Here is a 57,671-nt window from a genome sequence, read left to right as displayed (position 1 = left end):
TGAACCGTTTCCTGACGGATCACCTGGGGTAGCCAGCCTGACGGCCCTCAGTTTCGCCTCGCCAGCACGTCCTCCCACCAGGCCTCCGGGAATCCATCCGAATGGCCGTCCAGGTAGTCGTACGGGGACGAGAGGGAGCGTTCCCGGTTTTGCCTCCTGCCGGACTCGCGGATGGCTTTGGCTCCGATCAGCGCCGGCTCCCGGCGCGGCTCGAGCAGCAGGTCGAACATGCCGGGATCCACCGGGATCTGCGGCTCCTCCGGTCGCATGATCCTGTAAAAACTCACCACCACCCAGACGGCCATGGTGAACACGATCGGGACTATGACGAGGAGGAATACGAGCACAGTAGATAGAGGGCGCCGGCCGCGAAGTTGTAACCTCGGCATCCGCCGCCAGATCCGGAGCCAGCGTGCCAGTGGGACTGGCGGCTACCTGCCTCGATGTACGGCCGTCTATATTGTTGGATGCGTCTCGCCTCGATTGCAATCGTGCTGACATCCGCCGGCCTCCTGAGTCAATGCGACTCGGGCGCACTCCCGGAAAGCCTGGGCGTGGAATTCGCACTGGTTGACGGCAGATTCTACACGATGGACTCCTCGGCGCCATGGGCGGAGGCCGTGCTTGTCTCCGATGGGCGCATCACGTTTGTTGGTACCACAGAGGAGGTGATGGATCGCCGTGCCCCGGAAGCTTCGGTGGTGGAGCTTGACGGGCGACTGGTTCTGCCGGGACTGCACGACGTGCACACGCATCCGCTTGAAGCCAGATCACCCATAGCCGGCACCTGCCTGCTCGACGGCCAGGAGACGGACCCTGAGCGGTTTGTTCGCGAGCTGCGGGCCTGCGCGCCCGACCAACGCGCATCGTCGTGGGTCCTGGGGTTCGGCCACTCCATTTTTACACTGCTGGACGCGCAGCGTCCTCCAGTCGAGATCCTGGATGAAGCCATCCCGGACCGTCCGGCGGCCATTATGGAGGAGACCAGCCATTCGGTCTGGGTCAACTCGGCTGGATTGACCGCAGCCGGCATCACCGCTTCGACGCCAAATCCCCCCGGCGGCGTGATTGTCAAAGATCCGGCAACCGGCGCGCCAACCGGAATCCTGTTTGACTCCGCCGGGGACAAGGTTTTCGACCTGGCGTGGCTGCCGAGTCCCGAAACTGCCGAACTCAATGTCAGTGGCCTGCTGGAGGCCGTCTCGGAGCTGAACGCCAACGGGATTACGTCGGTGGCTGAAGGGCGTACCTACTGGCGGCGTGACTTTCACAAGGCCTGGCTGGAGGCCGAACGGCAGGGCGGTTTGACGGTGCGGGCCGTGCTGAACCTCTGGGCCTACCCGGGGGATACCGACACGGAACAGCTCGCCGCTCTCGCCGCGCTCCACAGTAGCCGTGGCGACCGCGTTCGCATGGACCAGATCAAGGTGTATTCGGACGGCATTCTGATCAACACCACGGCCGCCCTGCACGCGCCGTACCAGTCCCTCCTGCCTGGAATTGATGCCCTGACCGGACTGAACTATTTCACGGAGGACCGGCTGACTGCCTATTTGCAGGCGCTTCCGCAGTTCGATTTCCACATCCACGCCATTGGCGACCGCGGTGTGCATGAGGCTTTGAACGCCGTCGAGCGCGCCGGACGACTGGACCACCGCCACCGCATCACCCATCTGGAAATTGTGGATCCCGCCGACTATGCGCGGTTCGCTGAACTGAATGTGACCGCTGACATGCAGGTCGCCGGCGCCTTTACCCAACCGTCAGCGTGGCAGGACAATGAGCCGCTGGTCGGTGAACGGGCCCACCCGTTCGTACCACTCCGGTCGCTGCATGAGGCCGGAGCCCGCATCACGTTGAGCAGCGACTGGGATGTAAGCACCCTCAACCCGTTCGTCGGAATGCAGAACGCACTCACCCGGGATCCGCAGGCCCTACCGTCGGTGCATGACGCCGTCATGGCGTACACGCTCAATGCGGCCTATGCGCTGGGGCAGGAAGATCTGACGGGTTCAGTGGAGGTCGGCAAGGCCGCTGACTTCGTCGTGGTGGATCGCAACATCTTTGAGATCCCCATCGACCAGATCAGCCGGACGCGCGTGGACCTGACGGTGTTCGATGGAACCGTAGTCTACCGCCGGTAGGCCCGCTCGCGAAGCTGCCGCGCCCGTCTAATTTGCGGGCTGCGCGTCCGCCGCCGGCACGTCGGCGGCTCGCGCCTCCAGAGCCTCCAGGTCCCGCTGCTCCTCCATGATGGTGCCTTCTACGGTGTTCGGCAGGTCACCGCGTGTGGTCGTATCGAGCAGCGTGAATACCAGAAAGACGACTACAAACAGGGAGCCGACCGCAAAGACCAGCGCATTCACCCGGTTGTCGTACTTGAGCATCATGAAGTAGCCGACCACCAGCGCCGCCTTCAGGGACGCGATGGCAAGCGCCACGGGCACGTCGAGCGCACCGAGGTCCATGCGGGAGGTGATCACCGTGATGATGGTCAGAAAGACCAGCGCTCCGAAGACCGTGACGAGCAGTCGGGTGCTGGAGATGTGATGTCCGTGTGCCATCTCGTCAGATCAGGTAGAGCAGTGGGAAGAGGAAAATCCAGATGATGTCCACAAGGTGCCAGTAGAGGCCGGACAGCTCGATCGGTGTGTAGTACTCCGGACTGAAATGCCCCTTGTACGCCCGGATAATCAGCCAGGTGAAGATGCCCATGCCCACCAGCACGTGGAAGCCGTGGATGCCGGTCATCACGAAGTAGATCGAGAAGAACTGCGGCAGGAACAGCACATCTGCGTATTCGGCCATGGCGTGGCCGTGGTAATCGCCCACCGGGGCGTAGGCAGCCCCCGGGAAAATGCCCGCCTCAAACTTGCCGACGTACTCCACATACTTGATGCACATGAAGATGACGGCGCAGAGCAGGGTGATTGCCAGGTTGATGATCAACCCCTTCTGGTTGCCTTTCTGGATGTTCTGGATGCCGAAGGCAACCGTGAACGAGGAAGCGAGCAGCACCAGCGTGTTGACGCCCCCGAGTTTCCAGTCAAGCAGATCCGAGGCAGCCACAAAGACCTCCGGATGCCACACCCGGTAGACAGTGTAGGCCACGAACATCCCGCTGAAGAGCAGGATCTCGGTAATGAGGAAGAGCCACATCCCCATCTTCGCGGCGTCGAACTGCTGGTCCGACGACACGAAGTAGTGCTTCAGGTGAGCGGGAGCCCCCGCTGCAGGTTGTGCCATGAGTCTGGAGTACTGGGGTTAGTGGGCCTCTGAGGGTGCCTTCGGCGCGAGCTCCGGCGGCGTTGCCGCGGCGCCATCGCCCGAATCTCCTTCAAAGAGCTCCTTGGCCAGATGGTAGTCGTAGGGGCCACGCGTTACCACCGGGGTGTGGTGGAAGTTGTGGTGGTCCGGCGGTGTGGTCGTATGCGTCCACTCGAGCGTGAGCGCGCCCCACGGATTGGGACCGGCCTGCTTGCCCTTGATCAGGCTCCACACCATGTAGAACAGGATCATGAACAGGCCCACGGCCAGGATGTAGGAGCCGAGGGTGGAGAGCTGGTGGTAGATCTCGAATTCCGGCAGGTAGTCATAGTAGCGTCGCGGCATGCCGCGGCTACCCATGATGAACTGCGGGAAGAAGGTGAGATTGAACCCGATGAAGACGAGAATGGAGGCGATGACTCCGGCGGTCTCGTTGTACATCTTGCCGAACATCTTCGGCCACCAGTAATGCAGGCCACCCAGGGCCGCGATCACGTTGCCACCCATCATGACGTAATGGAAGTGCGCCACCACGAAGTAGGTGTCGTGCAGGTGCACGTCAATGGCCAGCACGCCCAGCATGATGCCGGTGAAGCCACCGATGGAAAACGTGATCAGGAACATGAGCGCGTAGAGCATCGGCGTCTTGAACGACACCGAGCCCCGATTCATGGTCAGCACCCAGTTGATCACCTTCACGCCCGTCGGGATACCGATCAGGTAGGTAATCAGGGAGAACACGATCGATGACGTGGCCGACTGGCCGGACACGAACATGTGGTGTCCCCAGACCAGGAAGCCCAGGAAAGCGATGGCCACCGAAGACAGCGCCACGAATTTGTAGCCTGCCACGCGGTTGCGGCTGAACGTGCCCATCAGATCCGAAATCACCCCGAAGGCGGGCAGGATCATGATGTAGACGGCCGGGTGGCTGTAGAACCAGAAGAAGTGCTGGAACAGGACCGGGTCTCCCCCGAGTGCCGGATCAAAGATGCCGATGCCGATCAGCTTCTCCATGAAGAGCAGCAGCATCGTGATGCCGATCACCGGCGTGGCCAGGACCTGCACAATGGAGGTCGCATAGATGGACCAGACAAAGAGCGGCAGCCGCGACCAGGTGAGTCCCGGTGCGCGCATCTTGTGGGTGGTCACGATGAAGTTCAGTCCCGTCAGGATGGAACTGAAGCCCATCACAAAGACCCCCATTGTGACGAACAGCACCCCGTTGCCCACGCTCGTCGAGTACGGCGCGTAGAAGGTCCAGCCGCCGTCGATCCGGCCCACGATCAGCGCGCAGAGCGTGATCGCCGCACCAATCAGGTAGATATAGAAGCTCGCGAGGTTGAGTCTTGGGAACGCCACATCCTTCGCGCCCAGCTGGATGGGCAGTGCGAAGTTGCCCATGATGGCTGGAATTGCCGGGATGATGAAGGCGAACACCATCAGCACGGCGTGCAGGGTGAACGACTGGTTGTAGGCGTCCGGACCCATGATGGTCTCGCCGGGCGCCGACAACTCCGTGCGCACCAGGATGGCGAGGATGCCACCGGCCAGGAAGGCCAGCGAGACCGCCACCAGGTACATAATCCCGATCTTCTTGTGGTCTACGGTCAGTAGCCACCCCTTGATCGAGTTGTCGTGGTTGAGGTAGTGCTCCTTGGGAGCAAGTACGGACGATGCGGTCATAGGTATTGGCTACTGCAGCGCCTTTATGTAAGCGATCAGTCCATCGAGCTGCTTCGCCGAGAAAGAGGTGTAGGTGGCCGGCATAACCGGACCATAACCCTGCACCAACTGCGAGGCGGGATCGAGGATGGACTGACGCAGGTAGTTGTCGTCAGCGGTGACGGTCGAGCCGTCCGCCAGGGGGCGGGCCGCCTCGTAAAGACCCTGGAAGGTGGGACCCACTCCTGCGACGCCGTCGGTGGAGTGGCAAGCGTTGCATGCGTACTGGGTATACAGCAATTCGCCCAGTTCTGCAGGCGGCAGGTCCTGATTCTGGTTGGCCAGCCACGAATCAAACTCAGCCTGGGGCACGGCCACCAGCGTGCTCAGCATGGCTGAATGCTGCGTGCCGCAATACTCCGTGCAATACACCTGGTACTCCCCCGCTTCGTCCACCTGAAACCACAGACTGGTGTAGCGATTGGGCAGCACGTCGTGCTTGACGCGGAAGTCCGGGATGAAGTACGAGTGCAGCACATCGGTGGCGCTCATGTTCAGCTTGACCGGGCGGCCGATGGGCACATAGAACTCATTGGCCACCACGACGCCGTTGTCGTACTCGTACTCCCAGAACCACTGCTTGCCGCGCACGGTGATCTCGTAGGAATCCGGGGGGGCTGCGTACATCTTGATGAACACCTTGAAGCCCCAGGTGAAGACAATGAGCACCAGGATCGTGGGGATCACGATGCTGGCCGTTTCAATCAAGCGGCTCTCGTGGTGTGCCGGCGGCACGTAGGAGGGGTCGCGCCGGCGAAACTTCATGCCGTAGTAGGCCATCGCGACCACTACACCGATGAACATGACTACGCTCGTCCAGAGGACGAAGTAGAACAGCGCGTCCACCTCGGGCGCGATGGTCGACGCCGCCTCAGGAAGCCATGTGGTTCCGTTTTCTCCCATGGTTGTTCAGTCTCTTTCCCGCCGTGGCGGATTAGGTGCTGACCGCCGGCGAACCGGGGTCCAGCGTTCGGCGCTCGCGGCGCCAGAGTACCAGGAGGGTGCCTCCCAGCAGAATCATCGTCAAAAGCCCTCCTGCACGCATGATGGCCCAGGCGTCGGCCACGTAGGAATTGGCCTGGGAGTCATAGCGGTAGCAGAAGAGAAAAATCTTGTCCATGGCGGTGCCAACCCGCCCTTCCGATGCCTCGATCACTGCGAGCTTCACATCCCGCGCTTCGAAGGTGAGGCCGTGAATGTACCGGGTCAGCACACCTTCCGGGCTGGCCAGCATGAGGGCCGCCGGATGGGCGTACTCCTGGGAGGCCTCGACCCACTTGAATCCGTAACCCATGGCCTCGGAAATCGCATCGATCGACTCCTGGGATCCGGTCAGGAAGTGCCAGCCGCGGGCTGCCTGCTCCAGACCGAGTTGGTCCAGATAGCGCGCCTTGGCGCGCGCCGCCATTTCCGGGACCTCTACCGCCGAGAAGCTGATCGTAACCACATCGAATTGCTGGCCCGGCACCCAGCCTTCAGACTCGTTGAGGTCGATGAGGGTCTTGGTGAACTCCGTCAGCATCAGGCTGCAGAGCATCGGGCACTCGTGATACACGAGATTCAACATCACGGGCCTCGAGCCTGTGAAGTAGCGGCCCAGGGTTACCGGGTTTCCCTCGGCATCCGCGAATTGCAAGTCGAGCGGCAGTGTGCTTCCCAACTGTTCCTCGATGCCGACACCGTCGAAGACGGCCGGCAACTCACCGGTGCGCTGCGCGGAAACCGTCAGCGGCAGCAGCGAAACGAGCGCTATGAGCAGCCCGCGTTTCACCTCAGCGTCGCAGCGTGATCTGGTCCGTTGCGGTCGGACCGCTCTCGGCAACCGTCAGCTGCATGGCGCGCTCGATCGGTATGCGAAACACACCCTGGCCGGCGTCCACTACTTCGTTGCGCGTCAGCAGGGCCTGCGCCGAGGACTGCGTCTCTCGGAGAAGCGGATAGCCCGTGGTCTCGGTCGCCATCACCTCGGCAGCCTTGAACTCGTCTCCCAGGATGGAAACGGTAACGACGACCACAACGGCCAGCGCCGCCACAATGGCACCGAACATGAGAAGCACTCCGTTTACCGGGATGCCTTCTCCCTCAACGCCTGCGTTGTCTATTGCGTGATCCATACCCGTGCTTGGTGTTCGACCGTGCGAACGAGTTCACAGGCCGATTGATTGATATGCCCGGTGAAGGCATGGTCAAAATAGGCAGCCGGGCCCCACTCCGGGGGGAACACGCGGGCAGTTGCCTCAGGTGTTCTTGAAATGAAGCGAGTGCTTCAGGCGGGGATCGCCCTGGGGCACCATGCTGTGGCGGCTCAGCCGGAATACAACCAGGCCCACGAGAACGCCGGTAATGCCTGCAAATGCGGTGAAGTCCTGCGGGCTGAACTGCGCCTGGTCCGCGTGCAGGACCGGCATGACAATCCAGTGGAAGTCGAACCAGTGCATCACCAGAATCCAGACGGCCATGAACGCCAGCAACGGACGCAGGCGCTTGGCCCATCGGCCTACAAGCACCAGGAACGGCAGAATGAAATGGGCGATGAGCAGCGCGGCACTGTGGGCCTCCCAGCCGTGACTGAGACGATACTTGTACCAGACGGTCTCCTCCGGAAGGTTTCCATACCAGATCAGCATGTACTGGCTGAATGCGATGTACGCCCAGAACACGACGAACCCGAACATGAACTTGCCCAGATCCTGGTAATGCTCCACGGTCATTCCAGGCATCATGTCGCTGCGCTGGAACGCCATGGCGAGCACGATCATGAAGGCCATGATCGCAAGGAAGGAGCCCGCGAAAAAGTAGACACCGAAGATGGTCGAGAACCAGTGCGGGTACGTGGACATGAGAATGTCGAAGGACGCGAAGGCCGTCGTGACGGCCGTAATGGCCAGACCCCACGCGCTGGTAAAGCGCATGCTGCGGGTGTCCTCGATGTCACGCGACTCGTCCTGCTTCACCGAGACGGTGTACAGCCGGTACGAGATGTACGTCCACATGACGAAATAGAACGCCATGCGGCCGAGGAAGAACGGCGTATTCAGATAGGAGCGCTTGCCGTCCAGAACGGCGTCGTACTGATCGCTGGTCGGATCGTAGAGGTACTCGTGCGTCCATTCGTACAGGTCGTGCATGCCGAGCAGCACGGGGATGCCCAGCACAGCCAGCAGCGGGAACGACCAGAGCAGCGCCTCGGGGATGCGTCGGAAAACCACGCTCCACCGGGCCTTGGTCACGTGCTGGATGAGGACGAAGAACAGCGCGCCCACGGCCAGCGAAAGGCCGTACGACCACGCGGTCAGATACGAGAAGTAGAACTGGCTGCGATCTTCCGAGGCAAAGCCCATGGCGAACGTCGCCACGAGTGCGATAACACCGATCGCGGTCGGCACCACCCAGGCCATCGATGAGCCCGAGAATCGGTAGGACTCGTTGGCCCCTTCTCGCGTCGGCTGGATCGGGTCGAAGAGCCAGACCAGCGGGTTGCTTGAACGAATAGTCGCCATGGATACGAACTATGGGGCCGAGCTGGTGCCGGCTGATTGCACATTCTGGGGACCGCCTGCTACGTCCGCACCGCCCGCGAACTGGCTGCGCTGCAGGGCACGGATGTAGGCGGTGATGGCCCAACGGTCTGCGATCGGGATCTGCTGAGCGTAGCCCGGCATGCTGCGCACGCCATTGCCGATAACGTCGAACATGTAGCCGTCCGGCGCGGAACGCAGCAGGTCTGAGTGGTACGTCGGCGCAGGCACGTAGCCGTAGTTGCCCGTCATGATGATGCCCTGCCCGTCACCGGCGCTACCGTGGCAAACGGCGCAGAAAATCTCGTACCGCTCCTGACCGCGCTCCATGAGCTCGGCAGTCACTTCGACCGGCATGCCTTCCACGAAGTTGCCGGAAGCATCGCGACCGAAGTGGAACGCCGTGTCTTCACGCAGGAATCCGCGCGCCACGGTACCGGGGACCGGGGGTCGCATGGCCCGCCCATCGGCAAAGAAATCGTTCCGCTCCTGCGGATCGAAGCGCTCCTGCCAGTCCATGTTCGGATTGATATGGATCGGCGGCTGGTCACTTACCGTGCCCCGGCAGCCTACGAGGGCCACCAGCGCCAGAAGCGACATCGCGCGGGAAATCATGGTCATGGATACCAGGCGCATGTCAGTCCTCCAGATCCGAGTCGCCGCGATCACGGATGACCTCGATGGTCGTGGCTCCGAGATCTTCAAGCAGTCGGCGTGTGCCGTCCTTCTCGAACCGGCGGTCCGTCGCTGCGATGTGCAGGAAGAACGCGTCGTCGGTAGCGCGGGCAAAGTTGGAGGAATAGAAGAGCGGGTTGTAGGGGCGGGGCAGTCCGTTCAGGGCGAACATGCCGGCCACGGTAGAGAGCGCGCTGAGCAGGATGGTCAGCTCGAACATCACCGGGATCGAAGGCTCGACGGCAAAGAAGGGCTTGCCGCTGATGTTGAGCGGGTAGTCCACTGCGCCGGTCCACCACTGCAGCCAGGTACCCAGGGCGAGGCCCGCAATACCGCCGCCGAAGGTGATCCACCCGACCAGCGAATTGCCGAGCCCCATGGCATCATCCATGCCGTGGATGGGGAACGGGCTGTGCGCATCGAAATGCTTGTACCCCGCATCGCGCACGCCTTCTGCCGCATGGTAGAGGGCGCCCGGGTTGGGGAATTCGGCCAGCAGGCCGTGAAGCTCGGGGTTCGGGCTCTCGAAGATGCCCATCGACGCCTTGACGTCGCGAATCAGTTCTTTAACTGGGTTCATGACTTTGTCAGGCTGTAGCGGGCGGTCCGGGGGCGGCGGTCGGGAGCTCATGTCCCGCGTGTCCGTCGCCGTGACCGTCGTAGTAGTGCGGATCCGCCTCCGGCTTGACGGCCTTCACCTCGGCGATGGCGACCATCGGCACAAAGCGCAGGAACAGCAGGAAGAGGGTGAAGAAGAGGCCGAAGGAGCCGACGAACGTCAGCACATCCACCGCAGTCGGGGAGTAGTAATCCCAGGAGCTGGGCAGGTAGTCCCGGTGCAGTGAGGTGACCGTGATCACGAAACGCTCGAACCACATGCCCACGTTCACGAAGATGGACACCACGAACATGAACGGGATACTCGTGCGCAGCTTCTTGAACCAGAAGAACTGCGGGAAGAAGAGGTTGCAGCTCATCATGATCCAGTAGGCCCACGCGTACGGCCCGAAGGCTCGATTGAGGAACGCGTACTGCTCGTACTGAACGCCCGAGTACCAGGCGATGAAGAACTCCGTGATGTAGGCGAAGCCCACCATGGTGCCGGTCAGGAGAATGATGATGTTCATCTTCTCCAGGTGACCGATCGTAATGATGTCCTCCAGATTGTAAATCTTCCGGGCTATCACCAGCAGGGTCACCACCATCGCAAAGCCTGAGAAGATGGCGCCCGCCACGAAGTAGGGCGGGAAGATGGTGGTATGCCACCCGGGCACAATGGACACCGCAAAGTCGAAGGACACCACCGAGTGCACCGAAAGCACCAGAGGCGTGGCCAGCGCGGCCAGCAGCAGGTAGGCCTTCTCGTAGTTGCGCCAGTGGCGGTTGGCACCGGTCCAGCCCATCGACAGCACGCCGAGAACCCGCTGGCGAATCTTGTTCGTGGCGCGGTCCCGCAGCGTGGCCAGGTCCGGAATCAGACCCACGTACCAGAAGACCAGCGAGACCGTGAAGTAGGTCGAAACCGCGAACACGTCCCAGAGCAAGGGGCTCTTGAACTGCGGCCACATCTCCATCTGGTTCGGGATCGGCAGCATCCAGTAGGCAGCCCAGACGCGACCCACGTGAATGCCCGGGAAGATCAGGGCGCAGATCACCGCGAAGATGGTCATCGCTTCCGCACTCCGGTTGATGGCTGTTCGCCACTGCTGCCGGAACAGGAAGAGAATCGCCGAGATCAGCGTGCCGGCGTGACCGATGCCCACCCAGAACACGAAGTTCACGATGGCATAGCCCCATCCGACCGGGTTGTTCAGGCCCCAGACCCCCACGCCGTTCCAGAACAGGTAGGCGATCATGACCAGAAGGATCATGAGGCCGATGTTCGCAAGCGAGAAGGCGGCGAACCACGCAATGGGTGTCTTCTTCTCGGTATGCGACGCCACCATTTCGGTGATGTCGTGGAACGAGAGGTCAGCACCGAACAGCGGGGAGTCGTCCATGACGTGTCCCGCAGAGTTGGCTTGGTGTTCCGTACTCACAGTTCGACTGCTGTCTTTATTCGGACTCGGCGGGTGCGGATGCAGCCGACGCGAGCGTGGTGTTGGGGTTGCGGAGGCGACCGAGGTAGCTGGTGCGTGGCTTGACGCTCAGCTCTGCCAGCAGCTCGTAGCGACGGGGGTTGGCCCGGTCCTGCACCACCTTGCTGGTGGGGTCGTTCAGATCGCCGAACGAGATCGCGTGACTCGGGCACGCCTGCTGGCAGGCCGTGACCACGTCTCCGTCGCGAATCTCGCGGCCTTCGACGTTCACCTGGCGATTGACCTCGCGAATGCGCTGGATGCAGTAGGAGCACTTCTCCATCACGCCGCGGCTGCGAACCGTCACATTCGGGTTCTGCGCCATGTGCAGCGATTCGGGAAGCGTCTTGCTCCAGTTGTAGTAGTTGAAGCGGCGCACCTTGTAGGGGCAGTTGTTCGCGCAGTAGCGCGTGCCGATGCACCGGTTGTAGATCATCTGGTTGGTGCCGTCCGGGCTGTGCACCGTGGCGGCAACCGGGCAGACCGACTCACACGGCGCATTCTCGCAGTGCATGCACGGTACCGGCTGCTGCACCATCTGCAGCTCCCCGGCGCCGTCACCGCCCACGAAATAGCGATCCATGCGGATCCAGCTCATCTCGCGGCCGCGGGCCACCTCATCCTTGCCGACCACCTGAATGTTGTTCTCGGACTGGCAGGCCACCACACAGGCGTTGCAACCCGTGCAGGTGTTGAGGTCGATGACCATGCCCCACTGGTTGGCGTAGTAGGGATTGTCCTTGTACGCGTCCTGTTTGCTGGGGTGGCTGTATTCCCAGAGCGCCGGGTAATCTTCCCAGGCGTACCCGCCGATGGGCTTCGGATCGCCGTCCGCCACGAAGTAGGGATCTGCCTGGTACTCCTCGACCGTCGCCATGCGGAAGAGCCCGCGGCCCATCATCTCGGCGCCTTCGTCGGGCATGGCACCGTGGTCCTGCGTGGTTGCGATCATGTAGTCACTGCCCGCGGCCGCCACGGAGGCGCCAGAGGCAAAGCCCGGGCTCGCCACACTGCGCAGCGGTGCCACGTTGGAGCCGACTCCGTTGGCCACGGCGCCCTGACCATAAATGTCAGTCTCGGCATCCAGATCGAAGAAGATGGGCTCCCGCACGGCACGATCTGTGGCGATGGAGCGGCCATAGCCCATTTCCAGCACCACCGTGTCCTCTGCAGTGCCATGCTGAATCCAGATCGGAATCTCGACGGCGCTGTCTCCCACGGTTACCGTGGCGAGATCGGCGTAGTGCCTTCCCTCGGACAGGTTGACACCCAGGCCGAGCCGCTCCGCCGTGCCGGGACTCATGATCGCCACATTGTCCCAGACAATTTTGGTCGTGGCGTCCGGCAGTTCCTGCAGCCAGGCGTTGTTCGCGAACGAGCCGTCCAATACGGACGATGAGGTCCGGAAGACGACCTCCAGGCCATCGCCCGGCGCCGCGCGCCCCACGCCGGCCAGCGCGCCGGCCAGGCCGGAAGGAGCATCGGAGAAGGATCCGTACGCGGTGCCTTCGGCAAATCCGTCGTGCAGCACTTTGCGCCAGTCCTGCTCGAAGGTGCCTCCGGACGCGAAGCCCTGCCAGGTGGCGCGCACCCGGTCATAGCCGGTGCGATTCTGGCGGTCGGCCAGAAGACCTGACACTTCGATCGGCGAGCGGGCGCCGTCATAGAGCGGGGCAATCAGCGGCTGCACCACCGAAAGCGCACCACCGAAGGAACGTCCGTCGCTCCACGCCTCGAGGTAGTGTGCCATGGGCAGATGCCAGCGGGAGGCGTGCGCCGTTTCATCCTGATAGAGTCCCAGGTGAACCGTCTCCGGCACGCGCTCCATGGCCTCTGCGAATCGCAGCGAGGCGGGCGCGTCGTACACCGGGTTGCAGTCCATCGTGACCAGCATGTCCACGCGACCCGACGCCATGTCCAGCACCAACTGGGCCAGATTCTCAAAGCGTGTGGCCGAACCCGTATTCGGCACGTTCATCAGCGAGACCGTCGTTCCGACCGCACCGAGCATCGCGTTGATGGCCACCGCGATGAGGTGGGCATCGCGCGACTGACCTTCGCCAGCCACGACGACCCCGGCCGAGCCGGCTGCCTGCAGATCGGCCGCTGCGGCCTGCACCCACGGATCGTTGTCGAACTCGCGACCGCCCTCGACGGCGATGCCAAGCGCACGGGCGATTGCGGCGCCCACGCCGGCCACCTGCGATGCCTTGACCGCCTTGTGGTGGTCGGCCATGCCGCCGGTAACCGAGAAGGATGGTTCAGCCACATAGAGGCGGGACATCGAACCCCGCTCCTCCATGCGTCGGCTCGCGGCGAACCCCGAGGCATTGTGCAGTGCGTCAGGCGCCTGCATGCCCAGAAAGTCCGCATCCAGACTCAGAATGACGTCTGCCCGGGAGAAGTTGTACCGGGCCCGCAGGGACTGCCCGTAGGCCAGCTGCAGCGCAGCTGCGGCCTGATCAGACCCGGACGCGTCGTACTCGATCCAGCGGCCGCCCGCCGCCTGGATCGCCCGTCGCTGGGCCGCCAGGGTCATCGAAGACGAGGGTGCCGCCAGCACGGCAACACGGGAGGATGCCGGACGCGAAGCGACAAAGTTGACGAAGTCGTCAAAGGTCGCCCCATCCCCATCGCGCATCACCGTCTTGGAGCGGTCCGGATCATACAGCCCCAGCAGGCTCGCCTGCTCGAACACGCCGGAACTGCCCGAAGACTCGGGATGCTCGGGGTTGCCCTCGATCTTGGTGGGCCGACCGTCCGTGCTCTCCACCAGAATGGGGCGGAGCGCGCCGCGAAACTCCATGCCGGACGCGTACTGCATCGGCACGCCGGGGATGGTGTCCTCCGGCCTGCGGGAGAACGGCATGATGTGCTCGATGGGCTTGCGGCAGCCGGCAAGGCCCGCAAGCGCCATGGACGCACCCATAATGTGCAGAAACCCGCGGCGGGTGGTCTGTCCCGGGCTTCCGGCGGCCTCGGGCATAAGCTCCGAGCCGGTGAACGCCTGGTATTCCTCAGAACCCTGCAGCTGTTCGACGCTGCGCCAGAACCGCGTGCGCGGTGACGACGCGTCCGAATCGCGTTCGGAGTTCTGCAGTACGGGAAGCTCGATCATCTTCCGATGCGTCGTCTAGTAGTGACAGGCCGAACAGTTCGTCGGCGGCTGGATATTCTCGATGCGGATGCGCTCCATGTTGCGCTCCACGAAGTCGGCCGGTTGCACGTAGCCCATCGTGGTGATCTCGTCATTCGGGCGCAGGTACAGCTCCGGTTGGCGGTGGCACTCGATGCACCATCCCATCGACAGCGGCTCAACCAGCTCGACGACCTCCATCTGATCGATGCGGCCGTGACAGGTCTGGCAGCCCACCCCGTTCTTGATGTGCACGTTGTGCGCAAAATGCGCGTAGTCCGGCAGTTGGTGGACCTTCACCCACGGAATCGACGCCCCGGTTGCCCAACTCTCCCGCACCGGAAGCAGCTTCAGGCTTTCCGTGCGAATCTGGTTGTGGCAGTTCATGCAGGTCTGCGTGGCGGGCACATTGGAGTGCGCCGCATTCTCCACCTGCGAGTGGCAGTACTGGCAATTGACACCAAGCTCACCCGCGTGCAGCCGGTGACTGAAGGCTACGGGCTGCTCGGGCGCATACCCGACATCCGTGTACTCCGGGCTGAAGTAGTACCAAACGAAGGCAATGGCGAAGATGCCGATTCCCGACACCAGCACAAGGCTCAGCGTCGGTAGCACATTCGCGCTTCGGGGAAAGATCTGAGGCATCGGTCAGGCCGGAGGCCCGGGCTAGGTGCACTGTAAGTCGTCGAACCTAACACCTGAGCTGTGAGGTTGGCGAGGTGGTCGGTTGAATAATAAGTCAAGCGACCCCGTGAGGCGCGTTTTCGGACGATGGGTCTGGCAGCGGAATCCGGCCTTGCGACAGACGGCGAAATCGCGCAATCAGCAGCACCGCAGCCACCGCGAGACCGGCGACCAGACCCCACCACAGACCCGGCCCTCCAAGGCCGGCCCGGAATCCCAGCAGGTAGCCGGACGCCAGGCCCACGCCGAGATAGGAAACCAGCGCGATGAGCATGGGCACCGTGGTGTCCTTGTACCCGCGCAACGCACCGGCCGCCGAGACCTGCAGACCGTCGGCCACCTGAAATACGGCCGCCACGGAAAGCAGCGAAACCGCTACCGTGATCACCTGTGCATTGGCAGGATCCGAGAGGTCCAGGTAGATGCCGATGACAAATCGGGGCGCGGTCCAGAACAACACGGCGGCAGCGGCCATGATGGCCGCCGAGAGCCCCATGGCTGTGTAGCCGGCCCGCTGCGCGCCCTCAAGGTCTCCCCTGCCGGCCGCCTGCCCAACACGAACCGTGGCAGCCATCCCGATTCCCAGCGGAATCATGAAGGTGAATGCGGCGCACTGAATGGCGACTTGATGGGCTGCCAGCGATGTGGTGCTGATCCAGCCCATCATGAGCAGCGTGACCATGAACAGGGTAGTCTCGACGCCGAACGATGCACCGATGGGCCAGCCAATGCGAAACAGCCGCCGGAAGTAGGCCGGATCCGGACGACGGAGTCGACTGAAAATGTGGTAGACCCGGAACTGCCGCTGGGAACCAATGAATGCGGCAAGGAGGAAGAAATCCGTCCAGTGCACCACCGTCGAGGCCCAGCCCGTGCCGACCAGTCCCATCGCCGGAAACCCGAGGTGCCCATACATGAACGCCCAGTTGGCCAGCACGTTGAGTCCCACACCGAAGAATGCGATGACCGTGACGGCGCGCGGCCTGGAGACGCCCTCGATGAAGCTGCGCAGCGCCACAAACCCGAGAAAGGGAAAGGCCGACCACATGATGGCGCGCAGGTAGGAGCCGGCCATGGCTGCCGTTTCGGGCGCCTGTCCCGCCGCAAGAAGCAGCGGCTCGGCATTCCAGTAGATGGTCATTACCACGACGGCCATCACCAGCGCTAGCCACATGCCCTGCCGCACGCTGCGGCCTATGGCATCCTCATCCTGCGCGCCGAACGCCTGGGACACCATGGGTCCCACCGCCATCACAATGCCCATCGCCATCACAATGGCCGTGAAATAGACCGTATTGCCGAGGGCGATACCGGCCAGGTATTCCGGGCCAAGTCGGCCGACCATGATGGTATCCACGAAGCTCAGCGAGATGTGCGCGAGCTGCGTGAGTACGATGGGTCCCGCGAGCACAACGGTGGCGGCGAGTTCCCTGCGATATGCCTGGGCGGCGGACACGGCGCGATGATACGGCGGGCGGTACGCACGGGCTTGCCGTATCCGGAGGAAGCCTGCCCGTATCTTCGGCCGCGTTGACTGCATCTGAGCCCATATCACACGATGCGACCACTCCCGACCTGTCGGTGGTGATCGTGAACTACAACGTGCGGGAGTTCCTGGAGCAGGCCCTGCAGTCGGTCCGCAGGGCTTCGCGCGACTTGCGGGTCGAAGTGTTTGTCGTGGACAACAACTCGGTGGATGGCTCGGTGCCCATGGTGCGGGAGCGATTTCCGGAGGTCAACCTTATTGCCAACGACCGCAACGTGGGATTCGGGGTGGCCAACAACATGGCCCTGGAGCAGGCCCGAGGCCGCTACCTTCTGATTCTGAACCCGGATACCATTGTTCAGGAGGACACGTTCGTGCGGCTGGTGGCCTTCATGGACGAGCGCCCCGAGGCGGGTGCGGTGGGTTGCCAGATTCTCAATCCGGACGGCACGTTTGCCCCGGAAAGCCGGCGGGCGTTCCCTACACCGCAGGTCGGCTTCTACAGGATGACCGGACTGGCCCGCCTGTTTCCAGGCAGTCCCCGTTTTGCCCGGTACAACATGACGTTTCTGCCCCGCGACGAGGTCGCCGAGGTTGACGCGTTGTCCGGCTCCTGCATGCTGGTGCGGACCGCCGCCTTGCGCGGCGACGAACAGCACGCCAGGGTGGGCTACTTCGACGAGGACTTCTTCATGTACGGCGAAGACCTCGACCTGTGCTTCCGCATCCAGCGGGCTGGCTGGAAGATCTATTACACGCCCGACACGCAGATCATTCACTACAAGGGCGAGAGCACCAAGAAGGGAGAGATCCGGTACGTGCGCCTGTTCTACGGCGCGATGGTGCTCTTTGCGCGCAAGCACCTTCAGTCGCGCTATTCCCGGCTGTTCGCCGGCCTGCTGCAAGGAGCAATCATGGTGCGGGCTGGATTCTCCCTGCTCTCCCGAGGACTTTCGCGGCTTTCGGCACCTGCGGTCGACTTTGCGCTGGTGTTCGGCACCGTGGTGCTGCTGGCCTGGCTACGGTCCCGGCAACTCGACGCTCCGCTCTCCACGCTGTACCTGACGGCCGTCGCGCCGGCCTACGCCATCGGCACCATCGCCGGCGTATTTCTGGCAGGCGGCTACCGGCAGGCAAGCCGGCATCGCACGCGGCCTGCCTTTGTGGGCGTGCTCCTGGGCTTTCTGGTGGTGTCGGCGGCGTCCTTCCTGGCCAAGGAGATTGCATTCTCCCGCGCGGTGGTTCTGGCCGGCGTACCGGTTTCCATCACGCTGCTGGCCGGATGGCGTCTGCTTTGGACGACGCGCCGCACACCGGGCCGCCGCGCCATTGTAGTCGGCGAACGCCACGAGGCCGAGCGGCTGGCGGGCCTCATCCGCTCGCATCCCCGCCCGCCCTTCCAGCTGGACGGCTACGTGGAGCCGGATGAGAATGTCGCGGCTCCCGGCGAGCATTCCGGTGCCGGGCTTCACCTGCTCGGCGCACCGCATCACCTCAGGGATCTGGTACGATTGCACCAGGTGGACGATGTGGTCTTTGCCGTGAAAAACGTCACGAATCAGGCCATCATGGGCATGATGCAGGACCTGCGCGATCTGCCTGTCCAGTTCCGCATGCTCGGTGAAAACCGGTCCCATGTAATCGGCAAGTCCTCGGTGTCCGAGCTCGGTCTGCCGGACTGGCAGGAGTCGCTCTCGGAGGCCGTTCGGCTGCGCAGCCTCAGCAGCCGCAAGGGGTTCGAGATCCCGGTCATGCTGCTCCTTGTACTGCTGTCCCCGCTCTTCCTGGTGGTCCGTCTGTTTGCAGGACCCGACAGTGGCGCGGCCCGCCTCGTACGTGCCGCAAGCCGATTTCCGGCGGTGTTGAGCGGCCGTGAGGACCTGGTAGGCCTGGATCCAAAGCACAGTGGCCTCGTACCGAGCGACTGGAGGCTTAAACCGGCGCCTTTCAACGTGGTGCAATTGCTGCACGCGGGCGCCGGCTCGGAGCCGGAAGAGGCCGACATCATCCGGGCCTACTGGTACTACGTGACCCATCAATCCGCCGGTCTCGACGCAGAGGTTATATTTCGCGTCCTGGCGGAACGGTAACACCCACCTTCGCAACCCACCTATGGCGAAGCCGCAAAACCATGTCCTGGAATTCGAGCGCCCTCTGCTGGAGCTCGAATCCAAGCTCGAAGAGATGCGCGCCCTGCGCGGCGATGAGCCGTCGGAGGACCTGAATCAGGCCATCGGCAAGCTGGAAGCCCGGGTCCATGAGCTCCGGCAATCCATCTACAAAAACCTCACTCGTTGGCAGCGCGTGCAGATTGCCCGGCATCCCCTCCGGCCCTATTCGCTGGATCACATTCATGCCTGGACGGAAGGGTTCCAGGAATTGCACGGAGACCGCCTGTTTGCAGATGATCCGGCCATGGTGGCCGGTCTTGCGACGTTCAAGGGCGGTCGGTACGGCTACAAGGACCGGACTGCAGTGGTCGTGGGCCAACAGAAGGGTCGGGACACCAAGATGCGGAAGTATCGACGCTTCGGCATGTCCAATCCGGAAGGCTACCGCAAGGCCCTGCGCCTGATGCGCATGGCAGCGAAGTTCAACAAGCCTGTCATCTGCCTGCTGGACACGCCGGGGGCGTTTCCGGGTATGGAGGCGGAAGAACGCGGACAGGCCGAGGCCATCGCCCGGAATCTGTTCGAGATGGCCCGCCTGCCGGTACCGATCGTGGTTGTCGTGATCGGTGAAGGGGCCTCGGGCGGTGCACTCGGCATCGGCGTCGGGGACCGCATTCTCATGATGGAGAATGCCTGGTACTCCGTCATTTCGCCGGAGAGCTGCAGCTCCATTCTCTGGCGCTCTTGGGACTACAAGGAAGAGGCCGCTCGCGGCCTGAAACTGACGGCCCCGGACCTCAAGCCGCTCCGCATCATCGACGACATCATTCCCGAGCCGCTGGGAGGCGCTCACCACGACCCGGAGACGGCGTTCGCGGCCACCGGAAAGGCCATCGCCAAAGCCCTGGCTGAACTGGACGGTGTGGCCCCGGACGTGCTCCTCGAACAGCGACTCGCCAAGTTCGACGCCATGGGCGTGTTCGAAGCGGTCGAGTCGGTGGAAGCCCTCGCCGGTTGATGCCTGAATTTCGGATGTCCCGCCGGGTGCGCTATCGCGAGTGCGACCCGATGGGCGTGGTATACCACACGCACTACCTGGACTGGTTCGAGGAGGCCCGCACGGAGGCTCTCCGTGAACTGGGGCTGCCCTATGTGGAATTGGAGGAGAGTGGCATCATCATGCCGGTCGTCGACCTCGGGGTGCGCTATCACCGGCCTGTGCGGTATGACGACCTGGTTCAGATCGTCACTCGCATGGACGACGCCCCCCCGCGAACGCGGGTTCGCTTCGACTACGAGGTCAGGAGTGGCGACACCGTCTGTGTGACGGCACATGTGACGCTCTGCTTTGTAGACGTGGAGCGATCCCGCCCGGTCACTGCGCCGGGCCGGGTGAAAGCCGTATTCGAGAAACTGCGTACCGCATGACGAGCGCCGTCACCACCTTGCCTCCCTACCTCACTGTCCAGGACATCGATGCCGTCGTGCGTCGAGGCCTGCTCGAGGACGTCGGTGCCGGAGATGTGACCACGCTGGCCACGATTGACCCGGAACGGCGAGCGGAAGCCGTGGTGATCGCCAAGGACCACGGCGTTGTCGCGGGCCTGTTGGTGGCTGAGCGTGTATTCGCGGCACTGCCGGGTCCGGTCTCCCTCGCCTGGGAGGTCGAAGACGGCCAGCGTGTGGCGCCCGGGCAGTTGATTGGGCGCCTGACGGGGAACGCCCGCTCGATTCTCGAAGGCGAACGGTTGGCGCTCAATCTCATGCAACGCCTGGGCGGCATCGCCACGGCGACCGCCCGCATGGTGGAGGCCGCGGGGGGACGCGCGCGCATACTGGACACACGCAAGACTGCGCCGGGCCTTCGCACGCTGGACAAGTGGGCGGTGCTGCTTGGTGGCGGCACCAATCACCGCGTGGGCCTGCACGACATGATCCTTATCAAGGACAATCACATCGCCGCCTGTGGGGGCGTACGTCAGGCCGTCGAAGCGGCCAATCGTTTTCGTGTGCAGGAGGGCCGCGATGAGCTGGAGATCGAGCTCGAGGTGCGCACCGACCTCGAGCTGGCCGAGCTCCTGGAGGTCGGCGGGGTGGAGCGCGTATTGCTGGACAACATGGTCAGCGTCGACGAGGACGGCACGGTGCACACGTCCCGCCTGCAGGCGGCTGTGGAGCGAGTCGGGGGCACGTTTCTAACGGAGGCGTCCGGAAACGTCACGCTGGCAACCGTACCGGCCATCGCGGCAACCGGGGTCGACTTCATATCCTCTGGCGCGCTGACCCACTCGGTCCGAGCCCTGGACATTTCCCTGAAGGTGACCCTGAGCGCATAGGCTACCACCCCTAACAAGCCGTATTTGCCATGTTGCAGGAACAGAGCCGGCTATTCCAGCGCCTGCTGTTCTTCGCGGATCTGGTCCTGGTTGCCCTCGGGTGGATTCTGGCCTACTACATCCGGTTCGAGCTCTTTCTGGTGCTCGACTTCCTGCCGCCACCGGAGTGGCAGCCTTTCGAGCGCTACCTCGGTTTTCTCCCGGGGGTGCTCCTGGTTTCGATGGCGGTCTTCTGGGGCACGGGCCTGTACATCCCCGACCGCGCCCAGAAGTGGACGCGCCTGGTGACTGGAGTCGTGAAGTCGGTGACCTTCGGCGTCCTGCTGCTGGCCGCATCGCTGTCCTTCTACCGGGCCTTCTACTTCTCCCGGCTGCACATGGCGATTTTCGCATCGCTCACGCCTGCCATGATGCTGGCGCTCCGGCTGGGGCTGCTCTACAGCCTGCGCCGGGCCCGCGCCCAGGGCAAGTATCGGCGGCGGGTGTTGATTGTGGGCGCCGGAGAGGTCGGGCGACGACTGAAGGGCGCGTTTGAGCAGTACCCCTGGATGGGCTTTGAACTGCACGGGTTCCTGGACGACACCAAGACCGGTCCGGAGATTCTGGGCACCACCACGGAGGCCATTCGGGTGCTCGACGAGGCCGAATTAGCCGACACGCCCATCGACTATGTGTATCTGGCGTTGCCGCTATCGGCCTCGGACCGCATCGAACAGATACTCAGCGCGGTATCCACCCGCCTGGCACACGTGTTTCTGGTGCCGGACCTGTTCCAGTTCGACATCCTGAACTCTCGGGTCACCGACGTGGACGGGCTTCCGGTGATTCACATTATCGACGAGGCGCCGCTGGACTTCCCCCGGGCTGTGAAGCGCCTGATCGACGTCGTGTTCTCGGCGACTTTCCTGATTGTGACCTCTCCCCTGCTGCTGCTGATAGCGATCGCCGTCAAGCTGTCCAGCCCGGGACCCGTGCTGTACAAACAGGAGCGCATGGGTCTGAACGGGCAGCGCTTCAACATCCTGAAGTTCCGGTCGATGCCGGTGCAGGCTGAGGCCCAGACCGGCGCGGTGTGGGCCAAACCTGGCGAGGACCGTGCGACCCGCGTCGGGGCCTTCCTGCGGCGCACATCGCTCGACGAACTCCCGCAATTCATCAACGTCTTGCGGGGAGAGATGTCCGTAGTCGGACCCCGGCCGGAGCGACCCGTGTTTATCGACTCGTTCCGGGACCGCGTGCCCAAGTACATGCTGCGGCACAAGATGAAAGCCGGCATCACCGGCTGGGCGCAGGTCAACGGGTGGCGCGGCGACACCTCCATCGAGAAGCGCATCGAACACGACATTTTCTACATCCAGCACTGGTCGCTGAAGCTGGACATCAAAATCATGCTGATGACGGTGTTCACCGGATTCGTGAACAAGAACGCGTACTGAGCCATCATTCAGCTGCACGGCATATCGCTGGCCTTCGGCGGAAGGCAGATTTTCGATGGGCTCTCGTGGACCATCAAGGATGGGCGCCGCATCGGTCTTGTGGGTCCAAACGGCGCCGGCAAGACGACCCTGCTCAAGGTTCTGACCGGTCAGCAGGACATCGACGGCGGCTCGATCCAGCTGGGCGGCTCGACGCTGGGATATCTCCGGCAGGAAGTCGAAGAATCGCCCGACAACCAGACGGTTATCGAAGAGGCGTTGACCGCGTTTGAGAACGTGGAGCAGCTGGAAGCGCGTGAGAAGGAGATCCTGCGCGCGCTGGAGACCGAAACGGACCATACGACCGAACGCTACGCGCGGCTTCTGCATGATCTGGATGATGTGCACACGGCGCTGCATGCGGCCGATGCGCACACAGCCCGGCCGCGCGCCGAGACGGTGCTCCTGGGCCTTGGATTTGAGGTCGATGACCTCGAGCGCCCCCTGACTACGTTTTCCGGTGGCTGGCGCATGCGCGTGGCGCTGGCGCGGCTCCTGCTCAAGGCCCCGGACGTGCTGTTGCTTGACGAGCCGACCAACCACCTGGATATCGATTCGATTGCCTGGCTGGAGGGCTATCTGAAGGCGTACGCCGGCACGATCGTGATCGTGTCGCACGACCGCTATGTGCTGGACCGCCTGGTCACGACCACCGCCGAGCTTGCCCACGGCCGCGTCAACGAATTCGCCGGCAACTACTCGTTTTACCTGACCGAGCGCGTGGCGCAGCGCGAGATTCAGCGCGCAGCCTTCGTGAACCAGCAGAAGATGATCGCCGAGACAGAGCGCTTCATCGAACGATTCCGGTACAAGAATACCAAGGCTACGCAGGTTCAGAGCCGGGTCAAGCAGTTGGAGAAGCTGGAGCGCATTCCTGAACCCGAAGGCGATGCGGCCTCGATTTCGTTCCGCTTCCCCAGCCCGACGCGATCGGCGCGCAGTGTGGTGTCCCTCTCCACATTCACCAAGGTGTACGAGACGGACGAAGGTTCAGTAGAGGTTTTCCGCGACGCCGATCCGCTCACCGTAGAGCGGGGCCACAAGATTGCCCTCATCGGCCGAAACGGTGCCGGCAAGTCCACGCTCGCGCGCATGATGGGCGGCACCGAGCCGTTTGAGGGAGAGCGCCGCGTAGGGCGAGACGTGGACATCAACTTCTTTGCCCAGCACACAGCCGACACGCTTGACCCTGCCGATACCGTGCTGGAGGCCGTGCAGCGCGCCGCGCGGGGGCAGACTGAAACGGAGCTGCGGTCCATACTGGGTGCCTTTCTCTTCCGAGGGGAAGATGTGTTCAAGCCGGTTCGAGTGCTTTCCGGCGGGGAACGCAGCCGCGTGGCGCTCGCCAAGACCCTGGTGCAGCCCGCCAACTTCCTGATCCTGGACGAGCCCACAAACCACCTGGACATCCGGTCCATCGAGGTGCTGATCGAGGCGATGCAGCAGTACTCCGGCACGTTCGCCGTGGTCAGTCACGACCGGCATTTCCTGGACCAGGTCGCTACGGTCGTCTGGCGCGTGGAGGACGGAGGCGTGCACGTGTACCCGGGCACCTATTCCGAGTACCGCTGGCGCATGGAGCAGCAGAAGGATCGACCACCAGAGCCGCCACCGAAGCCGAAGGCCCGCAAGCCCAAAAAGAAGAAGCCGGAGCCCGAGCCAGTGGTCGAGGCGCCCAAACCAGGCGCTTCTCCGGAGGCGGTCAGCAAGTACGAACGCATGAACACGTTCAACTTGCGTCGTCTACACGAAAAGACGGAGGCGTCCATCATGGAGGCCGAGGAACGCAAGAGCGACCTGGAGACCCGTCTCGGTGATCCGTCGCTCTACGCGGACGAATCGGCGTCTCAGGAAGCCACTCGCGCGTATGATGCCGTGCGCGAAGACCTTGAGGCCCTGTATGAGAAGTGGGAATCCCTGTCGGAAGTGCTGGGCAGCCGCAAGCGGTAAGTCTCCTGCCCGGTCTTCCGTCTCGCAGCGGGCACGGTGCTTGCAATCCGTAGCGGCATGAGATTGCACGCACGCTTTGCCCGAATCTGCGCTGTCGCCGTGTTGGCCCTTTCTGCGGCCGGTCCGGTCCAGGGACAGATTCAGCGCCTGCCACCCGCAGATACAACCACGGCCAATTTCTTCGGCAGCGCCGTGGCACTGGACGGCGAGCGCCTGCTGGTGGGCTCTTCCGGCTCCGACACCTGCGGCCCGAACTCGGGCGCCGCCTTCGTCTATGAGCTTCAGCCGAACGGCACCTGGGCCAAAACCGCCCACCTGGAAGCCGCCGACTGCGAACCAGGCGAGTTCTTTGGGCGCGCGGTCGCCCTGGAAGCGGACGTCGCCGTCGTCACCTCATTTGTGCCCACGCCTTTTGCCGCGCGCTCCAACGCGGTCTATGTGTTCGAACTTGATGAGTACGGTTCCTGGCGGCAGGCCGCACGACTGACCGATCCCGTGCCGGCGGAGGACGGACCGTTCGCCGCCTCCGTGTCCATCGACTCGGGTCGTATCCTGGTGACGAGCACCGGCGACACCGCGTCCGGAAGGTTTGGTGGCACTGCATCGCTCTTTGCACGCAACAGCTCCGGACGATGGGCTCCGGAGGCCCGCTTCTCCGCCCCGCACGATGCGCGATTCGGCGTGTTCGGCACCTCCGCCTCCCTGGACGGGGACCGCGCCGTAGTCACGGCGTCCACCTACGGACTGGGTGCGCCCGGCAGCGCGCACGTGTTTGAAGAGCGGGGTGGCCGCTGGGTTCGCACGACACGCATCGACGGGGTCGACGACTACTTCATTCCGGTGCAGCTGGACGGTGCCCGCCTCGTCATGGGCCAGACGCGAGACGGATCCGGACGTGCGGTCATTTACGAGCTGCGGGATGAGGCCTGGGTCGAGGCCGCGGAGCTTCGGCCCTCTTCGCCGTATCCCGGCGGCGGTTTCGGCTCCGCAGTCGCGCTGTCCGGTGACACCGCAGCCGTCGTCGGATTCGACGAGCAGCTGAAACTGGAGTTCAACATCGACCGGGTCGTGTTCGTGTTCCGACGCCAGGAAGACGGCACCTGGAAACAGACGCGCATCGTGGATGTCGGCGAGGTGTACTTCGGTGCCGCGCTCGACCTGGAGGGTGATACGGCCGTCATAGGCCGAGCTTCCGACGAAGAAGCCGGGGGCGTCTACGTCGCTACGGTCTTCTAGAACAGCTTTCGGTACCCGTGGCAGTACGGCACGCCACCGGTCTTGCTGTAGTAATCCTGATGGTAGTCCTCGGCCGGCCAGAACTTCTGGGCGGCGGTCACTTCGGTGGCCACCTTCAGGCCTTTGCCCTCCAGCTCCCCGATGAGCTTACGGGCGATGGACTCCTGCTCGGAATCCAGATAGAAAATGGCTGAACGGTACTGCGTGCCGATGTCGGGGCCCTGCCGATCCACCTGCGTGGGGTCGTGGGTCTCGAAAAAGATCCGGGCCAGCGTTTCGTAGTCGGTACGCTCAGGGTCGTAGACCACTTCCGTGGTTTCCGCATGACCCGTCCGGCCGGTGCAGACCTCCCGGTACGTCGGATCGTCCTGGTGGCCTCCTGTGTAGCCGACACGGGTGGACAACACGCCGTCCACCTGTTTCAGGAAGTACTCGGTGCCCCAGAAGCACCCGGATGCGAACAGTGCTCGGGCAGTCATTCGGTTTCGGCAGGCTTGAAGTCCAGGCTGAGTGAGTTCACGCAGTGGCGCGTGTTCTTCGGGGTGAAACGCTCTCCTTCGAACACATGGCCCAGGTGACCACCACAGTTTGCACAGACGATCTCCACGCGGCGCCCGTCCGCGTCGGGCAGGCGGCGCACGGCTCCCGGGATCTCGTCATCGAACGACGGCCACCCGCAGTGAGAGTCGAACTTGTCGTCGCTCCGATACAGCGGCGTGTCGCATTGGCGGCACACGTAGGTGCCGTCCTCTTTGTGGCGATAGTATTGTCCCGAGAACGGGGCCTCGGTGCCTTTGTGAAGGAGGATGTACTCCTCTTCCGGCGTCAGCGGTCTCATGGGTCGTCCGGCTGTGGATGTGCTGAAATCCACCTGTCTCGAAAGGTTTCCCGCGCCGGACGCGTCGCGGCTCCGCCTGTCGAGCGGCCAAGGATCTGCGGAGGCCGCGCGAGGACAGGCGGCTTGCGTCGGCACCGCCATCCGGGCCAAACCGGGCAACGAGGGCCGAATTGGGGGTCGAACCGCCCCCATGTGTACCACCATTGGGCCCGCGAGGCCTACGGTTGATGCGTGGCGGCCCTTCCGGACGCAAGGTTTTGGCCGATACTGTCGGCGTTCCCGAACAGCGAAGTGCGAACCAGATTCCCGCCTTCGCGTCGCATACTGGTCTCCCATCCGCCCTGCCACATGTTCAAGGCACGTTTCCTACTTCTCTTTTCCGCGATTCTTGTCTCCACGGCGACCGCCCAGGAGCTCCCGGTCCACACCACCGGAATGCAGCTTCACGCTTCAGACAAGGCGTCGAACGGCACCATCCACCTGACGCACATCCTGGCCAATAGTGCACAGGGCCGGGAATCGCTGCGGCGGTACCACACAGCACAAAAGCAGGGCATCTCCCTGGCGCCGGCCCGCGGGGCCGAAGCCATAGGCTCGGTAGTCGGCTTTCAGGTGTTCAACTACGAGCGCAGTGCCTACGACACGATTGAGTTCACGCTGAAGGTCGAGGCCTCCACCTTCAACATCTGGGTTGAAACCGCGGAGCTGGACAACGGCCGGGTTGACGATGCCAAAATCGAGGCCCTGCGCGTGGCACTGGAAGACTCCACGCCGTCGGCATCCTTTGACCCGAGCAAGGGTGTCATTGAGCTGGATGAGTTGGTGTTCGGGGCGCCCACGGACGTGGACCAGAGCGGCAAGTCGGACGTGCTTGTGCTCGACATCCGCGACGGCTTCGATCCCGCCCAGGGCGGATCCTCCATTCAGGGTTTTGTGGATCCGAACAACCTGTCCGGCCTGAACATGCGCGACATGCTCATGCTCGACACGTTCCCCAGCCTGCGGGAAGGGAACGACCCCAACAACCTTTACCTCACAGCAGCCCACGAATACCAGCACCTGATTCGCTTTGCGTATGACCCGGGTGAGCTCACGTTCGTGGACGAGGGTCTCTCCGAGTGGGCCGAGGTCATGACCGGATTCGGGCCGCGGCGAAATACCTATTGGTCCGATGTCACCGAACTCCGACGTCCGCTGCTCAGCTGGCGCGGCTCGCTGGAGCCGGGCGTCGATTTTGATTACCAGCGGGCGGGATTGCTCACGAACTACATCGCCCAGCGCATCGGCGTACTGAAGACTGGTTCGATTACCCGCGCGAGTGCCTCCGGGGCGTCAGGCTATGCCACGGTGCTTTCCGCGGAAGGTATCGACCTGGAGCAGCTGATTGCGGAGTACCACATCACCAACACGGTCAACGACGCAACCGTCAATCCGCTGTACAGCCAGGGAGTCTGGTTCCCCGGCGTGGACGCCACCGCCCAGGTGGAATACGACGGTACATCGCGCAATGCGGCGAACGTGACCGCCAACGGGCAGGGCAGCAACCCTGCGGCTCTGGAACCGGGCAGCGTGGTCTATCACCGCTGGAATGACGTGAGCGACTTCACGATCGAGGCCGACGCGATGGACGGCGCGGGACCAGCATCTTCCATGCGGGAACGCCTTCGTGCTTTTCTGGTGGCCAACCCCGCCAACGATCAGAAGACGGTCGTGCCAGTGGAACTGGGCGGAGAACCGGTGACGCTCACCGGCGCGTATTCAGACGTCACTCTCGTAATGGGCCATGTGGACCTCACACTGCCCGGCGGGTTCAATTCCAGTTTCGCTCCGTTTCAGTACACGAGCGCCTGGACCGAAGGCACGCTTGGCGCGAACACGGTGAGCACGACCTACGATGACGGAAACGTTGTGCTCATTGACGACAACACGGTAGACGCCTGGCCATTCAGCGGTACCGGTACCGTGAGCGAGTCCTCCTCGATTGCGAGCTCCTTCGAAATTCCGGACAACGGGGTCTTGACCAAAGTGCAGGTTTCGAACTTCTACGCGTCCTACTTCGACACGCAGGTACCCGCCGACCCGCGGGACTACACCTTGAAAGTCCACCGGCCCGACCCGGTCACCGGCGCTCCGGGAGAGGTCGTGGTGGAGCTGGTTCGGGAGGATTCATCGCCACCCCCGTCGATCCCGGGGCTGGCCTTCGACGAAGTGGACCTGACCTCCTTCAGCTCGGATCTCGCCGGCCTTTCGGGCACCCTTCTCGTCTCCGTTTCGAATGCGGGGTCGGACGCAAACACATTGGTAGTGCCGCTTTCGGTGTGGGCGGGAGCCCCTGCAGACAATCCCAGCTGGTTCTTCCTGAACTTCAGCAACGGCACGCAGTGGGCGAACTTCGCCAACATCAATGCCGGAGGCCAGGCCCGCTTTGAGGACCGCGTTGCGGCGATCCGGGCGTCGTTCTCCGTCAGCACATCGACCGATGTCGAGCCGACCTTGCCGGATGCCTTTGTGCTGGAGCAGAACTACCCCAATCCGTTCAACCCGGCGACCTCGATTGCCTTCCATCTGCCCCGCGCCACGCAGACGCGTCTGGCCGTCTACGACCTGCTGGGCCGCAACGTGGCTGTCCTGGTCGATGGGCTCGTGCCGGCCGGCCGACACGAGGTGCCGTTTGACGCGTCAACTCTGGCCAGTGGTGTCTATCTGTACGCCCTCGACGTGGGTGGCGAGCGGCCGACGCGCTCGATGCTGCTGATGAAGTAGGGCCTTCTGCGCGCCTACCGCATCACCCTCGAGAGACTGCCTACGGTCAGCACCGCGAACGGACGGCCGTTCCAGTCTCCCAGCGAAACGGTGCCCCGCACGCGCTGAACGCTGGGGTTGACCATGCCGCTCCGTTGCTCGGTGGTGAGCTCCAGCTTGTACCAATTGCCTTCCGGCGTCTCAAGAATGACGGCCGTAAACGGCTCATTCCCCCGCACGGTAACCGTGCCTTCCACTTCGATCTCCTGCACGGTTGCCACGGTCTCCTGGCTGGCACATCCTGTGGACATGCCCACGAGCGGTAGAAGGGTTAGGAGTAGAGCAGTTCGGAGTGGACTTTGCATCGGGGACCTGAGACAATTCAGCGCGTAGACGCTGCCGGAGACGCAATAGTTCTATGTATAAAAATCAGCTTTTGACCGCGTTCGCGGTTCTGATGCTGCTCACCGTGGTGGACGCTCGTGGGCAGCATGCAGGACATGACCTTCCGGGTCATGTTTGTGGCACGGACGCCACTTCCCCCGAGGCCCTGGAGGCGCTCGCAAACTTTCGACAGGCGCGGGAACGCGGCGATCTGGCAATAGCCCGCAAGTCCGCCTCCCCGCCGGACATCGGCGACCAGCGGCCGTTCAAGGTGAGCGAGGATAGTTGGGTGGAGATGGACTTTGAGCTCATCGACAAGGAAGACGGCCTGTATTACCTCTGGGCCGAAGTCGGAGAAATCGCCTCAGGCCGCATCACCGCAGATGTGATCGCCGAGCTTCGCTCGGCCCTCGTTGAGTCGACGCCAGGCAGCATCATCAACGAAAATGCCGGTGTCATCGCAAACAATGAGGCCGTGCTCGGTCCCCCGCCGGACTATGACGGCGATGGGGTCACTGACGTGCTCATGTACGACATCGATCCGGGCAGTGACGGCGGCAGCTTCGTGGCCGGCTACGTGCACTCGGCAGACATCAACCCGAACGCGTCGCCGGGGATCGGCAACCAGGCCGACATCCTTTATCTGGACAGCAACCAGGGCATTCGGAACGGGACTACCCCGGGCACCGCGGCTCACGAGTACGCTCACCTCATTCATTTCGCCACCGGGTTCGACAATCAGACCTTCATCTCGGAAGGCATCGCCGAATACCTGACGATTGTGAACGGCCTCGGACGTTCCCGGTACGGCTTCCTCGGCATCACGGAGGAGACGGAAAAGCCGCTCTTCTCCTGGGGACAGGGATCGAGTATTGTGCGGGACTACGCCAGGGCGGAGCTTTTCATGCGCTACATCGGTGAGCAATTCTCTCCCGAGACCGTTTCGGCAATTGCCGCCAACCCCTACAAGGGCGCAGACGGCATCGATTCCGTGCTTACCGCCGCGGGCTCCTCGCTGGCTGAGGTCGTAATGAATTACCATGCTGCCAACCTGGTGAATGACGCGCGCCTTGGCGCTGCGTTTGTCTACAGCTCGCAGGTGGAAGCCTCCGGGGCAAGGGCGACTATTCCCGTCACCTATGGAGGCGGATCCGCTGGGGACACACCTCCCTTTGCGGATGGTGAATTGCCGGGTGTGGAAAGCGGAGCCGCGGCCTATTTCGAGTTCAAGAACGTTGCGGATCTGCGCATCTCGTTCGATGCGGCCGCTGCCCCTGTCATCCTGCCGGCTGCCAGAGAGTCCATTGGAGGTCGCATCTTTTTCCAGGATGAGATGGGTACCTGGAGCACGCAGCCCCTGGACCCGCAGGAAGGCGAACAGGTGTTTCCGGGCAACTACTTCAAGGCCCGGGTGGTCGTGGCCAACAAGAAGCCCGGGCGCACCTTCGTGACCCGGTACAACTACGATGCTTCCTGGGCCGCGTTCGGCCAGGCGACACCGACCGAAGACGCTCCGGAACTTCCGAGTCGGGTGGCGCTCGACCAGAACTACCCGAACCCGTTCAATCCGGTCACCAACATCGCATTCAGCCTGCCTCAGTCCACGGATGTGAGGCTGTTCGTCGTGGATCTACTGGGACGTCGCGTGGCGACGGTGGCAGACGGCGCCTTCCCCGCCGGAGAGCACACGGTGCGGTTTAGCGCAGATCGCCTTCCCAGCGGAACGTACCTCTACGTGCTGGAGGCGGCGGGCGAACGTATGACCAAACAGCTGACGCTGCTGAAGTGAGGCACCTGCTCCCGGCGATAGGATTGCTGCTCCTGGTGCAGACGGCCGGCGCTCAGTCGGCGGCGCACCTGTGCGGCAACCTCCTGGGTGCTGAGCGCTTTGCCCCTGCCATCGAGGCCCTCAAAGCGGAGCGAAGGGCGGGAATCGCCCCGGCACGCAAGGGTATGAGCCCGCCGGATATTGGGGACCGGCAGTCCTTCCGGGTCTATTTGTGGTCCAGCAACTCGTGGGCGAACCGGGAATTTGAGCTCCGGGACAAGACGGATCTCTATTACGCGTGGGTGGAGGTGGCCAATCTGGGGCAGATGCAGGATTCGGAGCTCGCAGCCATCCGCGAGGCCATGGTCGTGCGTACCCCGACAGGCTCGATTTCCACCACCCAGGGTGTCATGGCGAACGCGCACGACGTGTTCGGCACACCCCCGGACGTGGATGGGGACGGCATCGTGGACTTCCTGTTCTACGACATCGACAACGCAAACGTGGGCGGGTTCGTGCACCCGTCAGACCTCACCGCGGACCAGCCGGGGAATGGCCGGGATGTGCTGCATCTGGACGTACTGCAGTCCGTGTCGTTCATGCCCAGGCTGATTGCGCACGAGTACGTGCACTTGATCCACTTCAACTACGAGTTTGACCCGGAGACCTTTATCTCCGAGGGGGTCGCGGAGTATGGCATGGTGGTGAACGGCTACACGTCCGACACCTTCGGTTACCTCGCGCTGCCGACCGAGCACAAGCGCGGGCTGTTCTCCTGGCGCGACATCAACGAAGACGGCGTCGGGCGGGATTATGACAGGGGGCGGCTTTTCTTTTCGTACATAGCCGACCAACTCGATCCGAGCCTGCCGGGCGAGGTGGTTCGAAACGAGCGCAAGGGGGCGGCCGGCGTCGACTCGGTGGTGACCCGTGCAGGGCGACCCCTTGCTGCGGTCATCGCAGACTTCCACACCGCCAATCTTGTGGACGATCCAGCGGTCGATGAGCGATTCGGGTATACGCGCTCCTTCAGTGCCCCGCTTGTGGTGACTCCCGATTTCCGCATCGAAACCACGACGGCGGAGACCACACCCGAGGCCAGCCCGGAAGACCGCATTTCGGTCGAAGGCGGCGCCGTGCATTACATCCACTTCGACGAGCTGGCGAACCTGACGCTGGACTTCGACGCCTACGCTCCGCCGGTGGTCGTTGCGATCCAGCCGGGAATCCTGGACGATATCCGGACCCGACTGCGTGGCCGTGTCGTGGCGACGCGTGAAGACGGCTCGCTGGAGTGGCACGACGTACCTCCTTCGCGGCAGAGCTTCAGGTTGACCGGCAACTTCATCGACGTGACACTGATCGTCACCAGTGTCAGCCCGATCAAGGAGGCGCGCTACGCCCTTGATGCCTCATGGGGGGCGTTCGGGTCAGCGAGCACATCTGCCGAGTCAGGCCAGGAGCTGCCCGGCGGCTTCAGCGTCCGGTCCGTCTACCCGAATCCTGCCACCGGATCAGCATCCGTGACCCTTGAGACGGGGCAGGCGACTCCGGTCCGTGTCTACCTGGTGGATGCGTTGGGACGCGAGGTCCGCGAAGTGCACAGGAGCTTGCTCGCGGCCGGCGAGCACGTGTTTCGCATTGATACGAACGGACTGCCTTCAGGGGCCTACCTGCTGGTCGCCGAAGGAACAACGCGACACGCCAAACCAATCACCGTGCTCCGCTGACCAGCGGTCTTCGGCACGACCTCAACCGGTGTAGCTGATCCGGTAAATGCGCCCGCGCTGGTCATCGGAAACCAGCAGGGATCCATCCGGCAGGTGTTCCAGATCCACCGGCCTGCCCCAGTTGTCCTCCCCCTGTAGCCAGCCCTCGGCGAACGGCTCGTACGCAGTGGCCTCGCCGCGCTCGTCCAGGGTCACCATGGTTACCCGGTAGCCAATCTTCTCGGACCGGTTCCAGGAGCCGTGCTCGGCGATGTATGCCCGCCCCCCATAGGCTTCAGGAAACTGCGTGCCGGTATAGAACTCCATGCCCAGCGGCGCCACATGCGGCCCCAGGTTCTGCACGGGCGCGATGAAATCGGAAGGCTGGTGCCCCTCTCCGAATTCCGGGTCAGCGAGGGCATCGCCGTGGAAATGCGGATAACCGAAATGCTGTCCCACCTCCGTCAAACGATTCAATTCGCACGGCGGAAGGTTGTCGCCGAGATGATCGCGCCCGTTGTCCGTGAACCAGAGTTCTCCGGACTCTGGGTGCCAGGTGAACCCGACCGTGTTTCGCACACCGCGGGCTACCACCTCCCTGCCGGACCCGTCCGGATTCATGCGCAGAATCGTCGCGAACGGCTCAGGCTCGTTGCAAATGTTGCAGGGGGCACCAACCGGCACGTACAGCATGTCGTCGGGGCCAAAGGCGATGTACTTCCAGCCGTGGTGGGTCTCGGTAGGCAGATTATCAACGACCACAACCGGATCGGGCGGATTCTCGAGCCGGTTCTCGATGTCGTCGTAGCGCAGGATCCGGGAAACCTCAGCCACATAGAGCGAGCCGTCATGCATGGCGACTCCGTTGGGCATCTGCAGGTCCGCATCGATCTCGAATACCTCGTCAGCCTGGAAATCTCCGTCCTCGTCCCGCACGGCCCAGACACGACCATCCCTCCTGGTCCCGACAAAAAGGGTCCCGTTCTCCGAGAGCGTCATGCTCCGTGCATTGACGACGCCACTGGCGTACACATCGATACGAAAACCGTCCGGAAGCGTGATCTGCGCCAACTCGTCCGGAGTGCCGCCCTCAGGGATGGCCGACGTGACGTCACTGCCGTCCTGGGAGCATCCAGCAAGCAGAAACACGGTCAGAGCCAGGAGGCTACACCTGCTCATCGTCACCTCCGGTGAGTGCCTGGCGCACCGGGAACGCGCCCATCACGATATCGGCGACCTCTTCGGCCTCCTTCTGGTTGAACTGGTACGTCAGTGACTTGTGGTTCACCAGATCGTAGATGGTCCCGACGACACACAGACCGGCCGTGAGGAAGTAGAGCACGCCCATCCAGATCTGCCCGAGATAGAATCGCTGCACGCCGGCCACACTCAGGAGACCCAGCAGGGTCGTGACGAGCGTAATATTGGCCTCCTTGCGTCGCTGGCGATAGACGCGGGCAAACTGTTCGGCCTGCTCTTCATTCATGTCCTTGAACAGGGCGGCGACATGCAGCTGCTCTTCGTCCCGCAGCTCGGGCATGTACTTGATGACTTTTGACATCAGGCTTTCTGTGTGGAAGCCGACCGGATCAGGCCGACGATGTGGGAGGATAGAATCAGAACGGCAGGCACGGCCAGGGGGTGAGCCGCCAAACTTGCTGACACGTGTCCGCGCGCCAGGTAGCCCACGGCGTGCCCCAGGCCACATCCGGGGCAGAAGTCGAGTCCGATGGCGGCCCCCAGATGGTCGAACAGGCACGTCGAAAGCAGCCCGCCACTCGCGGGGTCTGCGGCAGCAACGGCTACAAGACCAGCGGTCCAGAAGCCTGCCTCCAGGATCTTGCGCCCTCTCATCCGGCGGCCTCCTCGAGTAGCGCTACCATGGCCGCGAGTCCGATCTGGCCAGTAGTTCGGAGTCGAACCAGGTGGCCCCCGGCAAGGGCAATCATGCGTTCCTTGGCGTTGTCCCGTTGTCCGCGGTGCGGATCGTCATGCCACGGGCTGTCCAGCTCAAGAAAAAGCTCGGCCCGGAAGTCGTGGGAGGGGTTGAACACAATCAGGTCTACGAGCGCGCGGAAAAACGTTTCGCTCTCCTCGCGGGACAGCATGCCGCGGATTTGATTGAAGTCCAGAGCACTGGACAGTGCTGCGTTGGGGACCACGAGACATCCCGGAAACACACGCCGCGCCGCCTGGAACAGCACCCGCTCCTGCGAAGACCGGAAGACGGATCGCAGCCCTGCTCTGGGAGCCCCGGTCACGTCAGTTATGCGTCCAGCCTCGGTGGAGGCGTCAACGCGGTCCCGCGAACCGAACTGGGCCAGCACGGCCCGGCAGGCTTCCGCCTCCGGCCGAAAGCGCGCGTACCGGGCTGCGCGTTCAGGCAAGGTGCGATTTCGGTTCACCAGGGTTTCTGCGATCAGATCCAGGCCCGAGCCGGAAACGTCCAGGTAGCCGGCGTGCTGCATGAGCAGCGCCTTTTCCAGGTGGTCGTCTCCCGGCTGGGGGCCCTCGCCCGCGAGGGCTCCCAGCAGGGAGTCGACCAGCACGCGCCGGGCTTCGACACTGACGGCGCTGTCGGAGCGGTCGGCGTGCGCTGCGTGCAGCGCACCCGCCCAGTCTCCGGCAGCTACTGCGGTATAGACCTCTTCAGACGACATGAGTGATGAAGCTACCCGGAAGACGGCCCCGGGGGGCTTTCAGATCCCGTGACATCGGCCGAAAATAGTGGTCGCGGCAGACGGCCTCCCGTCGCAGCGTCCATCCGCGCACACGCAACGCACCTTGTCCGCGGTAGACCGCGCGGGTATCTTCCGGGCCAACTTTTTCAGCCAGCAATGCCCTACGTCGTTACCGAGGCCTGCATCAACTGCAAGCACACCGATTGTGTGGAGGTCTGCCCCGTAGACTGTTTCTACGAGGGTCCCAACTTTTTGGCCATTCACCCCGACGAGTGCATCGACTGCAACGCTTGCGTTCCGGTATGTCCGGTTGAGGCCATCTACGCGGACGATGAGCTCCCCGAAGAGCTGTCGCATTACGCGGAGTGGAACACCTACCTCGCCGAGCAATGGCAGGCCCTGGGCAAGAACATTACCGAAAAGGCGGACCCACTGCCGAATGCCGAGGAGTGGGCGACGCGCGAGAAGACAGAACAGGACATTCTGACCTGGGACAGTGGCGAAGCGTAGTCCCGGAAGCCTCACATCGCCGCGCACGCGGCGACACCAAACAGAAAAGGCCCGCTCGAGAGCGGGCCTTTTTCTGTTCTGAATGCGTCGGGTGCGATCAGACGTCGATCGCCTCAATCAGTGCGCGGTCTCCGAGGGAGACTTCGCGGAAGCTGGTCACGTCGACGCTAAGCTCCACCTGCTCGGAAGTCACCTTGCCGGATCGGTTCTTCTTGTACAGCACCCCGCTAAACGTCACGGGTTCATCCTCCACCAGCGCCTCGAGCGTTTCCGCCTCGCCTTCCGGTCCAAAGAAAACCCCTTTGTACTCGTCACCGAGTGGGCTCCGTTTTCTGAACAAATACCCGGATCCGTTGAGATCTGCGAGTGTCGCTTCCTGGTGGCTGTATAGGGCCATGTAGGCTACCCCTTAACTAGTTGCACAACAACTAGTTATAGGGACTGCTCCTCGCAAATGTTTCGATTCGCCCGGAAAACACGCTTCCGGAAGCAATGCCGGCTGCGAGTCTCGGCGGCGGAGGCCAGCGCGTGCTGCACGAGAACGAGAGCACGAACCCTCAGGCACCTATCGCGCGAGTGTGATCAGTTCGAACTTGACCTCCGTCCCGGTATCAAGGCGAACCAGATACACACCCGATGCCCAGGTGGAAGCGTCGAGCATCACCGAATGCGATCCTGCATCGCGGGTATCATCCACCAGGGTGGCGATGTGGCGACCCAGCATGTCGTGCGCGGTCAAGCGAACTGGCCCTGCCGTCGGGATCGAAAAACTCAGTGTCGTCGAGCCGTTGAAGGGATCCGGGAAGTTGGCGTTGAGCACGGTCTCTCCCGGCAATTCAAAGACCTCGTCCACCGTTTCCTGCACCACCTCGGCTGCGTAGACCAGCCACGCGTTCCCGCTGCCCCCGACAGGCTCTGACCCGGTCAGGTTCTCCGGAGTGAGGACACGCAACCGGAGTTGAATGATTTCCCCTGCCATGAGACTGAGATCCAGCACATCCACTCTCCTGGAAGCCGAACTAATCCACGCGTCGGCGCCCGGGTAGCCACCCACCGGTTCGGCCATCGCCCAGGAACTGCCTCCGTCCCGGGAAACTTCAATCACGCCGGGAGACCCTGGACTCAGACTGTACTCGTGCTCCAGTCGGAACGACGAGTCAATTTGATTCACGGCGATGGTAATCGGACTAAACACCAGGGCACCCGACTCCGACCCTGAGTAGTTCCAGACGCCGGACTGCGATCGACGCCACCCCCCCGAGGCCACGGCCGACTCCGTCAGGTCGCTTCGCAGGGCCAGGCGCACGTTGATGATGTTGGGCGGCGCGCCCGCGGAAGGATACTCGGCCTCGTTGCCATCCACATCGCGCAATCGGACCCGCCAGGAAATCACGTCTCCGGCGATCGGTGCGGACGCCAGCGGCATCGCACCGGTAAACTCGGACAGATCTACCGGCGCCTGCACCATGCGCTGGCTATAGATGCGCGTTTCATTGCCGGTTTGGTGCGTGTAGTCGAGCCAGGCGTCGGAAACACCGATTTCGTCCTGTACCTCAATCGTCACCGCGGGCAGGGCTGCACCGGCCGGAGCGGTCTGCGTCGCAGGCAGCTCGGTCAACAACTCCGGCAGGTCCGGCCCGGTCTCGAGGCTGTTGGTCACCACGACATCGTCGATGTACCAGCCCGCGAAGTCGACGGCCTGTTCCGAGTTGCTGGCATCCGTTCCGAAGTCGAATCGTACGCGCACATTGGGCAGAGCTGGCAGCGGCATGACCGCCCGACGCCATGCATGGCTGAATCCGCCAAACGCAGGCTGCCCCGCCAGAGGATTGTCCGGCCCGGCAATCAACGTGCCTGTGTAGCCCGACACCGGATCAAGTGGTTGCCAGTTGTTGCCACCGTCCACGGAAACCTTCACGTTACCGCCGTCCCAGAGCACGTCCGGTCCCATGACAGCCGGGTCCGCCCTCCCGTCGTGCTCGGTATCGAACCAGTGCCAGAAGACCAGCAGAGGCTGATGGGATCCGCGCAGGTTCATTTCGGGAAATTCCAGCGTCGAAACTCCCGCCGACGCCGGGTAGGGCGCGGCGGGATCCGTACCCCACACCGTGGCCCCGGTGCGCCCGGTCAGCGTGCCGATGCGCGGTGCGCCCACCGCGAAGAGTCCGGTCATGGTCACCGTGTCGGCACCTGGCTCGAAGCTTCGCAACACGCCGGAGCCGGTCACTTCAAACGAGTGCGGGCCGGAAACGGACTGATTCTCTGCCTGCGAGATGTCGGTAGCCGTGATGCGGTAGGTCACCATCGTTCCCACACCGATCTCGCTGGCTTCCACCCCGAAGCCGCCGAGCCATTCGCCCTCAAAGTCCTCCATGGCTGAACTTCCCGTGCGCGTGCCCTCACCCGGGATGGTGATCTCCCAGTCGATGACGGCGCTTTGCACGCCCAGTTCGTCTGTGATCACCGCGGTGATATCGGGAGGCCACTGGGCCAGCGACATATCGGAGAGCGGAGTATGAACCAGTTGCGGAGCCTGGGTGTCCGGACCGGTTTCGAACGCGTAGACCGTGCTGGGAGCCTCCCGGGGGCGCAGGCTCTCCCGCGACTCGGCATCTCTGGCCCGAATGAAATACGACACCTCACCCGGAGTGGCCGGCAGCGGAATGGAGCCCGACCAGACGAAATCGACGCCCGGTGACAGCATGGTTTCGTTGAAGGCCCCGGAACCGTGTCGCCACATCACTGAAACAGACGTGACGTCCGCACCGATCCCGCGTGCCGTGAGGTCGATTTGCCGAACACCGCCCACCTGCTCCGTGCGCTCCAGCGGATCGTGGTTGATCAGCGGACCAAAGGAAGAGGCGTCTACCAGCCCGCGAGGCGCAAAGCGCGCGATCAGTTGTTCGACGTGCTGGCCGCCGTAGTGATCGATGTCGGCCTGGATCACGGCCTCGGCCGCATCGCCAAATGTGACTCCCGGAGCCAGATACGGGAGCGCCAGAATGCTCAACCGGTCCGTCACGGTCCGGCCCACGTCTCCGTAGACCTCCATCATGACGGTGGCCCACAGGCGGCCGTCGTTGTGCACGGAGCATCCGCCCGCGAACCCATCGTCCGAACAGGTATCGTCCGGGTATCGCCCCGAAAAGTCCAGAACACGGCCGGCCCAGATCGAGCCCAGTCCCGAGTCCCAGCGAAAGACGTTCTCCCAGTCGTCCCGCGCCAACAGACCGTTGTCCATCATGCCACGCTGGTACGACATGGCCCAGTAGTCTGCCCAGCCCTCATGCAACGCTCGACCTTCGAGCCCGGAGCGCAGCCCGGGTGAGACTCCCTCGATGATGGCGTGACCGTACTCGTGCAACACCACCGCTACATCCTCGCCGTCGTCGACGCCACCTGTACCGAAGAAGAGAAAGCGCCTCGAAGCCAACCAGCCAGAGTCATCTGCGGCGGTCCCCTGCGGATTCACAGGGAGCGGACTCGCATTCTGGATGTCGGGGAAGCCGAGCTCCTGCAGATAGAGCTGGTTCTCGTGAATGTGGTAGTAGACGCTGGTCGCCTCAAAGCCGGGCTCTGAACGGTTGTATGCAAAGGTCGGCGCAGCCTCGACGGGCGGCGTGTACACCTCGACACCACCGGAATTCTCGCCCACGATGCGCACATACGGTCCCTCCAGGCGATACAATCCATCGCCGCCTCGGGTGATGTCCCGAAGCGTCACGGTCACCATCTCGCCGTCTATCGACGCGTTGGTGGCGTCGTCGTTGTCCACGAAGGGCGGGCCGTAGTCCGCGCCGGAGGTGGCCAACGGATCGGGATCGAAGACCGTGCCTGTGCCATCGATGCGGCTCGCATGACGGGCGTGCTGGTCGGCAACGAAAGCCTGCCCGTGCACCACTGGCACATGGGGCACCAGGGGCCCCGTGGCGGAGTCATGTCCGGCGTGCGCCCCGCGGCGTCGCACGGTCATGTCCTGCCTGTGGAGCACATCGCCCGAAATCGCGTCGACCAGGACCTCGAACTCTGAATTCTCCTGGCGCGGCCAAACCATCAAATGCCAGGCAAGGCGAGCCGGCTCCATGTCAACGACCACCAGCTCGGGCGTGGAGGTCATGGACCCGTCCTGCGCGGCGATTGAGCGGGCCACCGCGGCGTTGACTGCGGCGCGTGCCGGCGGCTCACTCTCAAGCGCCCGAAAGCCGTTAACCACCAGGGTGGCGCGCTCCGATCCGTCCAGGTTGATGCGCACGAACCGATTCCAGACGGGGATACCCTGCCAGGTCTGGCGATAAAGCAGGTGACGGGATTCCTGGCGCTCGGTCCGGGAAATCAGCTGCAGGTCATCAGGCTGCCACCCGAAGTCCCGGGCAAGCGCCTGGGCAGGCTCTTGCCCCTGCAGGTCCTGCTGCATGCGGTAGCGGGCGGCCGGAGCCGCCGCACCGACCGGCCAACGTGCGTTGTCAATGCGCACACTGGACGGCTCCGCCTGCCGGGCATCCTGGGCAAACGCTGCAGGAACTGCGGCGGCCGCCATGAGCAGGACCGCCGACAGTTGGATGCGAATGCCCGGTCGGATCATGCGGTGACTTCTATCTCCTTCAGCCGCGACAGCTGCTCCCAGGCAAACTCACCCCGGCCAAAGTGGCCGTAGGCTGCCGTGGGTTGGAATACCGGCTTGCGCAGATCCAGCGTCTCGATGATGGCAGCCGGGCGAAGATCGAACACCTCGCGCACGATGCGCTCCATGTCGAGATCCGGAATCTTGCCGGTGCCGTTGGTTTCGACTCGGATGGAAACGGGATCTGCCACACCGATGGCGTACGCAAGCTGGACTTCGGCTTCGTCCGCCAGGCCGGCGGCGACCAGGTGCTTGGCCACCCAGCGTGCCGCGTAGGCTGCGCTGCGATCTACCTTGGTTGAGTCCTTGCCGCTGAACGCGCCTCCACCGTGTGCGCCCTTTCCGCCGTAGGTATCGACGATGATCTTGCGACCGGTGAGGCCGGCGTCGCCGTGCGGGCCGCCGATCACAAAGCGCCCCGTGGGGTTGACGTGCAGAATCAGGTTGTCGTCCAACATGTCTGCCGGGATAACCTTGGGAATCAGGTGTGTGCGCACGTCGGCCTTGATTTGATCGACGGTCACGTCTTCAGCGTGCTGCGTCGACACGACGATCGTGTGCACGCGCTTGGGCGTGCGATCGTCGTCTTCGTACTCGATGGTCACCTGACTCTTGGAATCCGGTCGCAGGTACGGCATTGGCGTGCCCGCGGCTTTGCGGATGCCGGCCAGCTCGCGCACGAGGCCGTGCGCATAGGTGATGGCCATAGGCATCAGGCTATCGGTCTCGCGACAGGCGTACCCGAACATCATGCCCTGATCACCGGCACCCTGCTCCTTGTGCATGCCCGCGCCCTCATCGACCCCCTGGGCAATGTCCTGGCTCTGCTCGTGCAGAGAACTCAGCACGCCGCAGCTCTCGGCATCGAAGCGAAGCCGCGGATCCGTGTAGCCGATGCCCCGGATGACCTCTCGGGCTACTTCCTGAACATCCACGTAAGCATCAGTAGTAACCTCACCGGCAAGCACCACCAATCCGGTGGTTACCAGGGTCTCGCAGGCCACGCGGCTCCTGGAGTCCTGGGCCAGCATGGCGTCGAGAATGGCGTCGCTGATCTGGTCGGCGACCTTGTCGGGATGTCCTTCCGAGACCGATTCGGAAGTAAAGAGGTGGGACATCTGGCTGGAGGGATGGGGATCGAGTTGAAACAGAGCGGCTGCAACGCCACGTGGTGCCCATCGTTTCAACTGAAATCTGAGCGCTGGTAACCCTGGCCCTGTGCGTTCCTCCCCTCCGTGTGTGTGCCTCAAGTCGAGTACACCGGCCGAGCTGCATGCGCCCAATCTCGCGAGCCTGAAACGCAGAACGGGCACGCGACACTCACAGGCGCCACGATGCGATATACGGGCCGGACCCACCCGAATTTTGCGGAATGTGGCGATCCGGTTACTTTAATTTCCTGTCAGATACCGCCCCTGCCGGAACCGGAAACCGCGCTTCCGGTAGGGCGCGGGCTTGCACCCATCAGCTTAAGCTCTCTACCTCATGTCCAACGACATTGCAGCCAAGGTCAAGTCGATCATTGTCGAAAAACTCGGCGTTGACGAAGACGACATCACGAACGATGCGTCGTTCACGAACGACCTGGGCGCAGACTCCCTCGATACGGTCGAGCTGATCATGGAATTCGAGAAGGAGTTTGACCTGACCATTCCCGACGAGGAGGCCGAGAAGATCGCCACCGTCGGCGACGCGGTCAGCTACCTCCAGGAAAAGGCCGGCTAGGTCTGTCCATCGGTCCTTTCGAGGACCGCAAAACGTGGAAACCGATGGCGAGCAACTCCCGTCGTGTCGTCGTCACCGGAATGGGGGCTCTGACCCCGATCGGGCTTACGCCTGATGCATTCTGGGACGCCATGATGCGTGGCGAAAGCGGCGCAGCACCGATTACGTACTTCGATCCCGAACCGTTCGACACCAAGTTCGCGTGCGAACTGAAAGGTTTCGATGTGCACGAGTATCTGGATCGCAAGGCTGCCCGCAGAATGGACCGGTTCTGCCAGTACGCCATGGTGGTGGCCGATCAGGCCATCGCGGATGCCGGTATCAACTCGGAGGAGCTGCCCGAGGACGTCAAGGATCGCATCGCCGTGATCTTCGGGAGCGGCATCGGTGGCATGAAGACGTTCCACGAGCAGACGGCCGAGTATGAGAACCGCGGACCGCGTCGGCTCTCGCCGTTCTTCATCCCGATGCTGATCTCCGACATCGCGCCGGGTCAGATCTCTATCCGCCACGGTTTCCGCGGGCCCAACTACTGCGTGGTGTCGGCCTGTGCCACAGGCAACAACAACGTGGGCGATGCGGTCATGCTGATCCAGCTCGGCCACGCCGATGCGGCCATCTGCGGAGGAGCGGAAGCTTCCGTCACAGAGCTTGGAGTCGGCGGTTTCAATGCGCTCAAGGCGCTGTCGACCCGGAACGACGACCCAGCGAGTGCGAGTCGGCCTTTCGACTCGACGCGAGACGGCTTTGTGCTTGGAGAAGGCGCAGGGGCCCTGTTCCTGGAAGAACTCGAGCACGCCAAGGCACGCGGCGCGAACATCTACGCGGAGGTTGCGGGTATCGGCATGAGCGCAGATGCGTTCCACATCACCGCGCCCGACCCGGACGGCCGCGGTGCACGGGCGGCCATGGTATCGGCCCTCAAGCATGCGGATCTCGGTCCGGACGACGTGGACTACCTCAACATGCACGGCACGTCGACGCCGCTCGGCGATGTGGCAGAGACCAACGCCATCAAGTCGGTGTTCGGATCCAACGCGTTCGATATGAACGTGTCCTCCACCAAGAGCATGACCGGCCACCTGCTGGGTGCCGCCGGCGCCGTGGAGGCAATCGCCGCGATTGGAGCGATTCGGCACAACCGCGTTCCGCCGACGATCAACTTCGAGCACGCGGACGCCGAGTGTGACCTGAACTACACCTTCAATACCCCCCAGGATCGCAGCGTGAACGTGGCCATGAGCAACGCCTTCGGGTTTGGCGGCCACAACACGTCTGTGCTCTTCAAGAGGTACGAGGGGTAGGATCGCCTGAGCACGCCGGGCCGGGCTGAGTTCGCCGGGAGAGGCTGAGTTCGCCGGGAGAGGCTGAGCTCGCCGGCCCGGGCTGAGTTCGCCGGGAGAGGCTTAGGCGGCCGGGCGAAGGCAGACCCGGCTAGCGGAAGATGATCTCCCGCACGGGCTCGCCGTCGAGCGCCACGTTCAGGCGCGTGCACCATTCCTTCCGTTGCGCGTGCAGGGCATGCCGCCAGGTGGCATCGGTCAGGTAGACTGTCAGCACGCCGTCCTTCATGCGCACGCGTCGCGTGACGCGATCGGCTTGAGGTCCGGCGAGTTGTCGCCAGGTCTCCTCGACCTTGGTCTCGTTGAGGCGCGTCGAAAGCCCCAAATCCTCCACCACATTCCCCAGCAGAGAGGACAGCGAGTTGGGTTTGCGGAAGCGGGACATGCCGCTGCTACGCCTCGGGGTGGCACCCGATCCGGAGACATTGCGGGTGTCGATGGCCGGAATCGAGACAGGCGACTACCGGGACACCAACGCGGTGCCTGGGGCCGGCAAGGTTGAATGGGCAGCCCCGATGAAACCTCTATGCCCGTTTCGAGGCCAGAAAGGTTCAATACGTGGCCCCGATGAAACCTCTTAGGCCGTTTCGAGGCCCGAAAGGTTCGATACGTGGCCCCGATGAAACCTCTATGCCCGTTTCGAGGCCCGAAAGGTTCGATACGTGGCCCCGATGAAACCTCTTAAGCCGTTTCGAGGCCCGAAAGGTTCAATACGTGGCCCCGATGAAACCTCTATGCCGTTTCGAGGCCCGAAAGGTTCGATACGTGGCCCCGATGAAACCTCTATGCCCGTTTCGAGGCCCGAAAGGTTTAATACGTGGCCCCGATGAAACCTCTATGCCCGTTTCGAGGCCCGAAAGGTTCGATAAGTGGCCCCTATGAAACCTCCATGCCCGTTTCGAGGCCCGAAAGGTTCAATGCGTGGCCCCGATGAAACCTCTATGCCCGTTTCGAGGCCCGAAAGGTTCAATACGCGGCCCGGAATCAACCTCCGCACTCGCCTCGAGGCGGCCTGGCACGCCTTGGCGGCCTTGGCGACGCATCCAGCGGAGGGGCTGCTTGAGCGCCCGGAAACACGCCGAAGACCCCTGTCAGGCCTGGCCTTCCGGCGTCGAACCGCGGCCGGATGCGCGGTCCTGGCGACCCAGCGCAGGCCGATCCCGAATCGGGTCCGAAGCCAGGTCCGGCACCACGAACGTAAATGTCGAGCCCTTCCCGGGTTCGCCTTCGGCAAACACCCGCCCGCCGTGCAGTTCAATGATCTGCTTCACGATGGACAGGCCGAGGCCTGTGGACGTTTCGCCGCCGGTGGGGCGCGCAGACAGCTTTCTGAACTTGCCGAATACACGACTGTGATCCTCGTCCGTGAGGCCGGGGCCTTCGTCCCTGACGGAGAACACCACCTCGCCGCGCTGCCGCGACATGCTGACGTAGATATTGGACTTCAGCGGGGAATACTTGATGGCGTTGGAAATGAGATTGTCCATCGCCTCCCGGATGCGCTCTCCATCTACCGAAATGGCGCAGGCTTCCGCATCGTCCATCGTCATGTGGATGACCTGACCCTTGCGGTCAGCCATGCGCACGTTGCGTTCCACGACCCTCTCCGCGAGATCCACCAGGTCGGTCTGCTCCCTCGCCACTTCCAGGTTGCCCCCCTCGAGTGCTGCCGAATCGAGCAGCTGTGAGATGAGAGCAAGCATGTCGTTCGACGAGTCGAAGATCATGTCCAGCAGCTCCAGCTGGTGCGTCTGATCACTCTCCTCGCGAAGGATGCGGGCAAACTCCCGAATGGCTGTCAGCGGGTTCTTCATGTCGTGAGATGCGATCGACAGAAGCTGCGACTTCATCTCACTGGCCTGACGCAAAGCGGTGTTGGAAGCCAAAAGGTCCGAGTTCAGGCGCTCCAGGCTGCTCTTCTGCTCCTGCACACGCAGCAGGTTCTCGACACGCGCGAGCAACTCCCGCGCGCTGAACGGCTTGGCTACGTAGTCATTTGCACCGGCTTCCAGACCTTCAATCTTGTCCTCCGGCGTGGCCTTGGAGGTCACCAGGACCACCGGAATCTGCTTGGTCACATCGTTTTCCCGGAGGGCGCGCGTCATCTCGAATCCGGTCATGTTGGGCATCATGACGTCCGACACCACCAGATTCGGACGGACGATGCGCGCCATCTCCAGCCCCTTGGCCCCATCGGTGGCCGTTACCACGCGGTAGCGTGACTTGAGGCACTGGGCCACGTACTCCCGGATGTCCGGACTGTCGTCGACCACCAGCACGAGTGGAGCGTCGTCAGCCACCTCAATGTGCGCCTCCGACTCCTCTTCTGCTTCCTCGAAGACGGCCATCTCCACCATCGGGCCGAGCTCGGCGGGTGCGACGGCATATCCGTCAACAATCACCTCGTGGGAGCCCAGCAGCGAGGCATCCAGCGGCAGTGTGACCTGGAACTCGGTGCCTTCACCGAGCAGGCTCTTCACCCTGATGCGCCCGCCGTGCAGTTCGACAAGCTCCTTCACGAGTGCGAGACCGATGCCCGTGCCTTCCTGGACCTTGGAGACGGTACCGTCCACCTGATGGAAGCGGTCGAAAATGTGCTCGAGGTCCTTCTCCGGAATCCCCTGCCCGGTGTCGGAGACCGTTACCGTGACGGCCTCGACCTCCTTGCCCTCCGACTCCAGCGTTCCGGGCTCCATGTACACCGAAATGGTGCCACCATCCGGTGTGAACTTGACGGCGTTGGAGAGCAGGTTGAAGAACACTTTCTCCAGCCCCAGCGGATCGAACAGGAATTCGGCGTCGCCCAACTCGTTGTTGAAGGAGAGGTCCAGCTCCTTCCGTTCGGCAAACGGCGTGAACGAATAGACGATGCCCTCGACCAGTTCGGTCAGGTTGCCTTCGGTCACCTTGAGCTTCATGCGCCCTGACTCAAGCTTGGACAGGTCCAGAAGCTGGTTGATCAGGCGCAGCAGGCGACGTGAGTTCCGCAACATGACTTCCAGCTGGCGCCGGAGTTCGGGAGAGACCTGCCCGTATTCGCCAAGCATCGCGTTCTCCATCGGGCCGATGTTCAGCGTCAGCGGGGTGCGGAATTCGTGGGAGATGTTGTTGAAGAACCTCGTCTTGATGCGGTCCATCTCACGCAGCTGATTGGCCTGCTGCTCAATGACCGTCTTGGCTTCTTCTGCCAGCTCGCGCTGGGCCTCGGCCTCCTGCCGGGCGATCTCCGTCTGCTCCAGCGCGTCTTCGGTCTGCCGCATGGCCTCCCGCAAGTCTTTGGTACGCTCGTCTACCAGAGCCTCAAGCTTGGCAGCGCGGGCGCGCATGCCGGCCATACGGCGATGATAGGCGTACCCTCCAGCCAGTACGAACAGGAACACACAGAGTGCGCGGAACCACGTGGTCTGCCAGTAGAACGGCACCAACTCGAAGGTGACGCTGGCTTCGTTCTCGCTCCAGACCCCATCGCCATTCTGGGCCCGCACACGGAAGGTGTAAACGCCCGGGGCGAGGTTGGTGTAGACGGCCTGCCGGGAGCCACCCGCGCCGAGCTGAACCCAGCCACGATCGTAGCCTTCCAGCCGGTAGGAGAAGGAGGTCTTGCCCGGTGCCACGAAGGACGGGGCCGTAAAGGTAAACTCGAAGCGCTGCGTACCGGGCTCGAGCACGGTATCCACGTCTCCGCGACCGTGGTACTCATCGGCTCGGAAGTGCTCGATGATTACGTACGGGGCGACGTCATTCTTCTCGTAGGGATTGACCGATACCAGACCCTGCGGTCCCGGCAGCCACAGTCGACCGTCTGATCCCGCCCAGCCCGAAGGCTGCGTGCCACCGTTGAATTCGCGGGTGCGCAGGCCGTCACGATCGGTAAAGACTTCCGGCGTAATGGTCTGGATGCGGTTGTGCGCAAAGTCCAGCAACATGGACTTCTGAACCCTGGATGCCCCGACGTTGCTCGTCATCCAGATGCCGCCGTCCTCATCCTCGAGAATGGACGAGACGATATCGCTGAGCATTCCATGCTCCTCGCGGAACTCGTAGAGAATGCCGCCCTTGAGAAGGGCCAGGCCACCACCGGAGCCGCCGCCGCGAATACCGACCCAGAGATCGCGGTCGTGATCCTCGTAGAGCACGGTGATGTAAGCGCCCGCGATATAGTTGGCCACGACACTGTCTCCCCGCACGAGATCCAGGCCTGCATCGTACGTTCCGACCCAGAGGTCTCCCTCCGCAGTTTCGTAGATGGTCGTTACGTCGTTGGAGCTGAGGCCCTGTTCGGAGGACATGTTTGTAAACCCGTCGTCCGTGAGCAGGGCTACGCCCAGGCGCCCTCCCATCCAGATGCCCGACGGACCTGCCGAAAGCGCAAACACCACATCATGCGGCAGGTGGCCGGAGGCAGCGGTGCGATGGGTCAGACTGCCCTCGTCGTAGATCCAGATCCCGTTTCTGGTACCGATCCAGACTCGACCCCGAGCGTCCTCAGCGAGACTGTAGACGTAGACCTCACCAATCTCGGGAAAGTCGGAGTCGACCTTGCCCTCAAAGAGGCGGGCGACCCCATTCTGCGTACCAATCCAGATGGCCCCGTCGGAGGCCTCCATGGTGGTCTGCACATATTCGGTTGGCAGACCGTGTTCGACGCCGTAGGTCTTGAACCGTGCGTTCCGGATGCGCTGCAGACCCTGGTCCGTCGCCATCCAGACAGAGCCCTCCCGATCAAAATGGATGTCGCGGATGTCGCGATCCTGGTCGCCCCCGAGGCCGTCCGGCTGACTGATCACCCCACCGGTGAGTCTCCAGATGCCATGGGCCTCGGTGCCGATCCACACCGTGCCGTTCGGATCGGCAAGAATGCCTCTGATCTTGCCTGGCGGCAACCCCGCCTCCTGCCCGTAGGTGTGAATGCGATAGCCCTGGATGCGGGCGATGCCGTCCTCGTCCGTTGCAACCCAGATACTGCCGTCCGGGGCAATGGAAAGGTCGTTGATATAGGTGGAGGTCAAAGCCCCTGTCTGGACGAAGCTGGTGGTCACGCCCTGCCCATAGCGGAAGAGGCCGTGCTCACGGGTCGCGATCCAGACCGCACCCGAATCGTCGGTAAGGACCTTCGTGATACCCTGGATGTGCGGTGCTGCCACGGGCGTGGTGGAGACGCTTCCGTCGGAAGCAAAGGTGGCGCGCACAACCGTGCTGTCGGACATGCCGAGCACCAGGCTTCCGGACGGATCCGAAGCGATGCTGGCGATGGACATTTCGTCCAGTCCGGGAATCTCAACACTCACAAACGTGCCGTCCTGATAGCGAGCCACCCCGCCGGACCGGGTGCCGATCCACAATACACCAGTCGGGTCGACATGCATCGAATAGATGTTGTTCGACCGCAGGCCGGAGTTCATCTTGGTGTACACGTCGAAGTCGTACCCGTCGAATCGTACGACGCCTTCCTGGGTCGCCAGCCAGAGGTAGCCGTCTGGCCCCTGAATGACCCGCTCAACGGCCGTCAGCGGAAGCCCATCGTGGGTGGTCCAGCGGTCCAGCTGGACCTGCGACAGCTCATCAAAGCTGGCCGTCCATGAGCCCGGGACCGGCGGCTCGACAGTTTCGTACGTCCCCTTCTCCCCAGAGGTACCGGCACCGGATGCGGGCGCCCCCAGGAGGGCGATCGCGATTGCCAGTAGCACCGTCGCCCGTGGCGACCTGTGATTGCGAGGGGGCATCCGTAGGAAATGGATTGCGGATTCTTCTCCCTCCGGTATCGGTCAATCGCCGCCGGCGCTTAACCCGGCGACGGCCCTAAATCTGCCGTTCATCCCGAGCAAACGCCCCTGCTCTACGCGGTCTCGGAGCCCCAAAACGATGGAAGGGGGACACCTGCTTCCCAATCGGAGCGGGTGTCCCCCAACCACTCATCGGAAGACGCATTGAACCCTACGGGACCACTTCCCGCACAGTTACATTGCAGCCCGATTTTTTTTGGTCACTCCCTGATGCCCCATGGCGGACTCCCCGACCCGCATCGCAACCATGTTGGCCTCGGCAGGCTGCTCGGCGGATTCCGAGACCGGCGCCCTGACCCCGCCGGTCCACTTCTCCACGACATTTGAGCGCGCGGAGGACGGCAGCTGGCCGGGCGGGCACGTGTACGCCCGCGACTCCAATCCCACCAGAGCACTGTTCGAGTCTACACTCGCCCAACTCGAGGGGGGCGGTGCCTGTGCGGCGTTTTCGTCGGGAATGGCGGCGTCCAACGCGCTCATCATGGCGCTGTGCGCAGGAGGGCACGTGGTATTGCCGAACGACGTCTACCATGGTGTTCGACATCTTGCCCACACGGTCTGGCGACAGTGGGGACTGGAGATAACCGCGGTCGACTATGCGGACGATTGGACCGGCGCCATCCGGAAGAACACGAAACTGATCTGGATCGAATCGCCCTCCAACCCACTGGTCCAGATCACGGACGTGGAGGCCGTCTGCGGGGAGGCGGCATCCCGCGGCATTCCGACTGTGGTCGACTCCACATGGAACACGCCTGTGCTCATGCAGCCTCTGCGCTGGGGTGCCACGTTCGTGCTGCATTCCACAACCAAGTACCTGGGTGGGCACTCGGATGTGCTGGGCGGGGCCGTTGTTGCCGCTGACCCCGATGGGCCCTATGAGGCCGTTCGGCAAGTTCAGAAGCAGGCAGGTGCCGTGATGGGGCCCTTCGCCGCATGGCTGACGCTGCGTGGCCTCCGATCACTGGGGGCGCGCATGGATCTGCATTGTCGCAATGCCGCCCACGTCGCGGACTTCCTGGAGGCGCACCCCGCGGTCAGCCGCGTGCACTATCCGGGACTCCCGCACCAGACAGGTCACGAGGTGGCACGTCGCCAGATGCACGCGTTCGGCGGCATGCTGTCCTTTGAAGTTCCGGGGGCGCGACAGGCAGCCATGGCCGTTGCGGCGCGAATGCGTACGTTTCGCCGAGCTACATCTCTGGGAGGCACGGAGAGCCTGGTCGAACACCGGGCCTCCATAGAACCGGAGCCTCCGACCTCGCCGGAGGGGCTGCTTCGCCTGTCGGTGGGGCTCGAACACATTGACGACCTGCTGGCCGACCTGGACCAGGCACTGGCCCCGTGATTCACAACCAGGACGCTCCATGAAACTGCCTTTTTTCCTGGCACGTCGATTCGTTGCCGCGGAAACCCTGGAAGACACGCTTCCGGTGGCCCAGTCCCTGCGGGACCAGGGGTTGTATACCACCCTGGACCTGCTCGGGGAGTACATCTCCAAGCGCAAGCTTGCTGAAGAAGCCCGGGATCAATACCTCAGACTGCTCCACGCATTGGGCAAGCAGGACGGCATCGACCGAAACATCTCGATCAAGCTGTCCATGCTGGGCCAGAAGATCGACGAGGAGTTCTGCGTGGCAAACCTGCGCCGGCTCCTGGACGTGGCCAAGGCAAGCGGAACGTTCGTCCGGCTGGACATGGAAGGCAGCGATGTCACCGAGTCCACCGTAGGCATTCTTGAACGCGTGCATCCGGAATATCCGGACAACGTGGGCATCGTGCTGCAGGCCTATCTGAAGCGCACCGGCGAGGACGTCGCACGCATGTGTGAGCTTGGAGCGCGGGTGCGCCTTTGCAAGGGTGCCTACAAGGAGCCGGCCGAGATTGCGTACCAGGACATGGACACCATCCGCACCCGATATCTCGAGCACATGGAAGTGCTCATGCAGCGGGGTCGGTACCCGGCCATTGCCACCCATGACGACATCCTGATCGCGGCCGTCAAGTCCTATGTGGAGGCCAACAGCGTCTCACGAGACGATTTCGAGTTCCAGATGCTCTACGGTATTAGAAACGACACCCAGTTGCAGACCGTGGCCGAGGGCTACAACATGCGGGTCTACATCCCTTACGGGACCAAATGGGTGCCGTATTTCTCACGGCGCCTGCGGGAGCGCAAGGAAAACGTCTGGTTTGTACTGAAACACCTGTTCACGCGCTAGTGCGCATCACAGGCGCGCGAGCAGGTACTAGCTCTGAGCGGCAGGAACCGGCTCTTCCTGTTCGGCCAGCCAACGCTCGGCATCGATGGCCGCCATACACCCGGTGCCGGCTGCCGTGACGGCCTGCCGATACACATGGTCCTGGGCGTCGCCACACGCGAATACCCCTTCGATGTTGGTGTACGTGCTGTCGGGCCTTGTCTCGATGTAGCCCACGTCGTTCATGTCGATCTGGCCGGCGAACACCTCGGTGTTCGGTTTGTGGCCGATTGCCACGAAGAACCCTTCTACCGGGAGCTCCGATTCCTCGCCCGATTCCACGTTGCGCACGCGAAGACCCGTGACGGTTTTGTCGCCCAGCACATCGGTCACCACGGTGTTCCAGTGGAACTTGATCTTGTCGTTCGCGAATGCCCGCTCCTGCATGATTTTTGAAGCGCGCAACGACTCCCGACGGTGCAGCAGGTGCACGCGGGTGGCGAAACGGGTGAGGAAGAGCGCTTCCTCCATCGCCGTGTCCCCGCCTCCCACGATGGCCACCTCCTGATCCCGGAAGAACGCACCATCGCACGTGGCGCAGGCAGACACACCGTATCCAAGAAGCCGGCGCTCGTTTTCAAGACCGAGGTACTTGGCGGAGGCACCGGTTGAGATGATCACCGCGTCAGCCAGAATGGGCTTTTCGTCATCCTGCACAAGGCGGAAGGGCCGCTGGCTGAAGTCCACCTCCGTGATGACGCCCCAGCGCAGTTCGGCCCCGAACCGGGCAGCCTGCTGCTCGAACTTCTGCATCATCTCCGGGCCGAGAATGCCGTCCGGAAAGCCGGGATAGTTCTCGACGTCGGTGGTCGTGATGAGCTGCCCCCCGGGCTCAGCCCCCTGGATTACCAGCGGACTGAGGTTGGCCCGGGCGGCATACAATGCTGCGGTCAGCCCGGCAGGGCCGGACCCGACGACCACCACACGATGGTGTTTAGCACCGGAAAAGTCCATGAGTCAGACGGACTGGGTGGCGAGGGACTCCAGCCGCTCGGCCAGCACCTTCTTGGGAGCCGTACCGATGAGCTGGTCTACCACGCGACCGTCCTTGAAGAACAGCAGCGTGGGGATGGAGCGCACGTTGAAGTGCATCGCCGTCTGCGGATTGTGGTCCACATCCAGCTTGGCCACTTTCGCGCGTCCGTCGAAGTCGCCTGCCAGCTCCTCGATGACGGGCGCGATCACCCGGCATGGGCCGCACCAGGCCGCCCAGAAGTCCACCAGCACCGGCTGGTCCGAGCTCAGGACCTCGTCGGAAAAGTTGTCGTCCGTGAGCGTGATGTATTTTGCGTCGTCAGCCATGATTTCAGTCTTGTTGCAGCCTCCGGCAGCTTCCAGAGGCGATTTCCGCCGCACCGGACGTCGCGTCCGGCCGGCATGATCTAGGTTCGCTGCGTGTAATATTTGTTACACCAGACAATTTCTGCCGGATCCCGTCAGCCCATGTATCCCGGGATAGTGGCATGGTAGCGGTTCCTGAGGTCCGAAACCTCCGTGGAAACGAGGGTTCCGTCGGGGCCGGAAACCGTGAGCCGGCCATTGCCTGTGACTTGCCCCAGGAGTGTGACCTGCGCTCCACGCTCCCGGGCCATAGCCTCGAGAGTGGTGACATCTGCGGCGGCCAGGGACAGCACAATTCTGGACTGCGCCTCTCCGAAGAGAGCAGCGTCCAGTCGGCCGTCGATATTCAACTCAATGTCGGCGCCCAGTCCGTCAGCCGAAATACAGGACTCCGCCAGGGTGACGAGTAGCCCGCCATCGGCTACGTCGTGTGCACTGCTGACCATGCCCGAGCGAATGGCCGCCAGACAGGTCTGCTGCACAGCCAGCTCTTCATCCAGATCCAGATGCGGCGCATCACCCGCCGTGCGGCCGTGCACGGTGGCCAGGTACTCCGAGCCGTCAATCCTGTCGGCATGTACCCAGGCCCCGGGAGATACGAGCACGATGGCGTCTCCCGCCGATTTGAAGTCGCTAGTGGTCGCATCCTGTTCGACGTCGTTCACCAGGCCGAGCATTCCGATCGTCGGCGTCGGAAATACCGCGCTCTTTGGATTCTCGTTGTAGAACGAGACGTTTCCGCCAGTGACCGGTGTGCCCAGGGCGCGGCACGCATCGCCCATGCCGCCTACGGCCTCCTTGAACACCCAGTAGACCTCCGGCTTGTAGGGATTGCCGAAGTTCAGACAGTTCGTTACAGCGACCGGTTCGCCCCCCGAGCAGACCACATTTCGAGCCGCCTCGGCTACCGCGATCCGCCCACCTTTGCGCGGATTCAGGTAGACATAGCGCCCGTTGCAGTCCGTCTTGGCGGCGAGCCCCCGGTTGGTGCCCTTGATGCGCACAACGGCGGCATCTGAGGGTCCCGGACCAACCACGGTATTGGTGCGCACCATGGTATCGTATTGCCTGAAGACCCACTCCTTGCTGGCGATGTTGGGCGATGCGATCAGACGCTCGAGAACCTGTTGTGCCTGTCCGGGGCCCAGGTCATCGAGCTCTTCCGTCGAGAAGGAGGAAGTCGTTTCGAGGTAGGCGGGCCGCTGCGTCTCCCGGTGATAGATCGGTGCGCCCCCGCCGAGCACCAGGTGCTCCGCGGGCACTTCGGCAACACGATCGCCGTGCCAGAATATCTCCACCTGGCCGGTGTCGGTTACCTCGCCGATCTGGACCGCGTGCAAGTCCCACTTGGCGAACACGGCCTCAACTTCCGGCTCGCATCCCGGTTTGGCTACAAGCAGCATGCGCTCCTGAGATTCGGAGAGCAGCACTTCGTAGGGGGTCATGCCTGACTCGCGCATCGGAACGCGATCGGCATGAATGATCATGCCGCACTCTCCTTTTGCACTCATCTCGCAGGACGAGCAGGTGAGGCCCGCCGCTCCCATGTCCTGAATGCCGACCAGGAGGTCCTTCTTGATGACCTCCAGGGTGGCCTCCAGGAGGAGCTTTTCGGTGAATGGGTCACCGACCTGCACGGAGGGGCGTTTGGCCTCACTCTCCTCGGAAATCTCCTCGGAAGCAAACGTGGCGCCGTGAATGCCGTCCCGACCGGTTGCAGAACCGACGATGTAGACTGCGTTTCCGGGACCTTCTGCGATGGCCGATGCGGTATGCCTCACGTCTACCACCCCGACGCTCATGGCATTCACCAGCGGATTGCCCTCATATGACGGGTCGAAATAGACCTCGCCGGCAACCGTCGGCACCCCGAACGAATTGCCGTAGTCCCCGATGCCCCGAACCACGCCGTCGAAGAGATACCGCACGCGCGGGTCTTCCAGACTCCCGAAGCGAAGGGAATTGAGCGAACAAATGGGCCGCGCGCCCATCGTAAAGATGTCCCGCTGAATTCCGCCGACTCCGGTCGCCGCCCCCTGGTACGGTTCAACTGCAGACGGGTGATTATGGCTCTCGATCTTGAAGGCGCAGGCCAGTCCGTCGCCGATGTCTACGAGACCGGCGTTCTCCTCACCGGCGCCGACCAGCAGTCGCTCGCCGTCACGGGGCAGCGTCTTGAGCACGGCGATGGAGTTCTTGTAGGAGCAGTGCTCACTCCACATGACGGAATAGATCCCCAGCTCGACGAACGTCGGGACGCGACCGAGGCGCTCGATGATCCAGCCGTATTCCTCTTCGGTCAGGCCGTGATCGGCCACCATTTCCGGGGTTACCTCCGGCATCTCCAGCCGGGCAGCTGGTGCGGTTTCTGGCAGTGTTTCGGTGGATGACATCCGAGCTGAATCCAGGTTTGGCCACAAGCCAAAAAGATAGGTTCTGAGCCCGCCGGACGTGCAGAGGTTGCGCGAAAGAACATGCCACTTTTCAAGAGTGCACTTTTTTTAGCACCCCTGTAACCCGGCTCGCCAACTCCCGTAGTGCGATTTTTTTAGCACCTTCTGCCCCTGCGTCATGGCCTGCTTCCGGCTGCTCCCCCTGGGTCTCTGTCTTCTGTTCATCACCCCTGAGGTGCGAGCCCAGGCGGACGCGGACAGGTCCTACCCGAAGACGGCAGTCGCCCACCGGGCCGCGGAGGACGTAGCGGTCGATGGGGTGCTCAACGAAGCGGTCTGGCAGGAGGCATCGTGGATCTCGGATTTTGTCGAGAAGGAACCCGTCGAAGGCGGAACTCCGTCGGTTCTGACCGAGGTTGCCATTGTGTACACGGCTGACGCGCTGTTGGTAGGGGCACGCATGCACGCTCAGGATCCGTCGAGGATCAACGCCCTGGTGACCAGAAGGGACGTACAGAGCAACGCCGAGCAGCTGGTGATTTCGCTGGACACCTATCTGAATCGTCGGACCGCCTATTCGTTTGGCATCACGGCCGGCGGAGCGCGCATCGATTACTACCAGGACGGTGATTCGCAGGGGAATGCGGACTACTCCTTTGACCCGGTCTGGGCGGCAAGCGCGCGCGTGTCCGGTCCTGGATGGACGGCCGAGATGCGAATCCCCTTTTCTCAGCTGCGTTTCAACGAATCGGACAGGCAGGTTTGGGGGCTGAACATCAATCGACAGATCCCCAACAGCAACGAGGACATTTACTGGGTGATGGTCCCCAGAGACGAGACAGGCTGGGCATCACGCTTTGGCGCCCTCACAGACATTGAAGGCATTCGGCCCTCGCGGCGCATTGAGCTGATGCCGTACGTTGCGGGCAGCGGCACGGCCGCGGCGGAAGTCGAGGAGCAGGATCCGTTCCGCTCTGACTTCCAGACGGAGACCCGCGCGGGTGTGGACGCCAAAGTCGGCCTCGGCCCCAACCTCACGCTGGACGTAACGGTCAATCCGGACTTTGGTCAGGTGGAGGCCGATCCTGCAGAGGTCAATCTGACGGCATTCGAGACGTTCTTTGATGAGCGCCGTCCGTTCTTCGCAGAAGGAGCGGATCTGCTGTCAGGCAATCATTTCTATTCCCGTCGCATTGGGGCGCGCCCCTCGGGTTTTGCCTCAGGCGACTTTGTGGAGCGACCTGATGCGACCACCATTCTGGGCGCGGGCAAGCTAAGTGGTCGATTGTCCTCCGGGCTTTCGGTCGCGGCATTGGCGGCGGCGACCGAGGGAGAGTATGCACGCACCTTTGATGTCGATTCTGGCGAGTTCGGCCGCACGCGGGTGGAGCCGTTCACCAGTTACACGGCCGTCGCGGCCAGTCAGGAATTTGGCGAAAACAGCTCCACGTTCGGATTCATTGCGACTGCGGTAAATCGCGACCTGGACGCTTCCGACGATCTTTCCGCCATTCTGAACCGGGACGCCTACACCGGGCAGGCCAACTTCAACATCCGTTTCCGGGGCGGAGCCTACGTGATCGATGGGTCTGCGGGGTTTTCAACGGTATCAGGGACCTCAGAGCGCATCGCCCGCCTGCAGAGCAGCCCCGTACACTACTTTCAGCGACCCGATGCGGACTATGTGACCTTTGATCCGGACCGCACAAGACTTTCCGGTTACAACACCGATGTGTGGTTTGGCAAGAACTCGGGTTCGTGGACAGGTGGATCGTATGTCGGCATCGAGAGCGCCGGCTACAACCCGAACGACATCGGCCGGCTGGGTCGTGCGGACGAGATTGCGTGGTTCGTCACCGCCAACTACCGCGAGACCCAGCGTGGCAAGACGTTTC

The 57,671-nt window shown here is 63.0% G+C and carries 47 protein-coding genes (2 of these 47 only partly in view); 18 read left to right on the top strand and 29 right to left on the bottom strand.

The window, feature by feature from the left end:
• Window positions 1-32 carry the 3' portion of a hypothetical protein gene (locus JJ896_05945; protein ID MBO6779174.1) on the top strand. It extends 565 nt beyond the left edge of the window, so 32 of the gene's 597 nt are visible here — the last part of the coding sequence; its start codon lies beyond the left edge, outside the window; its stop codon occupies window positions 30-32.
• 15 nt (window positions 33-47) lie between these two features.
• Here JJ896_05945 and JJ896_05940 read toward each other — a convergent pair whose 3' ends face one another.
• Complete coding sequence (locus tag JJ896_05940) at window positions 48-347, bottom strand: hypothetical protein (GenBank protein ID MBO6779173.1); 300 nt, start codon at window positions 345-347, stop codon at window positions 48-50.
• A 120-nt stretch (window positions 348-467) separates the two neighbouring features.
• Here JJ896_05940 and JJ896_05935 point away from each other — a divergent pair, with 120 nt between their 5' ends.
• Window positions 468-2,144 carry an amidohydrolase gene (locus tag JJ896_05935; protein MBO6779172.1) on the top strand — a complete coding sequence of 559 codons (1,677 nt, stop codon included), beginning with the start codon at window positions 468-470 and terminating at the stop codon, window positions 2,142-2,144.
• Between the two features lie 27 nt (window positions 2,145-2,171).
• Here the strand turns inward: JJ896_05935 and JJ896_05930 are convergent, their stop codons facing one another.
• The 13 genes from JJ896_05930 to JJ896_05870 all read right to left on the bottom strand — a co-directional run bounded on the left by JJ896_05930 (window position 2,172) and on the right by JJ896_05870 (window position 16,539).
• Complete coding sequence (locus JJ896_05930; GenBank protein ID MBO6779171.1) at window positions 2,172-2,564, bottom strand: cytochrome C oxidase subunit IV family protein; 393 nt, start codon at window positions 2,562-2,564, stop codon at window positions 2,172-2,174.
• A 4-nt stretch (window positions 2,565-2,568) separates the two neighbouring features.
• The gene (locus JJ896_05925; GenBank protein MBO6779170.1) at window positions 2,569-3,246 is read right to left on the bottom strand and encodes a cytochrome c oxidase subunit 3 family protein; all 678 of its coding nucleotides are present in this window, start codon (window positions 3,244-3,246) and stop codon (window positions 2,569-2,571) included.
• Window positions 3,247-3,264: 18 nt separating this feature from the next.
• Window positions 3,265-4,953 carry a cytochrome c oxidase subunit I gene (locus tag JJ896_05920; GenBank protein MBO6779169.1) on the bottom strand — a complete coding sequence of 563 codons (1,689 nt, stop codon included), beginning with the start codon at window positions 4,951-4,953 and terminating at the stop codon, window positions 3,265-3,267.
• 9 nt (window positions 4,954-4,962) lie between these two features.
• A complete protein-coding gene (gene coxB / locus JJ896_05915; protein ID MBO6779168.1) occupies window positions 4,963-5,895 on the bottom strand; it encodes a cytochrome c oxidase subunit II in 933 nt (310 codons plus the stop codon).
• A 31-nt stretch (window positions 5,896-5,926) separates the two neighbouring features.
• Entirely contained in the window at window positions 5,927-6,763 is an 837-nt protein-coding gene (locus JJ896_05910; GenBank protein MBO6779167.1) for an SCO family protein, read from the bottom strand.
• Window position 6,764: 1 nt separating this feature from the next.
• Window positions 6,765-7,106: a hypothetical protein gene (locus JJ896_05905; protein MBO6779166.1), complete on the bottom strand. Its 342-nt coding sequence runs from the start codon at window positions 7,104-7,106 to the stop codon at window positions 6,765-6,767.
• 123 nt (window positions 7,107-7,229) lie between these two features.
• The gene (locus JJ896_05900; protein MBO6779165.1) at window positions 7,230-8,492 is read right to left on the bottom strand and encodes a hypothetical protein; all 1,263 of its coding nucleotides are present in this window, start codon (window positions 8,490-8,492) and stop codon (window positions 7,230-7,232) included.
• Between the two features lie 9 nt (window positions 8,493-8,501).
• The gene (locus JJ896_05895) at window positions 8,502-9,146 is read right to left on the bottom strand and encodes a cytochrome c (protein MBO6779164.1); all 645 of its coding nucleotides are present in this window, start codon (window positions 9,144-9,146) and stop codon (window positions 8,502-8,504) included.
• Between the two features lies 1 nt (window position 9,147).
• Window positions 9,148-9,765, bottom strand: a complete 618-nt coding sequence (locus tag JJ896_05890; protein ID MBO6779163.1) for a DUF3341 domain-containing protein — start codon at window positions 9,763-9,765, stop codon at window positions 9,148-9,150.
• A 7-nt stretch (window positions 9,766-9,772) separates the two neighbouring features.
• A complete protein-coding gene (nrfD, locus tag JJ896_05885) occupies window positions 9,773-11,224 on the bottom strand; it encodes a polysulfide reductase NrfD (GenBank protein ID MBO6779162.1) in 1,452 nt (483 codons plus the stop codon).
• 16 nt (window positions 11,225-11,240) lie between these two features.
• A complete protein-coding gene (locus JJ896_05880) occupies window positions 11,241-14,381 on the bottom strand; it encodes a TAT-variant-translocated molybdopterin oxidoreductase (GenBank protein MBO6779161.1) in 3,141 nt (1,046 codons plus the stop codon).
• A 15-nt stretch (window positions 14,382-14,396) separates the two neighbouring features.
• Complete coding sequence (locus tag JJ896_05875) at window positions 14,397-15,044, bottom strand: cytochrome c3 family protein (GenBank protein MBO6779160.1); 648 nt, start codon at window positions 15,042-15,044, stop codon at window positions 14,397-14,399.
• Window positions 15,045-15,138: 94 nt separating this feature from the next.
• Window positions 15,139-16,539 carry an MATE family efflux transporter gene (locus tag JJ896_05870; GenBank protein MBO6779159.1) on the bottom strand — a complete coding sequence of 467 codons (1,401 nt, stop codon included), beginning with the start codon at window positions 16,537-16,539 and terminating at the stop codon, window positions 15,139-15,141.
• A gap of 74 nt (window positions 16,540-16,613) precedes the next feature.
• Here JJ896_05870 and JJ896_05865 point away from each other — a divergent pair, with 74 nt between their 5' ends.
• The 7 genes from JJ896_05865 (at window position 16,614) to JJ896_05835 (ending at window position 25,677) form a co-directional block, all read left to right on the top strand.
• On the top strand, window positions 16,614-18,659 hold the full coding sequence (locus JJ896_05865) for a glycosyltransferase (protein ID MBO6779158.1): 2,046 nt from the start codon (window positions 16,614-16,616) through the stop codon (window positions 18,657-18,659).
• Window positions 18,660-18,681: 22 nt separating this feature from the next.
• Window positions 18,682-19,698 (top strand): acetyl-CoA carboxylase carboxyltransferase subunit alpha, encoded by a 1,017-nt coding sequence (locus JJ896_05860; GenBank protein ID MBO6779157.1) that lies wholly within the window; start codon window positions 18,682-18,684, stop codon window positions 19,696-19,698.
• Window positions 19,698-20,108 carry an acyl-CoA thioesterase gene (locus tag JJ896_05855; protein ID MBO6779156.1) on the top strand — a complete coding sequence of 137 codons (411 nt, stop codon included), beginning with the start codon at window positions 19,698-19,700 and terminating at the stop codon, window positions 20,106-20,108. Before JJ896_05860 ends, JJ896_05855 begins: the two co-directional genes overlap by 1 nt.
• The gene (gene nadC, locus JJ896_05850; GenBank protein MBO6779155.1) at window positions 20,105-21,016 is read left to right on the top strand and encodes a carboxylating nicotinate-nucleotide diphosphorylase; all 912 of its coding nucleotides are present in this window, start codon (window positions 20,105-20,107) and stop codon (window positions 21,014-21,016) included. Before JJ896_05855 ends, nadC begins: the two co-directional genes overlap by 4 nt.
• Window positions 21,017-21,045: 29 nt before the next feature.
• Window positions 21,046-22,452 carry an undecaprenyl-phosphate glucose phosphotransferase gene (locus JJ896_05845; protein ID MBO6779154.1) on the top strand — a complete coding sequence of 469 codons (1,407 nt, stop codon included), beginning with the start codon at window positions 21,046-21,048 and terminating at the stop codon, window positions 22,450-22,452.
• A gap of 99 nt (window positions 22,453-22,551) precedes the next feature.
• The gene (locus JJ896_05840) at window positions 22,552-24,441 is read left to right on the top strand and encodes an ABC-F family ATP-binding cassette domain-containing protein (GenBank protein MBO6779153.1); all 1,890 of its coding nucleotides are present in this window, start codon (window positions 22,552-22,554) and stop codon (window positions 24,439-24,441) included.
• A gap of 57 nt (window positions 24,442-24,498) precedes the next feature.
• Window positions 24,499-25,677, top strand: a complete 1,179-nt coding sequence (locus JJ896_05835) for an FG-GAP repeat protein (GenBank protein MBO6779152.1) — start codon at window positions 24,499-24,501, stop codon at window positions 25,675-25,677.
• Here JJ896_05835 and msrA read toward each other — a convergent pair.
• Both msrA and JJ896_05825 read right to left on the bottom strand, forming a co-directional pair.
• Complete coding sequence (gene msrA, locus JJ896_05830; GenBank protein ID MBO6779151.1) at window positions 25,674-26,156, bottom strand: peptide-methionine (S)-S-oxide reductase MsrA; 483 nt, start codon at window positions 26,154-26,156, stop codon at window positions 25,674-25,676. The genes JJ896_05835 and msrA overlap by 4 nt on opposite strands.
• On the bottom strand, window positions 26,153-26,515 hold the full coding sequence (locus tag JJ896_05825; GenBank protein ID MBO6779150.1) for a methionine-R-sulfoxide reductase: 363 nt from the start codon (window positions 26,513-26,515) through the stop codon (window positions 26,153-26,155). The genes msrA and JJ896_05825 overlap by 4 nt, the downstream gene beginning before the upstream one ends.
• Before the next feature lie 348 nt (window positions 26,516-26,863).
• Here JJ896_05825 and JJ896_05820 point away from each other — a divergent pair, with 348 nt between their 5' ends.
• Window positions 26,864-29,278, top strand: coding sequence for a T9SS type A sorting domain-containing protein (locus tag JJ896_05820; GenBank protein MBO6779149.1), 2,415 nt, complete (start codon window positions 26,864-26,866; stop codon window positions 29,276-29,278).
• Between the two features lie 14 nt (window positions 29,279-29,292).
• Here JJ896_05820 and JJ896_05815 read toward each other — a convergent pair whose 3' ends face one another.
• Window positions 29,293-29,568 carry a hypothetical protein gene (locus JJ896_05815; protein MBO6779148.1) on the bottom strand — a complete coding sequence of 92 codons (276 nt, stop codon included), beginning with the start codon at window positions 29,566-29,568 and terminating at the stop codon, window positions 29,293-29,295.
• 107 nt (window positions 29,569-29,675) lie between these two features.
• Here JJ896_05815 and JJ896_05810 point away from each other — a divergent pair, with 107 nt between their 5' ends.
• Entirely contained in the window at window positions 29,676-31,430 is a 1,755-nt protein-coding gene (locus JJ896_05810; GenBank protein MBO6779147.1) for a T9SS type A sorting domain-containing protein, read from the top strand.
• Entirely contained in the window at window positions 31,427-33,139 is a 1,713-nt protein-coding gene (locus tag JJ896_05805; protein MBO6779146.1) for a T9SS type A sorting domain-containing protein, read from the top strand. Before JJ896_05810 ends, JJ896_05805 begins: the two co-directional genes overlap by 4 nt.
• 21 nt (window positions 33,140-33,160) lie before the next feature.
• Here the strand turns inward: JJ896_05805 and JJ896_05800 are convergent, their stop codons facing one another.
• From JJ896_05800 to JJ896_05785, 4 genes are read right to left on the bottom strand one after another with little or no spacing between them, the layout of a single operon-like run.
• The gene (locus JJ896_05800) at window positions 33,161-34,297 is read right to left on the bottom strand and encodes a sorbosone dehydrogenase family protein (GenBank protein ID MBO6779145.1); all 1,137 of its coding nucleotides are present in this window, start codon (window positions 34,295-34,297) and stop codon (window positions 33,161-33,163) included.
• Window positions 34,284-34,679, bottom strand: coding sequence for a TM2 domain-containing protein (locus JJ896_05795; GenBank protein MBO6779144.1), 396 nt, complete (start codon window positions 34,677-34,679; stop codon window positions 34,284-34,286). Before JJ896_05795 ends, JJ896_05800 begins: the two co-directional genes overlap by 14 nt.
• Window positions 34,679-34,972 carry a DUF2752 domain-containing protein gene (locus tag JJ896_05790; GenBank protein ID MBO6779143.1) on the bottom strand — a complete coding sequence of 98 codons (294 nt, stop codon included), beginning with the start codon at window positions 34,970-34,972 and terminating at the stop codon, window positions 34,679-34,681. The genes JJ896_05795 and JJ896_05790 overlap by 1 nt, the downstream gene beginning before the upstream one ends.
• Window positions 34,969-35,778, bottom strand: coding sequence for a hypothetical protein (locus tag JJ896_05785; protein ID MBO6779142.1), 810 nt, complete (start codon window positions 35,776-35,778; stop codon window positions 34,969-34,971). The genes JJ896_05790 and JJ896_05785 overlap by 4 nt, the downstream gene beginning before the upstream one ends.
• Before the next feature lie 177 nt (window positions 35,779-35,955).
• On the opposite strand from JJ896_05785, the gene JJ896_05780 reads away from it, so the two are divergent.
• Window positions 35,956-36,309, top strand: a complete 354-nt coding sequence (locus JJ896_05780; protein ID MBO6779141.1) for a ferredoxin family protein — start codon at window positions 35,956-35,958, stop codon at window positions 36,307-36,309.
• Between the two features lie 97 nt (window positions 36,310-36,406).
• Here JJ896_05780 and JJ896_05775 read toward each other — a convergent pair whose 3' ends face one another.
• The 3 genes from JJ896_05775 to JJ896_05765 all read right to left on the bottom strand — a co-directional run bounded on the left by JJ896_05775 (window position 36,407) and on the right by JJ896_05765 (window position 42,048).
• The gene (locus JJ896_05775) at window positions 36,407-36,706 is read right to left on the bottom strand and encodes a hypothetical protein (protein MBO6779140.1); all 300 of its coding nucleotides are present in this window, start codon (window positions 36,704-36,706) and stop codon (window positions 36,407-36,409) included.
• A 168-nt stretch (window positions 36,707-36,874) separates the two neighbouring features.
• The gene (locus JJ896_05770; protein ID MBO6779139.1) at window positions 36,875-40,891 is read right to left on the bottom strand and encodes a M36 family metallopeptidase; all 4,017 of its coding nucleotides are present in this window, start codon (window positions 40,889-40,891) and stop codon (window positions 36,875-36,877) included.
• Window positions 40,888-42,048, bottom strand: a complete 1,161-nt coding sequence (locus JJ896_05765) for a methionine adenosyltransferase (GenBank protein MBO6779138.1) — start codon at window positions 42,046-42,048, stop codon at window positions 40,888-40,890. The genes JJ896_05770 and JJ896_05765 overlap by 4 nt, the downstream gene beginning before the upstream one ends.
• A 367-nt stretch (window positions 42,049-42,415) precedes the next feature.
• Between JJ896_05765 and JJ896_05760 the strand changes: the two genes are divergently transcribed.
• Both JJ896_05760 and fabF read left to right on the top strand, forming a co-directional pair.
• Window positions 42,416-42,655, top strand: a complete 240-nt coding sequence (locus JJ896_05760) for an acyl carrier protein (protein MBO6779137.1) — start codon at window positions 42,416-42,418, stop codon at window positions 42,653-42,655.
• Window positions 42,656-42,699: 44 nt separating this feature from the next.
• The gene (fabF, locus tag JJ896_05755; protein MBO6779136.1) at window positions 42,700-43,959 is read left to right on the top strand and encodes a beta-ketoacyl-ACP synthase II; all 1,260 of its coding nucleotides are present in this window, start codon (window positions 42,700-42,702) and stop codon (window positions 43,957-43,959) included.
• 130 nt (window positions 43,960-44,089) lie between these two features.
• Here the strand turns inward: fabF and JJ896_05750 are convergent, their stop codons facing one another.
• Together JJ896_05750 and JJ896_05745 are read right to left on the bottom strand one after the other, a co-directional pair.
• Window positions 44,090-44,383 (bottom strand): DUF721 domain-containing protein, encoded by a 294-nt coding sequence (locus JJ896_05750; GenBank protein ID MBO6779135.1) that lies wholly within the window; start codon window positions 44,381-44,383, stop codon window positions 44,090-44,092.
• Window positions 44,384-45,089: 706 nt separating this feature from the next.
• The gene (locus JJ896_05745; protein MBO6779134.1) at window positions 45,090-49,721 is read right to left on the bottom strand and encodes a response regulator; all 4,632 of its coding nucleotides are present in this window, start codon (window positions 49,719-49,721) and stop codon (window positions 45,090-45,092) included.
• 277 nt (window positions 49,722-49,998) lie between these two features.
• Between JJ896_05745 and JJ896_05740 the strand changes: the two genes are divergently transcribed.
• Window positions 49,999-51,129 carry a PLP-dependent transferase gene (locus JJ896_05740; protein ID MBO6779133.1) on the top strand — a complete coding sequence of 377 codons (1,131 nt, stop codon included), beginning with the start codon at window positions 49,999-50,001 and terminating at the stop codon, window positions 51,127-51,129.
• A gap of 19 nt (window positions 51,130-51,148) precedes the next feature.
• Entirely contained in the window at window positions 51,149-52,003 is an 855-nt protein-coding gene (locus JJ896_05735; protein ID MBO6779132.1) for a proline dehydrogenase family protein, read from the top strand.
• A 27-nt stretch (window positions 52,004-52,030) separates the two neighbouring features.
• Here the strand turns inward: JJ896_05735 and trxB are convergent, their stop codons facing one another.
• From trxB to purL, 3 genes are all read right to left on the bottom strand, one after another.
• A complete protein-coding gene (gene trxB, locus JJ896_05730) occupies window positions 52,031-52,996 on the bottom strand; it encodes a thioredoxin-disulfide reductase (protein MBO6779131.1) in 966 nt (321 codons plus the stop codon).
• A gap of 3 nt (window positions 52,997-52,999) precedes the next feature.
• Window positions 53,000-53,344 (bottom strand): thioredoxin, encoded by a 345-nt coding sequence (gene trxA, locus JJ896_05725; protein ID MBO6779130.1) that lies wholly within the window; start codon window positions 53,342-53,344, stop codon window positions 53,000-53,002.
• 134 nt (window positions 53,345-53,478) lie between these two features.
• Complete coding sequence (gene purL / locus JJ896_05720; protein ID MBO6779129.1) at window positions 53,479-55,776, bottom strand: phosphoribosylformylglycinamidine synthase subunit PurL; 2,298 nt, start codon at window positions 55,774-55,776, stop codon at window positions 53,479-53,481.
• Between the two features lie 178 nt (window positions 55,777-55,954).
• Here purL and JJ896_05715 point away from each other — a divergent pair, with 178 nt between their 5' ends.
• Window positions 55,955-57,671, top strand: partial view of a carbohydrate binding family 9 domain-containing protein gene (locus JJ896_05715; GenBank protein MBO6779128.1) — the 5' portion only. It continues 899 nt past the right edge of the window; 1,717 of the gene's 2,616 nt are visible here — the first part of the coding sequence; the start codon lies at window positions 55,955-55,957; its stop codon lies beyond the right edge, outside the window.

This window comes from Rhodothermales bacterium (assembly GCA_017643395.1).
Lineage (GTDB): Bacteria > Bacteroidota > Rhodothermia > Rhodothermales > UBA10348 > JABDJZ01.
The sequence above is the reverse complement of the archived record's forward strand: the minus strand, read 5'-3'. Positions and strand labels throughout refer to the sequence as shown.

Coding starts and splice junctions, on each gene's coding strand:
- nadC (MBO6779155.1), top strand. CDS start 20,105: ATGACGAGCGCCGTCACCACCTTGCCTCCCTACCTCACTGTCCAGGAC.
- JJ896_05735 (MBO6779132.1), top strand. CDS start 51,149: ATGAAACTGCCTTTTTTCCTGGCACGTCGATTCGTTGCCGCGGAAACC.
- msrA (MBO6779151.1), bottom strand. CDS start 26,156: ATGACTGCCCGAGCACTGTTCGCATCCGGGTGCTTCTGGGGCACCGAG.
- JJ896_05775 (MBO6779140.1), bottom strand. CDS start 36,706: ATGGCCCTATACAGCCACCAGGAAGCGACACTCGCAGATCTCAACGGA.
- JJ896_05815 (MBO6779148.1), bottom strand. CDS start 29,568: ATGTCCACAGGATGTGCCAGCCAGGAGACCGTGGCAACCGTGCAGGAG.
- fabF (MBO6779136.1), top strand. CDS start 42,700: ATGGCGAGCAACTCCCGTCGTGTCGTCGTCACCGGAATGGGGGCTCTG.
- JJ896_05860 (MBO6779157.1), top strand. CDS start 18,682: ATGGCGAAGCCGCAAAACCATGTCCTGGAATTCGAGCGCCCTCTGCTG.
- JJ896_05920 (MBO6779169.1), bottom strand. CDS start 4,953: ATGACCGCATCGTCCGTACTTGCTCCCAAGGAGCACTACCTCAACCAC.
- coxB (MBO6779168.1), bottom strand. CDS start 5,895: ATGGGAGAAAACGGAACCACATGGCTTCCTGAGGCGGCGTCGACCATC.
- JJ896_05740 (MBO6779133.1), top strand. CDS start 49,999: ATGGCGGACTCCCCGACCCGCATCGCAACCATGTTGGCCTCGGCAGGC.
- purL (MBO6779129.1), bottom strand. CDS start 55,776: ATGTCATCCACCGAAACACTGCCAGAAACCGCACCAGCTGCCCGGCTG.
- JJ896_05845 (MBO6779154.1), top strand. CDS start 21,046: ATGTTGCAGGAACAGAGCCGGCTATTCCAGCGCCTGCTGTTCTTCGCG.
- JJ896_05760 (MBO6779137.1), top strand. CDS start 42,416: ATGTCCAACGACATTGCAGCCAAGGTCAAGTCGATCATTGTCGAAAAA.
- JJ896_05930 (MBO6779171.1), bottom strand. CDS start 2,564: ATGGCACACGGACATCACATCTCCAGCACCCGACTGCTCGTCACGGTC.
- JJ896_05785 (MBO6779142.1), bottom strand. CDS start 35,778: ATGTCGTCTGAAGAGGTCTATACCGCAGTAGCTGCCGGAGACTGGGCG.
- JJ896_05925 (MBO6779170.1), bottom strand. CDS start 3,246: ATGGCACAACCTGCAGCGGGGGCTCCCGCTCACCTGAAGCACTACTTC.
- JJ896_05935 (MBO6779172.1), top strand. CDS start 468: ATGCGTCTCGCCTCGATTGCAATCGTGCTGACATCCGCCGGCCTCCTG.
- JJ896_05835 (MBO6779152.1), top strand. CDS start 24,499: ATGAGATTGCACGCACGCTTTGCCCGAATCTGCGCTGTCGCCGTGTTG.
- JJ896_05900 (MBO6779165.1), bottom strand. CDS start 8,492: ATGGCGACTATTCGTTCAAGCAACCCGCTGGTCTGGCTCTTCGACCCG.
- JJ896_05770 (MBO6779139.1), bottom strand. CDS start 40,891: ATGATCCGACCGGGCATTCGCATCCAACTGTCGGCGGTCCTGCTCATG.
- JJ896_05790 (MBO6779143.1), bottom strand. CDS start 34,972: ATGAGAGGGCGCAAGATCCTGGAGGCAGGCTTCTGGACCGCTGGTCTT.
- JJ896_05825 (MBO6779150.1), bottom strand. CDS start 26,515: ATGAGACCGCTGACGCCGGAAGAGGAGTACATCCTCCTTCACAAAGGC.
- JJ896_05750 (MBO6779135.1), bottom strand. CDS start 44,383: ATGTCCCGCTTCCGCAAACCCAACTCGCTGTCCTCTCTGCTGGGGAAT.
- JJ896_05890 (MBO6779163.1), bottom strand. CDS start 9,765: ATGAACCCAGTTAAAGAACTGATTCGCGACGTCAAGGCGTCGATGGGC.
- JJ896_05880 (MBO6779161.1), bottom strand. CDS start 14,381: ATGATCGAGCTTCCCGTACTGCAGAACTCCGAACGCGATTCGGACGCG.
- trxA (MBO6779130.1), bottom strand. CDS start 53,344: ATGGCTGACGACGCAAAATACATCACGCTCACGGACGACAACTTTTCC.
- JJ896_05745 (MBO6779134.1), bottom strand. CDS start 49,721: ATGCCCCCTCGCAATCACAGGTCGCCACGGGCGACGGTGCTACTGGCA.
- JJ896_05800 (MBO6779145.1), bottom strand. CDS start 34,297: ATGAGCAGGTGTAGCCTCCTGGCTCTGACCGTGTTTCTGCTTGCTGGA.
- JJ896_05780 (MBO6779141.1), top strand. CDS start 35,956: ATGCCCTACGTCGTTACCGAGGCCTGCATCAACTGCAAGCACACCGAT.
- JJ896_05820 (MBO6779149.1), top strand. CDS start 26,864: ATGTTCAAGGCACGTTTCCTACTTCTCTTTTCCGCGATTCTTGTCTCC.
- JJ896_05795 (MBO6779144.1), bottom strand. CDS start 34,679: ATGTCAAAAGTCATCAAGTACATGCCCGAGCTGCGGGACGAAGAGCAG.
- JJ896_05810 (MBO6779147.1), top strand. CDS start 29,676: ATGTATAAAAATCAGCTTTTGACCGCGTTCGCGGTTCTGATGCTGCTC.
- JJ896_05765 (MBO6779138.1), bottom strand. CDS start 42,048: ATGTCCCACCTCTTTACTTCCGAATCGGTCTCGGAAGGACATCCCGAC.
- trxB (MBO6779131.1), bottom strand. CDS start 52,996: ATGGACTTTTCCGGTGCTAAACACCATCGTGTGGTGGTCGTCGGGTCC.
- JJ896_05855 (MBO6779156.1), top strand. CDS start 19,698: ATGCCTGAATTTCGGATGTCCCGCCGGGTGCGCTATCGCGAGTGCGAC.
- JJ896_05875 (MBO6779160.1), bottom strand. CDS start 15,044: ATGCCTCAGATCTTTCCCCGAAGCGCGAATGTGCTACCGACGCTGAGC.
- JJ896_05905 (MBO6779166.1), bottom strand. CDS start 7,106: ATGGATCACGCAATAGACAACGCAGGCGTTGAGGGAGAAGGCATCCCG.
- JJ896_05895 (MBO6779164.1), bottom strand. CDS start 9,146: ATGCGCCTGGTATCCATGACCATGATTTCCCGCGCGATGTCGCTTCTG.